A 57,671-nucleotide genomic window follows, 5' to 3' on the forward strand; every position below is an offset into this window, starting at 1 on the left:
GCGACCGCCACCCCGGCGATCCGGTTGGCGGCCACTGCACTGCCGGCCGCACCGCCCATGCCCGGCGCCGCCGCGGCGCCGGCGGCCGGCCTGCTCAACCCGGCGGCGTTGGGCGCGCTGACGGGCGGCGCGCTGGGGGCTCCGGGCTCGCAGCTGATCAACGGCGCCAATATCCGCGGCGGGTCCGGCGGCGGCAAGGGCGGCAACGGCGGCAAGGGCACCGCCCCGGTCCAACTCGACCGTGTGCTGGCCCAGTTGCAGAACCAGAAGGATGCGGTGCAGCACTGGCAGATCGACGAGGCGGGCTTGGACGACCTGCTCGAGGAACTGGCCAAGAAGCCCGGCTTCCACGCGGTGCACCTGAAAAAATCCGCCCGGGACGCCGGTGCCGCCGGATCCGCCACGGCGACGGCGCTGCCGTGAAGCCGCTGCTGGCGCTCGGCGTTGCTGTCGGCCTCGCCGTTGCCGGCGCGGCTCCGGCAGTCCCCGACCCGGCACCGGGCGTCCAGCTCGACCCCGACGCCGCGGCCGGCGCCGTGCCCAACGCGGCCTTCCTGGAGTCGCTGCGGGCGGCCGGTATCACCTATAGCAACCCCGGTCAGGCCATCGACGCCGCCCGCGCGGTCTGCGGGCTGGTGGACCGCGGCGAACCGGGCCTGCAGGTGATCTCCGACCTGAAGGCCACCAATCCCGGGTTCACCACCGACGGCGCGGCGCAGTTTGCTGCCATTGCGGCGAACGCCTACTGCCCGCACCAGCTCGTCACCAAGTGAAGCCCGGCGAGCCGGCCGAGCCGGAATACCGCGACGCGCGCGCGGCTAACCCCCGCTCGGAGCGGGCGAGGGAGCGGCCGGCCGTTGCTGCGGCACGAAGCCCTTCAGCACGTCGGGCAGTCCCGCCGACTGCTGCGGCGCCGGGGCACAGGTGGGCGGGCATTCGGTCAGTTGCCAGGGCGCGCAGCGGTCGGTCCGGAAGGTGGTGTCGCTGGGCTCGATCAGCACCACCTGCGGTTTCTTGGTCATCGCGCTGTCGACAATCTTGTCGCCGCTGTTTCGGCGCCAGTAGCAGGCGTTTCCCTCGCGCGGCCCGTCGGAGCGGTAGGTGCCCGGCGCAATGTCCTTTCCGACGGTGAAGGTGCCGTCGGTGTCGATCACCTGCTTCGGCGCGGGTGCGGGGGCGGGCGCCGGAGTCGGCTCGGCCCCCGCGACAGCGGTGGCTGCGCCGCATGCCGCCAGCATGACCGCCGCCGCTGCCAGCCTCATCGGTCTCATACCAGGCGAGGGTACCGGCGTGTCCGGCCTGATGCCGCCGGTGTTACGGCTTGACGCCGACGGTGATCAGGTCCGACACCAGCAGCGTCCAGGCCGGTCGCGCCACCCGGTGCTGGTCGGCCACGGAGAATCCGGCGTCGGTGAACAGCGTGCGCATCTCACTGGGCGTGGGCTGACGTGACGGGTTCCACCGGATCCCGGCCAGCTGGAGCGGATCGGGCAGCCGGGGGCTCATCGCGGTGACCGCTGCCATCCCGCCCGGCGCCAGTACCCGGTGGAACTCCCGCACCGCGGCCGGCTGGTTGAAGAAGTGAAACGCCGAACTGGTGACGACTGCGTCGAGCGTCCCGTCCTCGAACGGCAGCTGTTCGGCCGGGCCGGTCAGCCACTGCACCCGCGGTGACCGCGCCCGGGCCTCGTCGAGCATCCCGGCGGACATATCCACCCCGTAGACGGCCTCGGGTTGCAGTTCGCGTTCGATGCGGTCGGCGAGGATGCCGGTGCCGCAGGCGACGTCGGCGACCCGGGCGGGCCGATGAGAGCGCAGCACGGCGATCAGCTCGTCCTGGGCGGGACGATAGACCCAGCGTTGCAGGAAGCGGGTGTCATAGGCCGGAGCGGCAAGGCTCCAGAACCGGGTGACGACGTCATTGAATGCTCGGCGTGGAGCGGGAGGTGCCACGGCATGAAACCTACCGCCAGGGCTTTGAGAAGGTGTATCCATGACCGTCTGCTACCGGCACCCCGACCGGGCCACCGCACTGCGCTGCACCCGCTGTGGGCGTTACATCTGCGGTGACTGCATGCGCGGCGCCGCCGTGGGGCAGCACTGCGTGGATTGCGCGCAGCAGGGGGCCGCGCCACGCCGGTCGCGCCCGATGGTGCGGGCCGCCTCGACGACTCCGGTGATCAGCTACGGGCTGATCGCGTTGAACGTGCTGGCGTTCATCGGGCAGATGTCGTCCCGCCAGCTGGATTCCGAGCTGGTGCTCTGGTCGCCGGCCGTGGCCGACGGCCAGCTCTACCGGCTGCTGACGTCGGCGTTCCTGCACTACGGGGCGATGCACCTGTTGCTGAACATGTGGGCGCTGTATGTGGTGGGCCCGGCGCTGGAAGGGCTGCTCGGCCGGTCCCGATTCAGTGCGCTGTATCTGCTCAGCGCGCTGGGTGGTTCGGTCACGGTCTATCTGCTGGCACCGCTGAACACCGCCACCGCCGGGGCCTCCGGCGCCATCTTCGGCTTGTTCGGGGCGACGCTGATCGTCGGCCGGCGACTGCAGATGGACATCGGCTGGGTGGCGGCGATCATCGTGATCAACCTGGTCTTCACGTTCACCATCCCGCAGATCAGCTGGCAGGGCCATGTCGGCGGTCTGGTCACCGGACTGCTGGTCGCGGCTGCCTACGTCTATCCCGCCGCGCCGCGCCGCAACCAGATCCAACTCGCGGTCAGCGTTGCGCTACTGGTGCTGTTCGTTGCGCTGATCTGGTGGCGCACTGCCGAATTGGTCTCCTGACACCGAGCGTGTCGCCGGGGTAGGAAGGTCGGTCGCCCCCTAAGCTTTCGGTGGTCCACCAGCGAGAGGATCGACCAATCGTCGCCACCAGCGACCAACAGGAGATAAGTCGACCGGTCGGGAGCCGGACTCGCCGGGCCACCTCCGTGCGCACCTCGGGCAGAACCCGCTGGGTCGCGCCGGCTCCGCGTGCCGCCCGGCTGACCACTGGTCGCGCCGCGGACCGGGTGCGGCGGGAGCGGCGACGACCGGGGATTCACGCCCTCGACGGCCTGCGCGCGATCGCCGTCGCGTTGGTGCTGGCCGATCACGGCGGCATCCCGGGAGTGTCGGGCGGGTTCATCGGCGTCGACCTGTTCTTCGTGCTGAGCGGATTTTTGATCACCTCGCTGCTGATCGACGAGCTTCACCGGACCGGGCGCATCGACCTCACCGGCTTCTGGATCCGCCGCGGCCGCCGGCTGTTGCCCGCCCTGGTGCTGATGGTGCTGACCGTGGCGATCGCGCACGAACTGCTGCCGTCCGACGCGGTGGTGGGCCTACGGGAGGACGCGATCGCCGCGTTCTTCTGGGTGGCCAACTGGCGGTTCGTCGCCCAGCAGACCGACTACTTCACCGAGGCGGGCACCCCGTCGCCGCTGCAGCACACCTGGTCGCTGGGCGTCGAGGAGCAGTACTACTTCCTCTGGCCGCTGCTGCTGATCGCGGTCGCCCTGCTGCTGGGCCTGCGCGCCCGGCGCCGCGGTCGGCTGCCCACCGTCGGCGGGGTGCGGCTGACCGTCTTTCTGCTGGCCAGCGCCGGCGCGGCGGTCTCGGCGGCGGCGGCCGAGATGTTGGCCTCGGACGCCACCCGTGACCGCGTCTACTTCGGTACCGACACCCGCGCGCAGGCGCTGCTGATCGGCGCGGCGGCGGCGGCGCTGCTGGTGGGGGACTGGCCCGCGCTGACCGCGGGCTGGTCGGTGGTGCGTACCGGCCGGGCACGTTGGGCCGCCCGGTTGCTCCCGCTGGCCGGGCTGGCCGTGCTGGCGACGGCGGCGCACCGCGCCACCGGCAGCGCCGCGGAGTTTCAGGGCGGCCTGCTGACCCTGGTGGCCGTGGCGGCGATCGCGGTGATCGCGCCGGTCGCGCTGCACCAGAGTGGGCCGGTGGGCCGCGCACTGGCCTGGGCTCCGCTGGTGTGGCTGGGGACCATCTCCTACGGCGTGTACCTGTGGCACTGGCCGGTCTTTCTGGTGCTCAACGGCGAGCGCACCGGCTGGTCGGGTTGGGCGCTGTTCGCCGTGCGGTGCGCCGCCACGCTGCTGCTGGCCGCGGTGTCGTGGTGGGCCATCGAGGAACCGATCCGCCGCTGGCGGCCGGCGCAGGTGTCGATGCTGCCGCTCGGGGCGGCGGTCAGCGCCACCGCGGTGGCGCTGACGGTGTTCGTGGTCCCGGTCGTCGAGCGGCCCGCCGCGCAGACCGGACTGACCCCCGATGTGGCGGCGGCCGCCGCGGTGTCGCCGTCGCCGCCGAGCCCGCGTTCGGAATCCGGAAAGCCCCGGCCGCATCCGGTGCGCCACGACCCCAACCGGCCGCGCACCGTCTCGGTGTTCGGCGACTCGATCGGCTGGACGCTGATGCACTACCTGCCGGCCACGCCGGGTTATGACTTCATCGACCACACTGTCGTCGGCTGCAGCATCGTGCGTGCCGGGCCCTATCGCTGGGCCGGCAAGATCATCGAGCAGGGCCCGGACTGTGACGGTTGGCCGGCCCGGTGGGCGCGGCAGGTCAAGGCCGACCGCCCCGACGTGGTGTTGCTGATCGCGGGCCGCTGGGAGACGGTCGACCGTGTCAACGAGGGGCAGTGGACCCACATCGGTGACCCGACGTTCGACGCCTACCTGACCGCGGAATGGCGCCGCGCGCTCGACGTGCTGGAGTCCGCCGGCAGCCGGGTGGTGGTGACGACGGTGCCCTACAGCCGCTACGGCGAGCGGGCCGACGGCAGCCTGTGGCCGGAAGACGACCCGAAGCGAGTCGACCGCTGGAACGCGCTGTTGCGGCGGGTGGTCGCCGGGCGCGACGCCGTGACGGTGGTGGATCTGAACAAGAAACTGGGGCCGGGCGGCACCTACACCGCCAAGGTGGACGGCATCAAGGTGCGCAGCGACGGGATTCACCTGACCCCCGAAGGGGTGAAGTGGCTGCTGCCGTGGCTGGAGGAGTCGATCAGCTGATCGTGTGCCGGGCCACTCGGAACCCGGTGCTGAGGGAGTTCTCACATCGGCACCCGATACGGAATTAAATTAGTTTTGCTAACATTGTATCTATCAGCGCAGCGTTGCGCCTTCGAAAAACACTTCTCGAGATATCCCATTAGAGGTTCCACATGACGCTTACTGATCTGTCCGTCAACGAGGATCGGCAGGCCCGCCTGGCCGCCGAGCTGGCCGCCGCCGACCCCCAGTTCGCCGCCGCGCAACCCGACCCGGCCGTCGCCGACGCCATCGCCAAGCCCGGCCTGGCACTGCCGCAGCTCGTGCAGACCGCGCTGGCCGGCTACGCCGACCGGCCCGCGCTGGGCCAGCGTGCCGTCGACTTCGTCACCGATCCGGCGACCGGACGCACCGTCGCGCAATTGCAGCCCCGCTACGACACCCTCAGCTACGGCGAGCTGGCCGAACGGATCCGCGCCCTGAGTGCCGCCCTGACCGCCGCCGCCGTCCGCCCCGGTGACCGGGTGGCGGTGCTGGGTTTCACCAGCGTCGACTACACCGTCATCGACATGGCGCTGGGCCAGATCCAGGCGGTCGCCGTACCGCTGCAGACCTCCGCGGCGGTGAGCACCCTGACCCCCATCGTGGCCGAGACCCAGCCGCGCGTGATCGCCGCCAGCATCGACTCGCTGGCCGACGCGGTCGAGCTGGTGCGCAGCGGCCCGGCCCCCACCCGCCTGGTGGTCTTCGACTACCACGAGCAGGTCGATGACCACCGTGACGCGCTGGCCGACGCCCGGGCAAAGCTGGCCGGCGCCGAGGTCGTCGTCGAGCCGCTGGCCGAGCTGATGGCGCGCGGCCGGACGCTGTCCCCGGCGGACCCGCCGGCCCACGACACCGGCCAGGACACCGACCCGTTGGCTCTGCTGGTCTATACCTCCGGCAGCACCGGCGCCCCCAAGGGCGCGATGTACCCGCAGAGCAACGTTGCTCGGATGTGGGTGCGCTCGGCCAGGAACTGGTTCGGCCCGACCGCCGCCTCGATCACGCTGAACTTCATGCCGATGAGCCACATCATGGGCCGCGGCATCCTCTACGGCACGCTCGGCAACGGCGGCACCGCCTACTTCAGTGCGCGCAGCGACCTGTCCACCTTGCTCGAGGACCTCGCGCTGGTCCGGCCCACCGAACTCAACTTCGTCCCGCGGATCTGGGAGATGCTCTACCAGCACTTCCAAAGTGAGGTCAACGGGATCACCGGCGCCGACCGCGCCGCCGCCGAAGCGCAGCTGCTCGCCGAGATGCGCCGCGACCTGCTCGGCGGGCGTTGCATCTTCGCGATGACCGGCTCGGCGCCGATCTCCGCCGAATTGCATTCCTGGGTCTCCGAACTCACCGGGCTGCACGTGCTCAACGGCTACGGATCGACCGAGGCGGGCATGGTGCTCTTCGACGGCGTCGTGCAACGGCCACCGGTGCTCGACTACAAGCTGGTCGACGTGCCCGAACTGGGCTACTTCGGCACCGACAAGCCGCACCCCCGCGGCGAACTGCTGCTCAAGACCGAGAACCTGTTCCCCGGCTATTACAAGCGCCCGGAGATCACCGCGGAGGTTTTCGACGCCGACGGCTACTACCGCACCGGCGACGTCGTCGCCGAGATCGGCCCGGACCACCTGGTCTACGTCGACCGGCGCAACAACGTCCTCAAGCTCGCCCAGGGTGAGTTCGTCACGCTGGCCAAGCTGGAGGCCGAGTTCGGCAACAGCCCGCTGGTGCGCCAGATCTACGTCTACGGCAACAGTGCGCAGCCCTACCTGCTGGCGGTCGTGGTGCCGACCGATGACGCATTGGCGCGTTTCGATTCCGCCACCGAACTGAAGTCGGCGATCGCCGAGTCACTGCAGCAGGTGGCCCGCGACGCCGGCCTGCAGTCATACGAGGTGCCGCGCGATTTCATCGTGGAGACCGAACCATTCAGTCTCGAGAACGGGCTGCTGACGGGTATTCGCAAGCTGGCCTGGCCGAAACTCAAGGCGCACTACGGCGATCGTCTCGAACAGCGCTACGCCGAGCTGGCCGAGGGGCAGGCCAACGAACTGAGCGAGCTGCTCCGGCATGGCGCGCAGCGCCCCGCGCTGGAGACCGTCGGCCGCGCCGCGGCCGCCCTGCTCGGCGCATCGGCCGCCGACCTCCACCCCGACGCCCACTTCACCGACCTGGGTGGGGACTCGCTGTCGGCGCTGACCTTCGGCAACCTGCTTCGCGACATCTTCGACGTCGATGTGCCGGTCGGCGTGATCGTCAGCCCGGCAACCGATCTCGCGGCCATCGCAGACTATGTGGAGACCGAGCGCCGGGCCGCTCAGACCGGTTCCAGGCGGCCTAGTTTCGCCTCCGTGCACGGCCGAGACGCCGTCGAGGTGGCCGCTGGCGACCTGACCCTGGACAAGTTCCTCGACGAGGCCACCCTGGCCGCGGCGCCCACACTTCCCGCTCCATCCGGGCAGGTGCGCACCGTGCTGCTCACCGGCGCGACCGGCTTCTTGGGCCGCTACCTGGCGCTGGAGTGGCTGGAGCGACTGGCCCCGGTGGACGGCAAGCTGATCTGCCTGGTGCGGGCGCGTTCCGACGCCGACGCTCGGGCCCGGCTCGACGCCACCTTCGACAGCGGGGACGCGAAACTGTTGGCCCGCTACACCGAGCTGGCCGGCGGGCACCTCGAGGTCATCGCCGGCGACAAGGGGGAGGCGAACCTCGGGCTGGACCAACAAGTCTGGCAACGCCTGGCCGACACCGTCGATGTGATCGTCGACCCGGCCGCGCTGGTGAACCACGTGCTGCCCTACAGCGAGCTGTTCGGCCCGAACGTGGTCGGCACCGCCGAGCTGATCCGGGTCGCGCTCACCGGAAAGATCAAGCCGTTCACCTACTTCTCCACCATCGGTGTCGGCGACCAGATCCCGTTGGGCCGCTTCACCGAGGACGCCGACGTACGGGAGATGAGCCCGCTGCGGGCGATCAACGACGGCTACGCCAACGGCTACGGCAACAGCAAATGGGCCGGCGAGGTGTTGCTGCGCGAAGCCCACGACCTGTGCGGCCTGCCGGTCGCAGTGTTCCGCTGCGACATGATCCTGGCCGACACCAGCTATGCCGGTCAGCTCAACCTGCCGGACATGTTCACCCGGATGATGTTCAGCCTGGTTGCCGCAGGGGTGGCACCCACGTCGTTCTACGAGCTGGACGCCGACGGCAACCGGCAGCGCGCTCACTACGACGGGCTGCCGGTGGAGTTCATCGCCGAGGCGTCCACCACGCTGGGTGCCGGCTCGGCGGGCGTGGCTGACGCCGGGTTCGCCACCTACCACGTGATGAACCCCCACGACGACGGCGTCGGCATGGACGAGTTCGTCGATTGGCTGATCGACGCCGGCCACCCGATCGAACGGATCGACGACTACGGCGACTGGCTGCAGCGGTTCGAGACCACCCTGCGTGCGCTGCCCGAGCGGCAACGTCAGGCGTCGCTGTTGCCGCTGCTGCACAACTACCAGAAGCCGCAGCCTGCCATCTGCGGGTCGATCGCACCCACCCACAAGTTCCGGGCCGCGGTACAGGAGGCGAAAATCGGTGCAACGCAGGATATTCCGCATGTGACACCGGCGGTGATCGTCAAGTACATCACCGACCTGGAGCTGCTCGGGCTGCTCTGACCCAGGTCGACATCAACGCGGTGGCGGGCCAATTACGGTCCGCCACCGCGCTTGTGCGGGCGGCTCGATGGTCGCCGCATTGTTTGACGACCAGGCATTTCGATGGGACCATGGAGCCCAACGACATCCCCGCGTGTCTCGGCCGGAAGGAGGTGAGGGGCGAAGTGAGTTCCAGTGACGGACCGTATCCGAGTTCGATGACCGATCTGTCCCTCACCGGCCCCGGCGTCTTTGCCGCGGCCTGATCCGCGAGTTCCGCCGACTCGACTCGGCGGGCATCACGGCAGGAGAATAATCATGAACTTTGTTGTCACACAGCGTATCTCGACCAACAACGACTCCGGCGTGCGCCGGGCGGGCCGCCGCATGATCGGTCGGCTGCGCCACCTGGGCGCGCGGTCGGAGGCGGGTCCGCAGCAGCGCGCCGAGCGGTACGTGGCGCACATGCCGACCGCAGTCCTGGGCGCCTGCTGAACGCTAGGCCTGCACCACGATCGGGTCGCCCAGTCGCACCGTGTTGAAGTACCACGCGGCGTCGTCGGGACTCAGATTGATGCAGCCGTGGCTGACGTTGGAGTAGCCCTGCGACCCGACCGACCACGGTGCGGAGTGGACGTAGACGCCGGACCAGGTGACCCGCACGCCGTACTCGCCATTGATCAGGTAGCCCTCCGGGTCGTTGAGCGGGATGCCGATGGTGCGCGAGTCGAACTTGACGGTGCGCTCTTTGGACAGTGCGGTGAACGATCCGATCGGGGTGGGGCGCTTGGGTTTACCCATCGATGCCGCCATCACCCGCAGCGTGTCGCCGTTGACGCTGACGGTGAAGGTGTGATCGGAGATGTCGGCGAGCCCCAGTACCGCGTCACCGGTCTCGAAGCCCGTCGACATGCCGTGGGCGTCGACCTCGATCTTGCTGTGCGGTGACCAATACCCGTCCGGAACCCAGTGCACGACATCGTCGCTGACCCATTCGAAATGCCCGGAAGGCATGCCCGATGCCGTCTTTCCGGTCACCGCGATGTGGATGCCACGCTCGGCGCCCGCCCGGTCGCCCACCGGCCCGGTGAACGTCACGATCACCGGGTAGGCCACCCCCACCACCGAACCGGCCGCCGGTTCGATCGCCGCGACGGCGAAACCCGGCGTCGGCTGCACTGCCTGCGCCGCCTGACCGATGCCGGTGGACGCCCCCATCACTAGGGCCACCGACCCCGCCATCGCCAAAATTCCCCGCCTCACCCTGTACATGGCTTCCATTGTGCCAAGCGCAGCGGGTGCGGCGCAGATTTAGCCGTCTTCCGCCGGCGCCAAAAGGCTGCCCCAGGCAGCCTTGCTCCCGGATTCGCCGATGGTGTGGATCGCGAACATCGACCCGCCGGCCAGGGCGATCACGGTCGCGACGATCGTCAACCGCACCACCGGCGTCACCGTGCCGCCGCGGGACAGCGCCACGTGCAGGCCGGCCAGCAGGGCTGCCGCCAGGGCCAGGCCAAGCGCCATATAGAGGCCGTACCCGCCGGCGGTCATGTGGCGGTCGAGGTCGGGCGATTCGCCGATCTTGCCGGTGTCGGCCAGCCACTCGCCGGCGGTGACCGTCGCCGGCGTGACCAGCAGCGTGAGGGCGGCCAGCACCGCCACCAGCCAGACCAGCCGCCGGCGTGCCGCCGGCCACAGTGCGCACAGGATGAGCAGCACCGCGGTCAGCGGCACCAGCGCCACCACGAAATGCAGCAGCAGGATGTGCGCGGGCAGCCCGGCGATCGTCGTCATCAACAGTCCTTTCGGTGTCGCGCGGGTTACGCGCTGCTGCCGGCGTACGCGGCCACGGACGCCGAGGACTCCGGCAGCGGCTCATACCGGGCGAAGCGCCGGGTGAACGAACCGGCGCCGTGCGTCAGCGAACGCAGCTCGACCACGTACCGGATCAGCTCGGCCTGCGGTACCTCGGCTTTCACCAGCGTGCGGTCCGCACCGACTTTATCGGTGCCGACCACCCGGGCGCGGCGAGACGACAGATCGCCCATCACCGCACCGACCAGTTCGTCGGGAACCAGCACCGTGACGTCGTCGATCGGCTCGAGCAACCGCACCCCGCCGGCGGCCGCGGCGTCGCGCAGTGCGGCGGCGCCCGCCATCTGGAACGCGAAGTCGGACGAGTCGACGCTGTGGGCTTTGCCGTCGAGCAGGGTCACCCGGATGTCGACCACCGGGTAGCCGGCTCCGGCTCCACCGGTGAGCCCACGCTCCAGCTGCGCGCGGACGCCCTTCTCCACGCTGGGGATGAACTGGCGGGGGACCGCCCCGCCCACCACCCGGTCGACGAACTCGAAACCGGAACCTTGGGCCACCGGCTCGACTTCGATGTGGCAGACCGCGTACTGGCCGTGCCCGCCGGACTGCTTGACATGGCGGCCGTGCCCGTTGGCCCTGCTGACGAACGTCTCCCGTAGCGCGATCCGCAGCGCGACGGTGTCCACCGACACCCAGTGGGTCAGCGCGTCGAGCACGATGCCCGAGTGCGCTTCGCCCAGGCACCACAGCACGGTCTGATGGGTTTCCGGGTTCCGCTCGATCCGCAGCCCCGGGTCCTCGGCCGCCAGCCGCGCCAGCCCAACCGCCAGCTTGTCCTCGTCGGTCTTGGCGTGCGGGACGACCGCGACCGGCAGCAGTGGGTCGGGCATCGACCACGGTTTGCAGACCAGCGGTTCGGCCTTGTCCGACAGCGTGTCCCCGGTCTCGGCGTGGCTGAGCCGCCCCACCGTGCAGATGTCGCCGGCCATCACCGCCGCGGCCGGCCGCTGTTGTCTGCCGAGTGGAAACGCCAGCGCCCCGATCCGGTCGTCCTCGTCGTGGTCGGCATGGCCGCTGCCGTCGCCGAAGAACCCGGTGCAGTGTCCGCTGACATGGATCCCGCTGTCGGGCTTGATGGTTCCGGAGAACACCCGCACCAGGCTGACCCGCCCGACGTAGGGATCCGACGTCGTGCGGACCACCTCGGCCAGCAGCGGTCCGGCCGGGTCACAGCTGAGCCCGCGGCGCGCCACACCGTCGGGGGTGAACACCTCCGGGAGCAGGTGCTCGGGCGGCCCGGGGAATTCAGCGGTGATGACCTCGAGCAGTTCGGCAACGCCGACGGCGGTGGCGCTGCAGACCGGGATGACCGGAAACAACGAACCGCGCGCCAGCACCTGTTCCAGGGCCCGCTCCAGGTCTTTGGTGAGAACCGCCCCGTCGGTCGGCTCCCCGCCCAGGTAGCGGTCCAGCAGCGACTCGTCCTCGGACTCCTCGATGATCGCCTCGATCAGTTCGCCGCGTTGTCGCTCGGTGTCGGGCGCCTCGCAGCGCTCCGCCGCCAGCAGCCCGGTCAGGCCGGCGCCGGGGGCGGTGGGATCCGGCAGGTACAGCGGCAGCACCTGCTCACCGAAGGCCGTCCGGGCGGCCGCCACGGTGCCCGGGTAGTCCGCCCGGGCATGGTCCAGCTTGGTCACCACCACTGCCCGCGGCATGGCGAGCTGGTGGCATTCCTGCCACAGCACATTGGCGGCCTCATCGATGTCCTCGTTGGCCGCCACGACGAACAGCGCAGCGTCGGCGGCCCGCAACCCCGCCCGTAGTTCCCCGAGGAAATCGGCGTAACCGGGCGTGTCGATCAGGTTGACCTTGACCCCGTCGTGCGACAGCGATGCGCACGCCACCCCAACCGAACGCTGCTGGCGGATCTCGGCGTCGTCGTAGTCGCAGACCGTGCTGCCGTCGCCGACGGAACCGGCTCGCGGCAACACCCCGGCCGCGACCAGCATCGCCTCGACGAGGGTGGTCTTGCCGGAGCCCGGCGGACCGACCAGCACGACATTGCGGATGGCGGCCGGACTGGCCGCGGTGGGGGCGGCAGCAGCGCCCCTTGAGGTCCCGGTCTTGTCTGCCATGGCGTCCTCCTGCACGCTCAGCCTTCCTGCAACGGAGGCTGAGCACAACCCCTCCGACAGCTCGGTGTTTGGCCAGCTGACCGCCACCTTTTGCGGTCCGCGCCGACGGTTCCGGTAAGCTTGCGGTGTTTCTCTCACGGATCCACGTCGGAGAGGTGCTGGGATGTGCCGGATTTCGGCACTCGAATCGTGACCGACCGCAGGAGGTAACGCCGATGAGAGGACCGCATCGCCCGCTCAGGTGGTGGCTGTTCAGCGTCACAGCGGCTGTGATCAGCACAGCCGGCCTCGGCCTTGGTGCAGTGCCGGTCCAGGCGGCGCCGACGCTGCCCAAGCCGCCGCTCGACCCGTCGGCGATGGTCGCGCAGGTCGGTCCCGCGGTGGTCAACATCGACGCGCAGATGGGGTATCAGAGCGCGGTCGGCGCCGGAACCGGGATCGTGCTGGATCCCAACGGCATCGTGCTCACCAACAACCACGTCATCGCCGGGGCCACCAGTCTCACTGTGGTTTCGGTCGGCAACGGGCAGAGCTACGACGTCGACGTGCTCGGGTTCGACCGCAGCCATGACGTGGCGGTGCTGCAGCTGCGCGGCGCCTCCGGCCTGCCGACGGCCAACATCGGCGACTCGTCCAAGGTCGCGGTCGGCGACCCGGTGGTCGCGATGGGCAACGCCGGCGGCCAGGGTGGCACGCCGAGCGCGGTGCCCGGCAAGGTCATCGGCTTGAACCAGACCGTCTCGGCCCTCGACGAACTCACCGGCAGCACCGAGACACTGACGAACATGATCAAGGCCGACACCGCGATCCGCCCCGGGGATTCTGGCGGTCCGATGGTGAACGCGGCCGGCCAGGTGATCGGGATGAACACCGCGGCGTCGGACAACTACAAGTTCGCCCAGCCCGGCGGTGAAGGGTACGCGATCCCGATCAACCAGGCGATGGCCATCGCCAATCAGATTCGCTCCGGCATCTCCTCACCCACCGTCCACATCGGTGAGACCGCGTTCATGGGTGTCGGCGTGGTGGACAACAACGGTGGGGCGCGGGTCGCCCAGGTGCTCGAGGGCACCCCGGCTGCCGAGAGCGGTATCGCCAGGGATGACGTCATCACCTCGGTCAACGGCCGGCCGGTCAACTCGGCCACCGACCTGACCGACGTACTCGACCAGCGCCACCCGGGCGACACCATCACCTTGAGCTGGCGCACCCCGACGGGCAGCGAGCACAGCGCCACCATCACCTTGGTGCCGGGTCCGGTCGGCTGAGGTAGACCGCATTAGTTCCAGGCTCGCGTGATACGCCGGCACTACGACAGTGAAACCAAGCTGTCCTGGGTGCTTGCTGCCCTGGCCGGGGTGCTGGCGGCGACGGCGTACACCCATTCGGAGGGCTACTTCGTCACCTTCATGACCGGCAACGCCGGGCGTGCGGTGCTGGGGGTCTTCGACGGCAACGAGTGGCTGTCGATCTCTGCGGCGGCCCTGCTGTTCTCCTTTCTGGGCGGCGTGCTGACCGCGTCGGTGTTCCGCCGCCGGGTCTGGCCCAACCAGCCGCACGGCGCGCTGCTGCTGACGGCCGCCGCCCTACTGGCCGCGACCCTGCTGGACTGGACCGTGGCGGGCGGGCCGTCACTGCCGCTGCCGCTGCTGCCGATCCTGTTGGTCGCGTACGGGGTCGGCGCGCTCAACACCACCTTCGTCCGCGACGGCGAGGTGTCGATCCCGTTGAGCTATGTCACCGGCACGGTGGTGAAACTGGGCCAGGGCATCGAGCGCCATTTCAACGGCGGCAGCATTGCTGACTGGCTGGGCCACTTCATGCTGCTTGCCGGCTACACCTCCGGCGCGGCCGTCGGTGGCTGCATCAGCCTGGTCGCCGGCGGCACCTGGATGCTGGGCATCGCCACGGCGGTCTGCGTGCTGGCCATGTGGTACACCCACCGCTACGTCGACCGCCGCGACGTGTGGAGTTGACGGCCGGCCTGCGCCAATGACGAGACCGACGTCTTGCAGGGCCGCTCCTGCAAAACGTCGGTCTCGCGTACCCGGGATGGGTCGATCAGGTCGGGTCGATTCCCACTCCCAGCACCCGCTGGATGTCGGGCTTCATCGCGACCAGCTGCTCGTTCCAGTACGGCCAGTCGTGCGTGCCGTTGGCCGGGAAGTTGAACACCCCGTTGTTGCCGCCGGCGGCCAGGTAGTTCTGCTGGAACGTCTGGTTGGTGCGCAGCGTCAGGCTCTCCAGGAACTTGGCGGGCAGGTTGTTGCCGCCCAGGTCGCTCGGCGTGCCGTTACCGCAGTAGACCCAGATGCGGGTGCGGTTGGCCACCAGCCGCGGGATCTGCACCATCGCGTCGTTCCGCCGCCAGGCCGGGTCCGACGAGGGACCCCACATGCTGTTGGCGTTATAGCCGCCGGCGTCGTTCATCGCCAACCCGATCAACGTCGGCCACCAGCCCTCAGAGGGGTTGAGGAAGCCCGAAAGCGCAGCGGCGTAGGGGAATTGCTGCGGGTAGTACGCCGCCAGGATCAGCGCCGAACCGCCCGCCATCGACAATCCCACCACCGCGTTGCCATTGGGCGACACGCTCTTGTTGGCCTGCATCCACGTGGGCAGCTCCCGGGTCAGGAAGGTCTCCCACTTGTAGGTGTAGTTCTGCCCGTTGCCCTGCGACGGCTGATACCAGTCGGAGTAGAAGCTGGACTGCCCGCCGACCGGCATGATCACCGACAGGCCCGACTGGTAGTACTCCTCGAACGCCGGGGTGTTGATGTCCCAGCCGTTGTAGTCGTCCTGGGCCCGCAGCCCGTCGAGCAGGTACACCGCGTGGGCGCCACCCGGCTGGAACTGCACCTTGATGTCACGGCCCATCGACGGCGACGGCACCTGCAGGTACTCCACCGGCAGGCCCGGCCGGGAGAACGCGGACGCGTCGCCCGACCCGCCGACGACCCCGACGAGCCCGCCCAGCAGTGCGGCCCCCACCGCCGCGACCGACAGCCGGCGTGACACCCGGCCCGCCGCGTGACGCAACTTCTCAACGCTGTTCATAAGCTGTTTCCCATCCCAATGGTTCGTTCCGCAAGCTGCGGAAGGCTTGTGGCTTTGTCCTCCTGCACGAAGTCAAACACGATGCGCCGTCGTGTCCTGTTCGCCGCCACGGGATTTCATATCGCGGTTCGGCAACGATTGAGATTCGGCGCGGACTCGCTCCCCGCCGGAGCCGCTGCCGGGGTAGGCATATAGTCGACGTAATCATCGACGCAAGGAGCAGGGAATGGTCCCGACTGTCGCGGAAGCGCCGCGACCGCTGGCCGGGGTGCGCGTCATCGAGATCGCCAGCTTCGTGGCGGTGCCGCTCGCCGGGATGACGCTGGCCCAACTCGGCGCCGACGTGGTGCGGATCGATCCGGTCGGCGGGGCGGCCGACTACCGTCGCTGGCCGGTCACCGAGGACGGCACGTCGATCTACTGGACCGGGCTGAACAAGGGCAAGCGTTCGATGGCCGCCGACCTGCGAGCACCAGAAGGGCAGCGCCTGGTGCAGCGCCTGATCGCCGAAAGCGGTGTGGTGCTGACGAATATGGCCGGCCGGCAATGGCTTTCCTTCGACACGCTGGTCGCCGAGCGTGCCGACCTGATCCATCTCGAGGTGCTCGGCCGCGCCGACGGCTCCACCGCCGTGGACTACACCGTCAACGCGGCCACCGGCTTTCCGCTGGTGACCGGGCCCGCGGACTACGGCGCACCGATCAACCACGTGCTGCCCGCCTGGGACATCGCCTGTGGGCTGCACGGCGCGCTGGCGGTGGTCGCCGCGCTGCATCGCCGGGACCGCACCGGTGAGCCCTGCCGGATCCGGCTGGCGTTGGAAGACGTCGCGCTGGGAACCGCCAGTGCGCTCGGCTTCCTCACCGAGGCGATGGTCAACGGTGCGCGGCGGGAACGCATCGGCAACGCGCTCTACGGCAGCTACGGCCAGACCTTCACCGGCAGTGACGGTGTGTCGTTCATGATCGTCACGCTGACCAACCGGCACTTCCGCGATTTGACCGAGTTAACCGGAACGACGAAAGTCATTGCCGCACTGGCTGATGCGCGCGATGTCGACTTCGGCGACGAAGGGCAGCGCTACCGTCACCGCGACGTGCTCACCGGACTGTTCAGCGGCTGGTTCGCCGAGCGGACGGGGGCGCAGATCGAGGCGGCCCTTGCCGGCACCTCGCTGCTGTGGGACCGCTACCGCAGCTTCGCCGACGTGGCCGCAGACGAGCGGCTGGGCGATAACGCGATGTTCCGGTCGCTGCACCAGCCCCGGATCGGCGACTATCTGGCGGCCGGGCTGCCGGCGTCTCTGGACGGTGTACACCCGCCGGCCGTTGCGGCACCGGCCTTGGGTGCCGACACCGAACAGTTGTTGACCGAACTGGGGATGACCATCGACGATATCGAGCTGCTGCGCCGAAATGGCACGGTGGCAACGGATTAGATCCAACAAATCAGATAGGGAAAGCGGGAGCGTATGCGCACTTTCGAATCGATCGAGGAACTCGCCGCATGTCAGGGCGAGCCGATCGGCCAAAGCGAATGGGTGACCATCACCCAGGAAGCCGTCAATCTGTTCGCCGACGCCACCGGTGATCACCAGTGGATCCATGTCGATCCGGAGCGGGCCGCCGACGGGCCGTTCGGGACCACCATCGCTCACGGCTACCTGACGCTGGCCATGCTGCCGAAACTGATGGCGCAGATCAGCCGCCTCGAGGGAGTGAAGCTGGCGATCAATTACGGACTGAACAAGGTGCGCTTCCCGGCGCCGGTTCCTGTCGGCTCCAAAATCCGGGCGGAGACATCCGTGGTCGAGGTCACCGATGTCGGCGGCGGCGCCCAGCAGGTGACCTACTCGACCACGGTGGCCATCGACGGTAGCGCCAAGCCGGCCTGCGTCGCCGAGAGCGTCGTGCGCTACCTGTTCTGATTCGGCCTGGTCTTGGCGTCCCGGCCGCCGGGGCGCGACGAGAAGTAATGCGCGATGATCGCCGCGATCTGCAGGAAACGCCGGCGGGTGGCCGGTGCCATCTCCTGCATGATGTCGATCACCCCGCCGGGCCGCAGGTGCGGGTCGAACGGTACCTCGACCACCGCCTGGCCGTGCCGCAGGAACTGCGCGGTGAGCGCGGAGCGGGTGCGCTGGTCGGCGTGGCCGTCGGAGTCGTTGAGCACCACCACGGTGCGCTGCAGCAGGCCGCCCTGGCCGCGGTCTGCGAGCCACTCCATGGTCTTGGCGGCCGCGCCGGCGCCGTCCGCCCAGGGCGAGGACACCACGATCAGCGCGTCGAGGTCGCGCAGGGCCTCCTGGGTCACCGGTGAGTCCATCGTCGAACCGCAGTCGATGATCGAGATGGTGAAGTGCCGGTCCAGGCGCAGCGCCGCCTCCCGGTACAGCGCGGCGTCGAGGATCCGGCGCCGACCCGCGGCCGGCTCGCCGACCAGCACGTAGAGCCCCGCGGCGTTGGCGCCCACCCGGCTGCTGATGTCGGCGAACGACTGCATGCCCGCATCGGCTGCCAGATCCCAGTAGGAACTGGTGGCGCGCGGGTCGATACGGCTGCCGAGCCGGCCGAACGCGGTGTCGGCGTCGACGGCCACCACGTGGTCGGCCCGGCGCAGTGCGGCGAACACCGAACCCACGCTGGCCGCCACCGTGGTCTTGCCGACACCGCCCTTGCCCAACACGCCCACCTTGTAGCTGCCGTTCGGCATCGATCGGATGGCCGCCTCGTAGGCGGTCTCCTCCCGTTCGGCCGGTGAGGGACCCAGGTTGACCAGCCCGAACGTCGCCGACAGCACGACACGCCGCCAGCCGCGGGTCGGGCGGGGCCGGACCGGCGGCAGCGGGGCCGGCGCCGGATAGGGCGCGTGCTGCAGTGGCGGGCGCGGTTGCGGCGGCGGTTGCCAGGGCCGTTGTTGTTGTGACGGTTGCTGCGACTGCTGTGGCGGATGCTGTTGTGGATGCTGGTGCGACGGCGGCACCCGGCCCCGCAGGAAGTCGTCCTGGGCGTTCATAGGCTCCTCGGGGCATACAGAAGCGGCACGGCCGGGTGGCCCGACAACCCTGCAGCTTAATCGCGGCGGCGTCGATACCGCGTCAGCCCCGGTCAGCAGTCGTAGTACAGCGCGAACTCGTAGGGGTGCGGGCGCAGGTTGATCGGGTTGATCTCGTGCTCCCGCTTGTAGCTGATCCAGGTGTTGATGAGGTCGGGAGTGAAAACCCCGCCTTCGGTGAGGTATTCGTGGTCGGCTTCCAGATTGTCGATCACGTGGGACAACTGGGTGGGTGCCTGCGGGATGGCAGCCGCCTCGTCCGGCGGCAGCTCGTAGAGGTCCTTGTCGACCGGGTCGGGCGGCTCGATCTTGTTCTTGACGCCGTCGACGCCGGCCATCAGCATCGCGGCGAACGCCAGGTACGGGTTGCCCGAGGAGTCCGGGCAGCGGAACTCCAGCCGCTTGGCCTTGGGGTTGGTGCCGGTGATCGGGATGCGCACACAGGCCGAGCGGTTGCGCTGGCTGTAGACCAGGTTGATCGGCGCCTCGTAGTGCGGCACCAGGCGCTTGTAGGAGTTGATGGTCGGGTTGGTGAACGCCAGCAGCGACGGGGCGTGGTGCAGGATGCCGCCGATGTAATGCCGGGCGGTGTCCGACAGTCCGGCGTAGCCGGCCTCGTCGTAGAACAGCGGTTCGCCGTCCTGCCAGACCGACTGGTGCACGTGCATGCCCGAGCCGTTGTCACCGAACAGTGGCTTGGGCATGAAGGTGACGGTCTTGCCGTGCGCCCAGGCGGTGTTCTTGATGATGTATTTGAACAGCATCAAATCGTCGGCGGCGTGCAGCAGCGTGTTGAACCGGTAGTTGATCTCGGTCTGGCCGCCGGTGCCGACCTCGTGGTGACCGCGCTCCACCGCGAAACCGGCGTTGGTCAGGTTGGTGGCCATCGCGTCGCGCAAGTCGACGAACTGGTCGTTGGGCGCCACCGGGAAGTAGCCGCCTTTGGGCCGGACCTTGTAGCCGCGATTGGGGCTGCCGTCCGGTTCGGTGGTCTTGCCGGTGTTCCACCACCCCGCAACCGAATCCACCTGGTAGAACGAGCCGTTCATCTGCGAGTCGAAGCTCACCGAGTCGAAGATGTAGAACTCGGCTTCGGCGCCGAAGTAGGCGGTGTCGGCGATGCCGGTGCTGGTCAGGTAGTTCTCCGCTTTGCGCGCGACGTTGCGCGGGTCGCGCGAGTAGGGCTCGCGGGTGAAGGGATCGTGGACGAAGAAGTTCAGGTTCAGCGTCTTGGCCGCCCGGAACGGATCGATCCATGCGGTGTGCAGGTCGGGTAACAGCAGCATGTCCGACTCGTGGATGGACTGGAAGCCCCGGATCGACGAACCGTCGAAGGCCAACCCGTCCTCGAACACGCTCGCATCCAACGCTGAGGCAGGGATGGAGAAATGTTGCATCACGCCCGGTAGATCACAGAATCGAACGTCGACGTACTCCACTGACTCGTCGGCGAGCAGCTTGAAAATATCGACGTCCATACCGGATCTCCTTTGCGTGCGGCCAGCCAGACGATAGGCAGCCCACATTTCCTGGACATCATCCGGATATTGCGTCCAGGTAACACAACTCCGGCGGTCGATCATTTGTCCAGCAGGTGGCACGCGACGCCGGCCGGGGTATATCGTGACGTTGCCTGTGAAGAATTTCAGGCGGACCGCCGTTCAATGTCGCACGGACCAATCCTCTCGATCGCTCGTCGATGTCAGACGAGTCGACTCCGGAAAGTGCGAAGGATCAGGTGGTGATGACACCCTCCCGGGCCGGGCTCTACAACCCCGCGTTCGAACACGACGCGTGCGGTGTGGCCATGGTCGTCGACATTCACGGCCGACGTAGTCGCGACATCGTCGACAAGGCGATCACCGCGCTGCTCAACCTCGAGCACCGCGGCGCCGCCGGAGCCGAACCCCACAGCGGTGACGGCGCCGGCATCCTGATCCAGGTTCCCGACCAGTTCCTGCGTGCGGTCACCGATTTCGACCTGCCGGCCGAAGGCGACTACGCCACCGGCATCGCTTTCCTGCCGCAGTCGGCCAAAGACGCGGCGGCCGCCTGCTCCGGCCTGGAGAAGATCGTCGAAGCCGAAGGGCTGCAGGTACTCGGCTGGCGCGACGTGCCGACCGACGACTCGTCGCTGGGCGCGCTGGCCCGCGACGCGATGCCCACCTTCCGCCAGTTGTTCATCGCCGGGGCCTCCGGCATGGAGTTGGAGCGACGCGCCTACGTGGTGCGCAAACGCGCCGAGCACGAGCTGGGTAACAAGGGGCCCGGACAGGACGGCCCGGGGCGCGAGACCGTCTATTTCCCAAGCCTTTCCGGCCGGACGATGGTTTACAAGGGCATGTTGACCACGCCGCAGCTCAAGGCTTTCTATCCCGACCTGGCCGACGGGCGGCTGCACAGTGCGCTGGGTATCGTGCACTCCCGGTTCTCCACCAACACGTTTCCGTCGTGGCCGCTGGCGCACCCGTTCCGGCGCATCGCGCACAACGGCGAGATCAACACCGTCACCGGCAACGAGAACTGGATGCGGGCCCGGGAGGCGCTGATCCGGACCGAGGTCTTCGGCGCTGCGGGAGCGGAAGGCGCTGGCGGAGCTCAGAACAGCGCCACCAAGCTGTTCCCGGTCTGCACTCCGGGTGCCTCCGATACCGCCCGGTTCGACGAGGTGCTCGAACTGCTGCACCTGGGGGGCCGCAGCCTGCCGCATGCGGTGCTGATGATGATCCCGGAGGCCTGGGAGCGGCACGAGAGCATGGACGCCGCCACCCGCGCGTTCTACGAATACCACGATTCGCTCATGGAGCCCTGGGACGGCCCGGCCTCGATGACCTTCACCGACGGCACCCTGGTGGGTGCGGTGCTGGACCGCAACGGGCTGCGGCCGTCGAGGATCTGGGTCACCGACGACGGGCTGGTGGTGATGGCGTCCGAGGCCGGAGTGCTCGACCTGGATCCCGCCACCGTGGTGCACCGGCAACGGCTGCAGCCCGGCCGGATGTTCTTGGTGGACACCGCCGCCGGACGGATCATCTCCGATCAGGAGATCAAGTCGACGCTGGCGGCCGAGCGCCCCTACCAGCAGTGGATCGACGAGGCGCTGATCGGCATCGACGAACTGCCGCCCGGTGACGCACCCCGCATGGAGCACCACCGGGTGCTGTTGCGCCAGCAGGTGTTCGGATACACCTACGAAGAACTCAACCTGCTGCTCGCCCCGATGGCCCGCTCCGGCGCCGAGCCGATCGGGTCGATGGGCACCGACACCCCGGTGGCGGTGCTCTCGGCGCGGCCCCGGTTGCTCTACGACTACTTTCAGCAGTTGTTCGCCCAGGTCACCAATCCACCGTTGGACGCCATCCGCGAAGAGGTGATCACCAGCCTGCAGGGCGCCCTCGGACCGGAGGGCGATCTGCTCAACACCGAAGCGCCCACCTGGCACCAGATCGTGCTGCCCCAGCCGATTCTGAGCAACCAGGACCTGGCGAAGCTGCTGAAACTGGACCCGGATCAGCGGATCGGGACCCGCGGCCCGCACGGCCTGTCGGCGGCGGTGATCAGCTGCCTGTACCCGGTGGCCGAGGGCGGGGCCGGGCTGCGCGCAGCGTTGCAGCAGGTATGCGCCCGGGCGTCGGCGGCGATCAACGACGGCGCCAGCTTCCTGGTGATCTCCGACCGGGAGTCCGACGAGACGCTGGCGCCCATCCCGTCGTTGCTGGCCACGGCCGCGGTGCACCACCATCTGGTCGCCGAACGCAGCCGGACCAAGGTGGGCCTGGTGGTGGAGTCCGGCGATGCCCGCGAGGTGCACCACATCGCGGCGCTGATCGGCTTCGGCGCCGCCGCCGTCAACCCCTACCTGGCGTTCGAGTCCGTCGAGGACATGCTCGACCGCGGGTTGATCGAAGGCGTTGCGCGGGACAAGGCATTGGTCAACTACGCCAAGGCCGCCGGCAAGGGCGTGCTGAAGGTGATGTCGAAGATGGGCATCTCCACGCGGGCCTCCTACACCGGCGCACAACTGTTCCAGCCCGTCGGTATCTCCCAAGACGTTCTCGACCAGTACTTCACCGGCCTGTACTGCCCGATCGGCGGCATCACGCTCGACGACATCGCCGCCGACGTGGCCACCCGCCACGCGCTGGCTTACCTGGACCGTCCCGAGGAGCGCGCCCACCGCGAGTTGCCGGTCGGTGGTGAGTACCAGTGGCGCCGGGAGGGGGAGTACCACCTGTTCAACCCCGAGACGGTGTTCAAGCTGCAGCACTCCACCCGCACCGGCCAGTACGAGGTATTCAAGGAGTACACCTCGCTGGTCGATGATCAGAGTGAGCGGCTGGCCACCCTGCGGGGCCTGCTGAAGTTCAAGATCGGGGATCGGCCGCCGGTTCCGATCGAGGAGGTCGAGCCGGCCACCGAGATCGTCAAACGGTTTTCAACCGGGGCGATGAGCTACGGTTCGATCTCCGCCGAAGCCCACGAGACGCTGGCGATCGCGATGAACCGGATCGGCGGCCGGTCGAACTGCGGCGAGGGCGGCGAACACGCCGGGCGCTACCTGCCCGACGAGAATGGCGACTGGCGGCGCAGCGCGATCAAACAGGTCGCCTCCGGCCGGTTCGGCGTCACCAGCGACTACCTGGTCAACTGCACCGATCTGCAGATCAAGATCGCGCAAGGGGCCAAACCCGGTGAGGGCGGCCAGCTTCCGGGTAACAAGGTGTATCCGTGGATCGCCGAGGTCCGCCACGCCACCCCCGGCGTCGGGTTGATCTCGCCGCCACCGCACCACGACATCTACTCCATCGAAGACCTCAAGCAGCTGATTCACGATCTGAAGAACGCCAACCCGGAGGCCCGTATTCACGTCAAGCTGGTCGCGGAGAACGGCGTCGGGACGGTGGCGGCCGGGGTGTCCAAGGCGCACGCCGACGTGGTGCTGATCTCCGGCCACGACGGCGGCACCGGGGCGGCGCCGCTGACCTCGCTCAAACACGCCGGGGCGCCGTGGGAGCTGGGTCTGGCCGAGACTCAGCAGACGCTGCTGCTCAATGGTCTTCGGGACCGGATCGTGGTGCAGGTGGACGGACAGCTCAAGACGGGCCGCGACGTGGTCATCGCCGCGTTGCTGGGCGCCGAGGAGTTCGGTTTCGCCACCGCGCCCCTGGTGGTCTCGGGCTGCATCATGATGCGGGTCTGCCACCTGGACACCTGCCCGGTCGGGGTGGCCACTCAGAACCCGGAGCTGCGCAGCCGCTTCACCGGCCGGCCGGAGTTCGTCGAGAACTTCTTCTGGTTCATCGCCGAAGAGGTCCGCGAATACCTTGCGGCGCTGGGCTTCCGCACCATCAATGAAGCGGTCGGGCAGGTGAACGCCCTGGACACCACGTTGGCGCGGGCGCACTGGAAGGCCCACAAGCTCGACCTCGGGCCGGTGCTGCACGAGCCGGAGTCGCCCTTCATGAACCAGGACCTGTACTGCAGCTCCGGCCAGGATCACGGCCTGGAGAAGGCGCTGGATCAGCAGTTGATCGTGATGAGCCGCGAGGCACTCGACTCCGGCACCCCGGTCCGGTTCGCTACCGATATCTCCAACGTCAACCGGACCGTCGGCACCATGCTCGGGAACCAGGTCACCAAAGCCTATGGCGCCAAAGGCTTGCCGGCAGACACCATCGACATCACGTTCACCGGATCTGCCGGCAACAGCTTCGGTGCCTTCCTGCCGCCCGGGATCACGCTGCGGGTCTTCGGTGACGCCAACGACTATGTCGGCAAGGGCCTCTCCGGTGGCCGGATTGTGGTCCGGCCGCCGACCGACGCGCCCGACGGGTACGTCGCCGAGGACAACATCATCGGCGGCAACGTGATCCTGTTCGGCGCCACCAGCGGTGAGGTGTTCCTGCGGGGAGTGGTCGGTGAACGGTTCGCGGTCCGCAACTCCGGGGCACATGCCGTTGTCGAGGGTGTCGGCGACCACGGCTGCGAATACATGACCGGCGGGAAGGTGGTGGTGCTGGGCAGCACCGGACGCAACTTCGCCGCCGGGATGTCCGGCGGCGTCGCCTACGTCTACGACCCGGATGCACAACTGCCGGGCAGGCTTAACACCGAGATGGTCGAGTTGGACGCCTTCGATGACTTCGACGCCGACGACGTCAGCTGGTTGCGCGGGATCCTGGCGGCCCACGCCGAGGCAACCGACTCCGCGCCCGCACGGGCAATCCTGGCCGACTGGCCGAACCACCGTCGCCACTTCGTCAAGGTGATGCCGCGCGATTACCGAAGGGTGCTCGCAGCGGTGGCCGAGGCGAAGGCGAGCGGCACCGATCCGAATGAGGCGATCATGGCGGCAGCACATGGCTGACCCGAAGGGATTTCTCACCCACACCCAGCGCATCCTGCCGTTGCGCCGGCCGGTCTCCGAGCGGGTGGGCGACTGGAACGAGGTGTATCAGGAGTTCGCCGAGGACACGCTGCGCGAACAGGCGGGCCGCTGCATGGACTGCGGGGTCCCGTTCTGTCACACCGGATGTCCGCTGGGCAACCTGATTCCGGAATGGAACGACCTGGTCCGCACCGGGCGCTGGCGCGAGGCGTTCGACCGGCTGCACGCCACCAACAACTTCCCCGACTTCACCGGGCGGCTCTGCCCCGCGCCGTGTGAGCCGGCCTGCGTGCTGGGCATCAACCAGCCGCCCGTGACGATCAAGCAGGTCGAGTACGAGATCGTCGAGCGTGGCTTCAAAGAAGGCTGGGCGGAGCCGATCCGGCCGTCGAAGACGACCGGCAAGTCGGTGGCGGTGGTGGGCTCCGGGCCGGCCGGGCTGGCCGCCGCCCAGCAACTCACCCGGGCCGGGCACGCGGTGACGGTCTACGAGCGTGATGACCGCATCGGGGGACTGCTGCGTTACGGCATACCGGAATTCAAGATGGAGAAGCGCATCGTCGACCGGCGGCTGGCTCAGATGGTCGCCGAGGGCACGGTGTTCCGGGCGGGCGTGAACGTCGGCGTGGATGTCACGGCTGACCAACTACGCAGCGACTTCGACGCCGTCGTGCTGGCCGGTGGGGCCACCGCGTGGCGCGACCTGCCGATCCCCGGCCGGGAGCTGGACGGGATCCACCAGGCGATGGAGTACCTGCCGTGGGCGAACCGCGTCCAGGCCGGTGATCTGGCCGAGCCGCCGATCACCGCGCACGGCAAGAAGGTGGTCATCATCGGCGGCGGCGACACCGGCGCCGACTGCCTGGGCACGGTGCACCGCCAGGGCGGCAGCTGCGTGCACCAGTTCGAGATCATGCCGCGACCGCCGGAGACCCGGGACCCGTCCACGCCGTGGCCGATGTACCCGCTGATCATGCGGACCTCGGCGGCGCACGAGGAGGGCGGCGACCGGGTGTTCTCGGTCAACACCGAGGAGTTCATCGGCCGAGACGGGCACGTCACCGGGCTGCGGGCCCACGAGGTACGGCGGCGCAACGGAAGTTTCGAGAAGGTGGCGGGCACCGACTTCGAACTCGAGGCGGACCTGGTGCTGCTGGCGATGGGGTTCGTCGGCCCGGAACGGTCGGCGTTGTTGACCGACCTGGGCGTGGAGTTCACCGGTCGCGGAACCGTGGCCCGCGACGCGGACTTCGCGACCGGCGTGCCGGGGGTCTACGTCGCCGGCGACATGGGACGCGGCCAGTCGCTGATCGTCTGGGCGATCGCCGAGGGCCGGGCCGCCGCCGCCGCCGCTGACCGGTATCTGATGGGCAAGACCGCCTTGCCGGCCCCGGTCACGCCGACGATGGCGCCGATCCGGTAGGGCGGTGCACGGGCGCCGGCTCATTGACCTTCTGCCCCTGCAGCATCTTCTGTCCCGATTACAACAAATGCAACACAATTCGGCGAGTCGCGTCTTGTTTGCCATGACGCCGGTGTCTAATGGTCGGCAATGGGCGCCGCGTTAACCGCCGTGTTAACATGGTCCGCGTTATTCCAATCTGGTCCGAGCCGGGGCGGGGGTCTATCACCGTGTACATCAACCCGATATTCCGATACCGGATGGGCCGAATGGCCTGGTCACTGCTGCGGTATCCGCGCAGGAGCCGGGAGTTCCCGGCCAAGCACGAGCGTCTGATCACCGCCGACGAGCTGCTGCGCTACGCCACGTAGCTGAGCCGGGCGTAGTGAGCCCGGAAAGTTTGCTGGCCGCTAGCGCGCCGTAATCGGGGCCCATAGACCCGAATCGCGGACCGCCTCGGCAAGGGGTTCCAGCACCGCCGGGTCGTAGGGCACCGGCAGATAGACGATCGCCAGGTCCAGCCCTTCGGCGCCGAGCGCGGCGGCGTCATCGATGACCTGGCGGTAGTCATGATCGGGGTCCAGCCGTACGTGCGCCGACAGCGTGATCTCGGCTGCGTCGCGGCCGATGTCGGCGCAGTGGCCGGCCAAGACGTCACGTTTGCGGGCGAATTCGGCCGGCGTGCCGCCGACGAAGTTCCAGTGCTGGGCGTAGCGCGCGGTGATCTTCAGGGTGCGCTTCTCGCCGCTGCCGCCGATACAGATCGGCGGGTGTGGACGCTGCGGGCCCTTCGGCTCGTTGCGGGCCGCGGTGAGCCGGTAGTAGTCGCCCTGGAAGTCCGTCGTCTCCTTGCTCAGCAGGCTGACCAGGACTTCACACGCCTCCTCGAAGCGATCGAAGCGCTCGCGGATGGTGCCCAGCTCGATTCCGTAGGCGCCGGACTCCTCCTCGTTCCAGCCGGCGCCGATGCCCAACTCCAGCCGGCCCCCGGAGATGATGTCGAGCGCGGCGGCCATGTTGGCCAATACGGCGGGATGGCGGTAGTGGATGCCGGTGACCAAGGTGCCCAGCCGCAGCCGGGTGGTGGCCTGCGCCAGCGCGGTCAGCGTCGTCCAGCCCTCCAGGCACGGCCCCGTCGAGTCGGTGAAGATCGGGTAGAAGTGGTCGAAGGTCCAGCCGGACTCGTAGACGTCGATGTCGTCGGCGGCCTGCCAGACCGCCAGCATGTCGGCCCAGGTGGTGTTCTGCGGCGAGGTCTTGAACGCGAAGCGCATCCCGCCGACGTTAGTGCCTTTCCCCGCGAAGAGTCCCCCGGACGCGATGCCCCAGTGAAAATCTCGCGAGTGAAAATCTCGCGAGTGAAATCTCGCGGGAGCAGACACGAAAGCCCCCATCGACGGCCCGATTCGGGGGCTTTCGCGTCTGCTCGGCGGAGGAAACGCAGCGCCCGATAGGCTCGTCGCTGTGCATGTGGTGACTCTAGGTATCGACACCAAGGTGACCCTGCTGGCGGCCGGGCTCATTTTCCTGCTGGCGCTGCTGCTGGGGGTCTGGAAGTACCAGCAGATCATCACCTCGGAGAACCACCAGGCTCACATCTACGTCGACATCGCCCACCGGGCGGCGCTGCTGTACTCCTTCGCCACGCTGCTGGTCGCGGTGTTCGTCGAACTCAGCGGCTGGCCCACCTGGGTGAACATGACCGCGTCGATGGTGATGGTGTACTTCTTCGTCACCGCTATCGCCAGCTACATGCTGCACGGCGCCCTGCGCGACACCACCAACCAGTTCGAGAAACCCGGCCCGCTGTTGAAGGTGGGCATGGTCTTGCTCATCGTCGGTGAGATCGGCGGCTTCGCGGTGCTGCTGGCCGGTTTCGGTGTCGGCGAGTTCTGACGCCGACTTACAACGCGTCGCCGTAGATGCTGCTGACCCAGATGTGTGTCAGGGTGTCGACCACCCGATCATGGGCGATCGAGGGTTCCTCGGCGACCAGCGACGCCATCATGGTGCGCTCGTTCATCTGATTCAGCGACGTCGCCAGATCCAGGACCGGGATGGTGTGCGGCGCCGCGCCGCGATCCCGCTCGGCGGTGATCATTGCCGCGGTCTGCTCGATCCATCTGCCCATGAAGCCGTTCCACATCGCCTTGAATTCCGGGCTGGTGGCCAGCGCCTCGGTGCCGGCCCGAGCGATCGCCCGATGCGAGCTGAACGCGATGAAGAACGCCTTGATGCCGCTGCGCCAGATCCGCCGCGGGTCGCTCGGCAGTCGCTGCACCGCCCCGACGAACTCCGAGTCCGCGGCCGCGATCAGCGGCTCCAGCAGCGACAGCAGCACCGCGTCCTTGGACTTGAAATAGAAGTAGAACGTGGGCCGGGAGATCCCGGCGCCCTTGGCCAGGTCGTCCACGGAGATCTCGGCCAGCGGCCGCTGCTCGAGGAGTCGTTCCGCCGTGGTCAGAATCGCCCGCTCCCGATCGTCGCCGGACGGCCGTGCCGAACGGCGGCTGCGGGATCGGGTCGAGCCAAGCGAGGTCACGACCGATAGTCTACACTGTGTCGAGAAAATCGACACCATGTCGAGTGCCGGTTTTCCGGTTCGTTGAACTACGCTGATCGCCCGTGTCCGAATACCTCGACGTCGCGGTCGTCGGCGCCGGGATCTCCGGGATCAGCGCAGCGTGGCATCTGCAGCGGCACTGCCCGTCGAAAAGCTATGCCGTCCTGGAGCGCCGTCACGACCTGGGTGGCACCTGGGATCTGTTCCGGTATCCGGGGATTCGTTCGGACTCGGACATGTTCACCTTCGCCTTCCGGTTCAAACCATGGACCGCCGACACCACCATCGCCGACGGCGCAACGATCAAGAACTACCTGCGCGAGACCGTCGCCGAGAGCGGCATAGCCGACCGCATCCGCTATGGCCACCGGCTGGTGGCCGCCGACTGGAGCGAAGCGCACGCCGAGTGGCGCCTGACCGTCGAGCGCGACGGCGAGACGACCGAGATCCGCTGTGGCTTCCTGATCGCCTGTAGCGGCTACTACGACTACGACGATGCCTACGCGCCGCAGTTCCCGGGCACCGAGAGCTTCGCCGGACCGATCATTCACCCGCAGCACTGGCCGACGGAGTTGGACTACGAGGGGAAGAAAATCGCCGTGATCGGCTCCGGCGCCACCGCCGTGACGCTGGTGCCGGCGCTGGTCGCCTCGGGCGCGGGCCACGTCACCATGGTGCAGCGATCCCCCGGCTACATCGGGTTGCTGCGGTCGGTGGATCCGGTGGCGCGCCGGCTGAACCGGCTGCTGCCGAGGCTGGCCGCGGCCGCAGTCAACCGGTGGGGCTACATCGTGGGACAGATCGCCGTTTACCAGGTGAGCCGACGATTCCCGGCCCTCATGCGCCGGGCATTGATGCGGATGGCCCGGCGGCGGCTGCCCGAGGACTTCGATGTCGTCAAGCACTTCGGCCCCAGCTATCAGCCCTGGGACCAACGGCTGTGTCTGGCCCCCGACGGTGATCTCTTCGCAGCGCTCAACACGGGCCGGGCCGACGTCGTCACCGATGAGATCGAGACGTTCACCCCGACCGGGGTCCGGCTGCACTCCGGCGACGAACTGCCCGCCGACATGATCGTCACGGCGACCGGGCTGAACCTGCGGTTGTTCGGCGGCGCCGAGATCCGCCGTGACGGCCTGCGGATCAGTCCCCGCGACACGGTCGCCTACCAGGGCATGATGCTCAGCGGCGTGCCGAACCTGGCTTTCACCGTCGGTTACAGCAACGCGTCATGGACCCTGAAGGCCGACTTGGTGTCGGAGTCGGTCTGCCGGGTGCTCAAGCACATGGATGCTCATGGCTTCGACACCGTGGTGCCGCGCGAACCCGGCCCACACGTGCAGGAGCGCCCGCTGGTGACGCAGATCTCCGGCTACGTGCAGCGCGCGATGGGCCAGCTACCGCGGGCCGGATCGCACCATCCCTGGCGCTTGCACGACAACTACCTGCTGGACTCGGTTCTGACCAGGCGCGGCAAGGTCGACACCCGCCACCTGCTGTTCTCCCGGCGTCAAACCTGAGCCGCACGGACATACCCTGAGTCATAATTATCGCGCATAACCATTGTCCTTCAATGGCGGAGGCCGTCGCCCCCAGGTTGACAGTTGAGTCAGATATGCCGGATAGCGAGCTGTTACTGGATGATCGGGCCATTTAAATGCCCTGACTGAGGCCATCTAGTACGAAAAAATGGCGAAAGCACGCCTGCAGATCATAAAACTGGACAAGTTACTGACGCTCCTGTTAATTTAGCCTAAACTTAGGAAAATTTAGGTAAAGGGCTGCAGCGATGTGGCCTTACACACGGGAGGAGACCGCGGTGACGCAGCGAGTTCGGGGGCGACGGTCGAAGGTGGCGCGACGGCGGTTGGCCGGCGCCGCGACGTCGGTAGGGGCTTTTCTGGCGTTCGGGATGTCGCCGCTAGCGGCTTCACCGGCGCAGGCCGACTTCGACTTCGACTGGCTGGACCCGCTGTCGTGGTTCGGTGCGGAGGCCGAGATTCCCGGTGACGCCGCCTTCACCTTCAGCGACTGGGGTGGCCTGCTGATGGGCGACCCGGATGCGTGGGTGGCCTTCGACGACCAGGCCTACCTGGCGATTTATGACCCGATGCAGGCGATGATCGAGAACTCGGCCAACGACTGGTGGCTGGACCCGCTGAACCAGATGTTCGCCATGGGTGACTCGTGTGGCGTGTTGTGCAATGGCGCGGACGCCTACATCAACGACGACGGTGACCTGGTCACGGCCCAAGCCGGTGGCCTCTGGTTCGGCGACGGCGGTGACGGCATCGACGGCTCCGACGGCGGCGCGGCCGGCTTCTTCGGCAATGGCGGCACCGGCGGCGACGCGGCCGTCGGCTCAACCGTCACCATCGATGGCGTCGTCTACGCGGGCACCGGCGGCGACGGCGGGGCCGGCGGCGCCTTCATGGGCTACGGCGGCACCGGTGGTAACGGCGGCGCCGCATTCGTCGATGACAACGACAACGTGATTCTGGCCGGCGCCGGCGGTAACGGCGGCGACGGCATGGGCCTGCTCGGCATCGGCAACGGCGGTGACGGCGGTGTCGGTGGCCACGGCCTGGACGCGACCGCTGACCACGCGGCCACCGCCGGTGGTCTGGGCGGCAACGGTGGCAACGCCGGACCGCACACCGGCAACGGCGGTAACGGCGGCGCCGGCGGCGTCGGCGGCCAGGGGATGCAGGGCCTCACCGACACCAACGGCAACGGTACGGCCGGCGGCGAGGGTGCCGCGGGTGGCAACGGCGGCGTCGGCGGTAACGGCGGCGAGGTCTTCGGCAACGGCGGTAACGGCGGCGCCGGCGGCCAGGGCGGCAAGGGCGGGACCGGTGGTACCGGCGCCGACGGTGTCGACGGCGACTGGGCAGTCAACAACGGCAACGGGACCGACGGCGGCGACGGTGGCGCCGGCGGTAACGGCGGCGTCGGTGGTAACGGTGGCGCTGCCGGTACGGCGCACCACGAGGGCAGCGGCTCCGACGGTGCCGGTGGGGTCGGTGGCAACGGCGGTGCCGGTGGCGACGTCGGGCTCGGTGGCGACGGCGGCAACGGTGCCGCCGGTACGGCGGCCAACCCCAACGGTGGCGACGCCGGTAATGGTGGCGACCCCGGCGACACCGCGGGCCTGGGCGGCGCGGGCGGCCAGGGCGCCGGCGGCAGCGCGAACGGTCAGGACGGTGCCGATGGCACCATCACCCCGATTGTTTCGGGTAACGGTGGTGTCGGCGGTGCCGGTTACAACGCGGCGGCTGACAGCACCGCGGCGGCCGGTACCAGTGGCGGCAACGGTGGCGCCGGTGGTAGCGGCGGCAAGTGGGGCAACGGCGGCAACGGTGGGGCCGGCGGCAACGGCGTCCAGGGTGCCGACGGCAGCTTCGCCAACGGCGGCAGCGGCAACGGCACCACCGGCGGCAACGGCGGTGACGCCGGCGACGGCGGTGATTCCGGCGAACTGGCGGCCAACACCGCCGGGAATGCGGGTGCGGCCGGCAACGGCGCCGATGGCGGTGCCGGTGCTGACGCCACCGTGGCGGGTGGCGACGGCGGCAACGGCGGCAGCGGTGGTAACGCCGGTAACGGTGCTGCCGGCGGTTCGTCGGCCAACGGCACGGCGGGCACCGACAGCGACGGTGGCGTGGCGGGTAACGGTGCCATCGGTGGAAACGGTGCGGCCGGCACCGACGGTGTCGGCACGACGGCGCCCTTCGACGGTGCTTCCAACGGCCAGGCCGGCGGCAGCGGTGGTCAGGGCGGCAACGGCGGCGCCGGCGGCGCCGGCGGTGGCACCAACGGTGTCGGTAGCAACGGTGGCAACGGCGCGGCCGGGGGCAACGGTGCCGACGGCGGGGTCGGTGGCTACACCACCCACGGCGACGACGCCGGGCAACCGGAGCAGGTGCACAACATCGGTGTCGGCGGCCAGGGCGGCGCCGGCGGCGACGGTGGCAGCGGCGGCGCGGCCGGCGCCGGCACGGCCAACGGTGCCGGCGGCAACGCCGGTAACGGTGGCGCCGGCGGCGCCGGCGGCAACGGTGGCAGCGGGGGCGACCTCCAGAGCACCGGTTACATCGACAGCGTCGGGAACACCAGCCTGGGCAACCCGGCCAACATCACCGGTGCCGGCGGCGCCGGCGGTAACGGCGGCGACGGCTACGTCGCGGGTAACGGTGGCCAGGGCGGCGATGGCGGCAACGACGACTTCGCGGCCGGCTCCAACGGTGGCAACGGCGGCGCCGGCGGTAACGGCGGCACCGGTGTCGGCGCAGGCAGCACCGGCGGTGACGGCGGTGCCGGCGGCAACGGTGGCGACGGCAGCAACATCCGCTGGGGCTGGACCGGCTCGGGCGCCCCGCCGTCGTCGATCAGCAACGGCACGCCGAGCACCTCGGGCCCGGTCAACGACGTCTCCGGCGGTAACGGCGGTAACGGCGGTAGCGGTGGCGTCGGTGACGCGGGCAACGGCACCGGTGGCGACGGCGGTGCCGGCGGCACCGTGGTTACGCCGGACCTGCCCACCGGACCCGGGTCCATCGGCATCAACGATGGTGAGGTCAACGGTGGCGCCGGTGCCACCGGGGGCACCGGCGCGACCGATGGCGCCGCGGGTCAGGACGGCGGCACCGCGTAGGTACGACGACAACCGGGAAAGCCCCACGCGCTTCGGCGGGTGGGGCTTTTCCCGTTGTCGGAGCGCCTACCGTTTACACACCGTTGAGTTAGTCAACGCATCGTTGACTAACTCAACACTACGTTGATAACCTGGCGCCATGACTGAACATCTCGATGTTGTGATCGTCGGCGCCGGCATCTCGGGCATCAGCGCGGCCTGGCACCTGCAGAACCGCTGCCCGAACAAGAGCTACGCGATCCTGGAACGCCGCGACGACCTCGGCGGCACCTGGGACCTGTTCAAATACCCGGGCATCCGCTCGGACTCGGACATGTTCACCCTGGGCTTCCGGTTCAAGCCGTGGCGCTCGGCCCACTCGATCGCCGACGGCGCCTCGATCAAGGCCTACATCAAAGAGGCGGCCACCGAGAACGGCATTGACTCCCACATCCGCTACCGCCAGCACGTGGTGGGCGTCGACTGGTCCGACGCCGATAACCGCTGGACCGTGACCGTGGAGAGCGACGGCAAGCAGACTCAGCTGACCTGCTCGTTCCTGTTCGCCTGCAGCGGCTACTACAACTACGACGAGGGCTACTCGCCCAAGTTCGAAGGCGCAGAAGACTACCGCGCTGCCGGGGGCACCATCGTGCACCCGCAGCACTGGCCCGAGGACCTGGACTACGCCGGCAAGCGCATCGTGGTGATCGGCTCCGGCGCCACCGCAGTCACCCTGATCCCGAGCTTGGTCAACGCCGGCGCCGGCCACGTCACCATGCTGCAGCGCTCACCGACCTACATCGGTTCGCTGCCGCTGGTGGACCCGTTCGCCGAGCGGGCCAACAAGCTGCTGCCGGCGTCCGTCGCCCACGTCGCCAACCGCTGGAAGGCGATCGGCTTCAGTACCTTCCAGTACCAGCTGTCCCGCAAGTTTCCGGCCTTCATGCGCAAGACGCTGCTGACCATGGCCAAGCGCCGGCTGCCCGACGGCTATGACGTCGAGAAGCACTTCGGCCCCAGCTACAAGCCGTGGGACCAGCGGTTGTGCCTGGCGCCCAACGGCGACCTGTTCAAGACCATCCGGAGCGGTAAGGCCGACGTCGTCACCGACACCATCGAGCGGTTCACCAAGACCGGCATCAAGCTCAGCTCGGGACAGGAGCTGCCGGCGGACATCATCATCACCGCCACCGGGCTGAACCTGCAGCTGTTCGGCGGGGCCGAGGTGCGGCGCAACGGCGAACCGGTGCCGCTTCACGACACCATGGCCTACAAGGGCCTGATGCTCACGGGCATACCGAACATGGCGTTCACGATCGGTTACACGAACGCGTCCTGGACGTTGAAAGCCGACCTGGTGTCGGAGTTCGTCTGCCGGGTGCTCAACCACATGGATGCGCACGGATTCGACACGGTGGTGCCGGGACAGCCCGGCGCCGACATCGAGGGCCGGCCGCTGATGGACTTCACCCCCGGCTACGTACTTCGGGCGCTGGATTATCTGCCCAAGGCCGGTTCGCGTGCACCGTGGCGGCTCAAGCAGAACTACCTGCTGGATCTGCAGCTGATCCGGCGCGGCAAGGTCGACGACGAGGTACTGCGCTTCACCAAGCACAAGGCTGCGGTCGCGGCCTGAGCCGTCACGGCGCTCGCCCTGCCTCGGGCCAGTAGTAGGAGTCGGGGTAGGGGCGGGCGCCGAACAGCGCGGTCCCGATCCGCACCTCGGTGGCGCCCTCGGCGATCGCCAGCGGAAAGTCGCCGCTCATCCCCATCGACAGCCGCGGCAGCTCGTGACCACGCCCGGCGGCGGCATCGCGTAGCTCGCGAAGCCGGCGGAAACAGCCCCGAACCTCCTCGGGGTCGGGGGTGTTGATGGCCAGTGTCATCAAGCCCCGCACCCGCAGCGTGGGGTAGTCGGCCAGCTCATCGAGGAACGGCAGCAGCTGCGCGGGATCCAGGCCGTACTTGCTCGGCTCCTCGGAGGTCTTGACCTGCACCAGCACATCGATGGCACGGTCCGCGGCGCGTAGCCGCCGGTCCAACGCCGCGGCCAGCCTGGGCCGGTCCAGCGACTGCAGCTCGCTGGCCAACCGCGCCACCATGCCGGCCTTATTGGTCTGCAGATGGCCGATCATCACCCAGTCGATGCCGCAGTCGGCCAGCGGGTCGTACTTGTCCCGGATCTCCTGAACCTTGTTCTCACCGAACCGCTGCAGGCCCAGACCGACGGCTTCCCGGATCAGCTCCGGGCCGAAGGTCTTGCTCACCGGTAGCACCTCGACATCGCTCGGATCACGCCCGGCGTCGCGGCAGGCGTCGTCGACCCGCTCCCGGAGCCGTTCCCAGCGTGACCGCAGGCTGTCGTCCATCGTGGCGCCGGATCTAGACGACGACGATGCCGTCGTCGTCGCTGTAGACGGTCTCGCCCGGTACGAATGCGATACCGCCGAGCTCGACGACGACGTCGCGTTCCCCGGCGCCGGTCTTGGTGCTCTTGCGGGGATTGGTGCCCAATGCCTTGATCCCGATGTCGAGCGTGCGCAGCATCGCGGCGTCACGCACCGCGCCGTGCACGATCAGGCCCGTCCAGCCGTTGCTGCGGGCCAGCTCGGCGATGAGGTCACCGACCAGCGCGGTGTGCAGCGAACCGGCGCCGTCGATCACCAGCACCCCGCCGTCGCCCGGTTCGGACAGCACCGACTTGAGCAGCGCGTTGTCCTCGAAGCAGCGCACGGTGTTGATCCGGCCGGCGAACTCGTTCCGGCCGCCGAGCTGGCGGAACTGCAGGTCGCAGCTGCGTACATCGGCGCCGATGTCGTCGACGAGGTCGGCGGTCGGCCGGAAGGCTGCGTTCACCGGCAGGCTCAGCCGCGGCGCGCGTGCAGCAGCCGGCGGATCAGCAGCAGCCCGAGCAGGCCGAGGACGCCGGCCGCCAATGCCGCACCGGGTGACCGGCTCGACGACGGCACCGAGGGGGTGAGCGGGTTGCGCGCGGCATCCACCGTCGACTTCGCCTGGGCGGCCGTTTCCTTGGCGCCGTCGGCCAGCCGGCCCGAACCGTTGGTGTCGGCGGGCCGGGCCGCCGGTGCGGGAACCGCGCCGGGCGCCTTCTTGGCGGGTGCCTTCTTCGCGGGAGCTTTCTTGGCCGGTGCCTTCTTGGCCGCCTTGGCCGGTGCCTTCTTGGCGGCCTTGCCCGGGGTCTTCTTGGCGGCCTTGGCGGGTGCCTTCTTGGCCGGCGGATCGGCGGGCCGGTCGGCTCCGGCGGGCTGCGCAGGCTCAGGCGGCGTGGCCGGTGCGGCGGGTTCGGCTAGCGGCGGCTGCGCCGGCTCAGCCGGGGCTGCCGGCTCGGTCGGGGTTGCCGGCTCGGGTACAGCGGCGGATTCGTGGTCGGGCTGGCCCTGCGGATCGGTCATACGGCAGCTCCTCTGGCGGGTTCTCGTCTCGGATCAACTCGGCGGCACCGGCAACTTCGCCCATCATGCCAGTATCCGGCGGCGGCCCACCGGCGGACAGCGGTCAGGATCGCGGCCGATTCAGCCACAGACCAGCTGCGACGAGCGCCACCGCCCCGGCAACGAACGGCCAAATCGGCAGGTCATCCCCGGCGTCCGCATCGCGGCGGGGGACCGGCGCCGGCGCGTCGGCGTGGTCGGTGACGGCCGGGCCGGGTTCGCCGTTGCCGGCCACCGTCAGCCGGAACGGCCACGAACCGGACACCACATGACCGTCGGCGGAGGTGACGCGGTAGTTGACGGTGTACGTGCCGGCCGGCCCGAGGGGACGGACCGCGACGCTGGCGACCGCACCGCGAACCTGCGTTTCACCGGTGGACCACAGCCGCCCGTCGGGCCCGACCACGGTCATGGCGGCGAAGGTGGTCTGCAGTTGTTCGTTGAAGGTGGCGCTAACGCGTTCCGGCCCGCGCGTGAGCTCGGCACCGCTGGCCGGGTCCGCCGACACCAGCACTGCGTGCGCGGCGGCCACCCCTGGGACCGCCAGCGGCGGAAACAGCATGATCAGCGCGACCATCCCCGCCAGCGCGCGGCCCCCGAGCCCCCTCATGCCCGGCGCCGGCCCAGTGCGAGGGTGGCGGCCACCGCGGCGACCAGCAGCGCGGCGCCGCCGAGCAGTCGGGCCGGGTTGTCTGCGCGGCCGGCCGTATCGTCCTCGGCCGGGGCGGTCTGCGCCGGTCCGGCCGAGACGGCCGGTGGCGGGTGCTGTGCGTGGTGCTCGGGTGCCGACGCCGGACCGGCCGCCAACTGCAGGGTGGGCACCGGGCGTTCCGCCTCGCCGCCGCCGGGCGGGGGCGGCTGATCCCAGCGCACCACCGTGCCGTCGGCGTACCGCTGCGCGGAGGGGAAGTCCACCGATTCGGCGTCGGGTAGCTTCATCGCGATCCGGAACAGGCCGAACTGATCGGCGCCGATCCCACCGGCGGTGGCCGTCCAGGTGACCGATCGCACCGCTCCGGTCTCGGCATCGCGGTCCAGCCGGGCCGTCCAGCCCGGTTGGGTCTCGGTGCGCGCCGAGGCCACGTCGGGCAGCGTCACGGTGAGTTCGGTGGTGGCAGAACCGGTCGGTGACTCATTGGGGACCTCGAAGGTCACCATTGCGACACCGCCGCGCACGGCGCCCGGGCTGCTGGCGTGCACATGTGCCCAGGCCGGTGCGGCGCCGGCGAACGAGACCACGGCGATCGCCGCCGACAACGCCCACGCGCGGACCCCGGTGCCCGTGCGGCGGTTCCAGCTTCGCCTCTCCTCCGTCGAGCCTCGCTGAACCGCGGTGCTCGTGCGGCGGTTCCAGCTTCGCCTCTCCTCCGTCGAGCCTCGCTGAATCGCGGTGCTCGTGCGGCGGTTCCAGCTTCGCCTCTCCTCCGTCGAGCCTCGCTGAACCGCCGGGCTCATGAGGGCAGCCCCAGTCGCGCCATCAGATCGGCGTCGATGCCGTCGAGCTGGTCGCTGATCGACGCCGAGGCGGCCCGGCGCCGATCGACCGGCATGGTCTCGATGGCGGTCACCGCCGTGGCGAGATCACCCAACCGTTCGGTGATCGCCGCGACGAACTGCCGGGTCTCGGAGTCCTTGGGTTTGCGGTCGGCAACCATGCGCAGTGTCCTTTCCGCTCCGGCGATCCGCGCTGACAACCGGGCTTCGTTTTTTCCTGATCCGGAGAACGCGCCGATGCGCGCCAGTGGCACCCCGAGCCGCTCGGCCCGTTGCTCATCGATCAAGCCCCGGACCGCCATGGCGGCCCGATATACCAGCGGGACAACGATGGGCGCCAGCATCCTGCTCACCGTCAAAGTCCGGCGAATCCGGGCCGGCGACAGCAGCTTGCCCTCGCGGGCCGCCTTGAGCTGACTCTCGGCCGCCTTGAGCGCGGCGCGGTCCCGGTCCCGTTCGGCCTTGAGCTGCGCTTTGAGCGTGCGGGCTTCCGCGCGCTGGGCGGCCTTGAAGCGCTTGGCCTCACCCTTGGCGGCCAGTCGCGCCTCGAGTTTGGCCGCGGCCTTCAGGGCGCGTGCCTCCGCGCGCCGGGTCGCGCGGCTCTTGCGTTTTCTGAACAGACCCATCGCAGCCGCCTCCGGAGTGTCTCGCTGGAACCGATCAAGCCACCCTAATCACGGTGCCGGCCCCTCAGGCGCTGAGGTGCTCCTTGCGGCGCAGCTCATCAATGCGGGCCAGGACATCCTCCTGGGCCTCCGGCGAGAGTCCGACGGCATGGGTGGCGATTCGTCGCACCCCGGCATCACGGAGACTGTCCAGCCACGTCAACTCGGCGTCGAGCTTGGCGTAGTAGTCGTCGTCGGTGAAGAACGCGGGTTTGATCCGGAAGAAATTGGCCAGTGCGGCCATGGTGGCCATCGACGGGTTCGTCCGGTTTCCCGAGCGCAGCTGGGACAGATAGGGAGCCGACATGGTGATGCCTTCCGCCTTGAGCGCCGCGATCACCTCGGCGGACGTGTGCGGTCCCCGGCCGGGGGGATAGACCACATCGAAAAGGCGGTTCAAGCGGACAGCGAAAGTCGCGCTCATCTATAGGACCTCCAAGGGGCGGCAAGTGGTCGACAGGCGCTCGGCGAGGGGGGAGCCGTCACGTCTGATGATTTGCTGATCATCGTAGCCATAGATACCCACACAACCAAGGGTGATTCCGCAGCGAATCCGATCTTGATATTCACCGCACCGTCGCGTGGTGCGTTCGCCGACGGCACCGCCGCCCGCAGCCGGATTTCCGTGGCGTACCAAGCACAAATGCGCCGTCTTGCCCTGCTGTCCCGGCCCGGTAGGGGATCGGTCGACGTTCCTCGGCCCCGGACGCCCGTCCGGCGAAGTGAAGTCAGCACCACGCGCTGACCCGGTGGCGGGATTTGCTACCGGGCCGTGCGTCGGTCGCCGTCGGCGGGTTCGCGTCGCCGCATGACGACCCGCCGAAGCGCCGCCGCGGAGACCACCGCCACCAAGCCGGCCACCGCGCCGACGGCCACCGGACGCCACCCCAGCGCCTCGTCGAGGAGCATCCACAGGCCGAACCCGCCGAACAGCACGCCGGCCGCGCCGTGCAGCAGGGGCTCGGGCAGTTGACGGTGCAACACCGTTCCGACGGCGATCGCGACCGCGTCGGCCAGCACCATGCCCGCCGTGGCACCGAGCCACACCCCCAGCCAGTCGCGGTCACTGGCCAGTGCGACCGTCGCCAACATGGTCTTGTCGCCGAGTTCTGCCAGCAGCACCGAGGACACCACAGCGAACAGCACGAACCGCGGCTCGCGGACGGTGGTGTGCCCGGATGCGGCGCTGGTGCCCTCCCGCCACGTCCATACCCCGAAGCCGATGAACGCCACCCCGGCCACGGCGGCGATGGGGCGGGTCGGCAATGTCAGCCCCAAAAAGTGCCCCACCGCCACCGAGATGCCATGGACCGCGAACGCGGCGATGGCCACACCGCTCAGCACCACCCACCACCGGTGCCGGAGCGCGTAGGTCATGGTGATCAGCTGCGACTTGTCGCCGAGCTCGGCCAGGAACACCACTCCCAGGCTGATCAGCATGGCAGCGAGCATGCGAGAGGGCCTTTCGTCAGCTGCGAGGCTAGTGACTCATCGGCCCGGCCGCCAGCGTCGCCCGGGGTTTCGGCGACCCGGATCCGACGATTCGAAATGCCTTATGCGGCAAGGAGCATGGCCAGAATCGCGGTATCAGGGTGGCTGACCGGGTCGACGCCGACCCGGCTCACCATGGAGGTGACCGTGCCGTCGGATTCGGCTTCGACCCAAGCCGCCCGGTGTTCCAGACCCAGATAGGGCAGCCCGGGCAGCAGCACGCATCCCGATGCCGCGCCCCGGCACTCCGGTAGCGAGGGGATGGTCTCTGAAGGCGGGTGCAACATCAGCAGCGCCGAGGGCTGGCGGTCGGCGAAATACCCCGGTGCGATCGCGGATTCGCCGGCCACGGTGCCTTCGGCCAGCAGCAACCCAACGGTGCCCGGACCCGGATTGTCGGGGAGTTCCTCTCGGGTGCCGAACACCGTTGTGGTGGGCAGCAGTCCGGGCATCGAAGCCACCCGGACCGCGATGCTGAGCAACTGCGCCCATTCCTTGGTCGAATCCGGCCAGCGGCCGAAGACCACGAATCCGTGCAGTTCGCCGTGGGAATGGAACGGGGCGACTTCGATCGCCCGGCCGGACCCTGTCGTCTCCATCGCACACCCTCCGCGACATTTGGCTCGTGTGCTCGCATTTCAGCGGGTGGGTTGCCTGGCAGCATGCGACAGCAGAGGAACGCGCGCAAGCGGACACGGCGACGCGGGCGATAACGAATCGATGAACAAAACGAAGCGGGGGCGCCGCACCAACGGCGCGACGCCCCCAGCTGCGCTGCGGCTAAAAGATCAGACCCGAGGTCTTGGAGGTGGCGGCCGCGAACCGGGACTGGACGTCGGCCCAGTTGACGACGTTCCAGAACGCCTTGACGTAGTCGGCCTTGACGTTCTTGTACTGCAGGTAGAAAGCGTGCTCCCACATGTCGACCTGCAGCAGCGGGATGATGCCCAGCGGCACGTTGGCCTGCTGGTCGTAGAGCTGGAAGGTCAGCAGTTTGCCGCCGAGGGTGTCGTAACCCAGCACCGCCCAGCCCGAGCCCTGCAGACCGTTGGCGGCCGCGGTGAACTGCGCGCGGAACTTGTCGAACGACCCGAAGGCATCATCGATGGCCGCGGCCAGTTCACCGGTGGGCTTGTCACCGCCGTTGGGGGACAGGTTCTTCCACCAGATCGAGTGGTTGACGTGCCCGCCGAGGTGGAACGCCAGGTTCTTCTCGTTCAAAAAGATCGAGCCGTGGTCGTCCTTGGCGCGGGCTTCGGCGAGCTTCTCCAGGGCACTGTTGGCGCCGGAGACGTAGGCGGCGTGGTGCTTGCTGTGGTGCAATTCGTTGATCTGGCCCGAGATGTGCGGCTCAAGGGCTCCGTAATCCCAGTCCAAGTCCGGCAAGGTGTAGTCGGCCACGGGGTTCCTTCCTTCGATCGGTACTGATCCGGTGTCGATCACCGTTGATCATTGTCGACTTGCGTTGACGCTCTGGCGGCACCCCACCGCCTACCGCGGTCGCGATGTGGTGGGACCACCTCGATCAACACTGCTCCAACGGCGGGAGTACTGCAACAATGGGCCGCGCGGCGATGCCGGGAACAGCGCTCAGATCAGAACGATCGCCAGCAGGACGGTCAACAACACCAGTGCGATCACGCCCGCGCGCAGCGACGCCAGTAGGTAGCCGCGCTTGTAGGTGGGCGATCCAGCGTGCCAGCCGGTCGCCGTGGCGACCGGCCCGGGTCCGACCGGACGTGCCGTCATTCCCCTGCCCTCGACATTCCTCTGCCCCCATGTTCACGGTGCGCCCCAACCCGTGAGACGCATCACAACGGTTCTGTGACGGTGATCATAGCGTCTCGGTATGCCGGTGGAAAAATCTGCCCGGTACAACCCGTCTCGCCTGCAGCGATGCGCCCAGGCGGCGAGCGGTCGGCCGGCGCCGGCAGCTGCTTAGTTAATCGAGGGATTTCGCTCGGAGCTGTTAATCAGCTCACATCGGCGGCCCCACCTTATCCACAGTGGGCCGTTCGTAGAGGCGCAAAAAGCACCTCATCGGGCGTGTCTACCCCCGGCCCGCGTGTGGATAAACCTGTGGAAACTGTGGATAGCTCGGTGTAGCTGGGAGGGGTGCACGGCCGGGCTGGGCGACCCGCGGCGGCCGGCACCGTCGGCCTTGCGATCGCCGCTACGCTGGTGCGGTGATCCAGGTGTGCTCCCGCTGCGGCACGCGGTGGAACGTGCGCGATCGGCGGCGGGCGTGGTGCCCGCGCTGCAACGGCGCGCTGTGGGCGCCGCTGTCACCGGCGCAGGAGGCGGAGTTGCAGTGGGCCCAGCCCGGGCCCCCGGCGCCGTCCGAGCAGTCGGTGGCGCCTTCCGAGTCGCCGCCCCGGCTGGGCACGGGCTACCGCTGGATCGCGGTACGGCCGGGCCCGCCGCCCCCACAGCGTCGTCGACGGCGACCGCTGGGCCCCACCCCGCGTTACCCGGTGATGCCGCGCTGGACTCTGATGGGTGCGCCGACTCCGACTGTGGCACAGCACAAACCGCAGGGGCGGGTGGCACCGCCGACGCGATCGTTGGAGAAGGCGCTGGGCGGCGCGATCGCCGCGCTGGGCATCGCCGCGCTGGTGCATGCGCTGATCTACGTGCTGATGATCGTCAACCGCACCAGGTTGCTGCACCCAGTGATCGCCGAGGGCGCGGTGTGGTTGGGCAGGCTGGCCGGTCTCGCCGCGATCGCGGCGGTCGTCCACTGCGCTCTGGTGCTGACCCGCTGGCTGCTGGCGCGCCGGGAGGCGGCGTTCGCCCGGCTGCAGCTGCCCGAGTCGCGCCCGGCCTGGGCGCTGTGGGCCGGCTGCCTGGTGCCGCTGGTCAACCTGGCCTGGGCCCCGGTCTACGTGCTGGAGCTGGCCGGGCGGGAGGACCGGCTGGCCCGGCTGCGCAAACCGGTCGTTCTCTGGTGGGTGGTGTGGGCGGTGGCCACCGCCGCGGCGCTGTTCGCCACGGCCACCAGCTGGGCCGACGACGCGCAGGGTATCGCCGACAACATGGTGGCCACGGTGGTCGCCTATCTGCTCGGCCTGGCCGCGGTGGTGGCGGCGGCCCGGGTGGTCGAGGGATTCGAGCAGCGGTCGATGGGCCGGCCCGCCCACCACTGGGTGGTAGTGCCCGATGGTCAGGATCCGGCGCCGTCGGGACGCGCGGCGCAGGGCGGCCCGCCAGCGGAGCCGGAAACCGCTGCGACACCGGCCGTCGCTGTCGGGTCCGGTGGGCGGGAACCGGCAGCATAAGCCCATGGCAGCGGCCGACGATGTGGTGGCGGAGCATCCCTTCGTGGTCGCGCACCGGGGCGCTTCGTTCGATCGTCCGGAACACACGCTGGCCGCGTACGATCTGGCGCTGCAGGAGGGAGCCGACGGCGTCGAATGCGATGTGCGGCTGACTCGCGACGGTCATCTGGTCTGCGTGCACGACCGGCGGGTGAATCGGACGTCCACCGGCGCCGGTTTGGTCAGTGAGATGACGCTGGCGCAATTGCAGAACTTCGACTACGGGGCCTGGCACGACGGCCGCCCGGACGGGTCTCTCGAGGCCGCGACCCCCCGGGGTGCCGGTCTGCTCACGCTCGAGGCGCTGGTGGCGATGGTCCTGGACTGGCACCGGCCGGTGAAGATCTTCATCGAGACCAAGCATCCGGTGCGTTACGGCGCGTTGGTCGAACGCGAGCTCCTGGTCCTGCTGGACCGATTCGGGATCGCCTCGCCGGCCTCGGCGACCCGTTCCCGCGCGGTGGTCATGTCGTTCTCGGCGGCGGCGGTGTGGCGGGTTCGGCGGGCGGCGCCGATGCTGCCGACGGTGCTGCTGGGTTCGGCGGCCCGGTACCTGCGCGGCGGCGCCGCGACCACGGTCGGGGCCACCGCCATCGGCCCGTCCATCGCGACGCTGCGCGAGAACCCGGAGTTGGTGGACCATGCGGCGGCGCGTGGTCGCTCGTTGTACTGCTGGACCGTCGATCGCGACGAGGACGTCGACTTCTGCCGGGATGTCGGCGTCGCATGGATCGCCACGAATCAGCCCGCCCGAACCAAGGCGCGGTTGCGGGCGGGCTGATCAGCGGGGGGCGGAGACGGTTACCCGCCGGCGGCCCGCGGCGCGCCGGCCTCCGGCGCCACGGTGCCGATCTCGCGGGCGATGAAGTTCTCCAGGTCGAACAGGTTGTGCCCGGCGCGGTCGGCGACCCGCAGCAACCGGGTCATCACGGCGACCTCCTCGACCTGCTCACGCAGGAACCACTGCATGAACTGCTCGCCGAGGTGGTCACCTTCGTCACGGGCGGCACTGGTCAGCCTGCTGATCTGTTCGGTGACGGTGCGCTCTTGGTCGAGCACGAGGGCGAGCGCGTCGCGGGGGGCGTCGAAGCGGTTGCGCACCGCGTCCGTGCCCGGGATCTCGACGTTGACGGCGCGGTCGAGCAGGTACTGCACCATCATCATCGCGTGACGGCGTTCCTCGACGGCCTGGGCATAAAAGAACTTCGCCAATTGCGGGAAATCCCCACCGTCAAAATATACGGCGACGGCGACGTATTGCTGCGCGGCGGTGAATTCGTGGTAGATCTGCTCCTGGAGCAGCGCGTGGAATTTCGACGTGTGGTTATCAATCTCGGACATGAATCCGATAATACCGAGGTCAGACCCGGTTTGCATCCAAGGTACACCTTACTCAGGGCAGCTTTGCCTAAGTAAAGATAGGATTGCCTGATATCACGTTAGCGGCTGCCGATAATTTCGAATGTACTTCAATTATCGGCTCCCATTGTCGGCGGTGCGTCACGGCTCAACTCATCGAATAGCCGTGCGGCCTGCTGGTGGTCCCACACCACCACCTCGCCGGCCTCGGTATAAGTGAACTCGCCGACGGGAACGGTCAGCATCGTGGTGGGACCGCGCAGCGCCCAGCCGAGTGCGGCCAGGTCCAGGACGCCGGCGCCGGCGTCGACGGTCATCGCGTGCACGGCGGCGTTCGGCACGGTGTACCAGCGCAGTGGGTTGAGCCAGACGGTCGGGTCGGTGACGCGGGCCAGCAGCGCGGACAGAAACAGTCGCTGGTGGTCCATCCGGTCCAGGTCGGCGCGCGGTGTGGCGCGGCTGCGCACGTAGCCCAGTGCGGCCTCGCCGGCCAGCTTTTGGCAGCCGGCCGGCAGGTTCAGCCCGGCCAGCGGGTCGTCGATCGGCTCGTCCGGGCACAGCACGACCCCGCCCAGGGCGTCGACGAGCGTGGCGAAGCCGCCGAACCCGATCTCGATGTAGTGGTCCAGCCGCAGGCCGGTGGTCTGCTCGACGGTGCGGGCCAGCAGCGGTGCTCCCCCCAGCGCGAACGCGGCGTTGATCTTGTCGTAGCCATAGCCGGGAATGGGCACATACGAGTCGCGCGGGATGGACACCACCGTGGTGGGCGTGGAACCCGTCGCCGGTAGGTGGATGAGCAGCATCGTGTCGGTGCGGCCGTTGCCGACGTCGCCGCCGGTGGTCAACTGCTGCTGCTGTGCGGCGCTGAGTTCGGCACGACTGTCGGAACCGACGAGCAGCCAGGTGGTACCGCGGCCTTGCTCCGGACGGTCGGGGTAGCCGGTGAACACCGCGGCACGTTGCAGCGCGGTGTCGAGCCAGGCGGCGCCGCCGACCAGGCCGGCGATGCCGAGCAGCACCACCAGCATGGCGAGCACGGCCAGCCGCCGCGGCCACGAGCGCCGTCGTCGGCGTGCCGGCCGGGGTGGTGCCGGCGGCTGTCGCGTCACCGGCGGCGCCGGACGCTGGGGCGGTGCCGCGCGCTGTGGTGCCGGGCGCTGGGGTGCCGCACGAAGCGGTGCCGGAGGCCCGGGCGGGGGGTGGCGGTGCAGCAGCGGCGGCGGCTCGCGCGGTGGCGGGGGCGGCGGTTGCCGCTGCCAGGACCGCCCCGGCCCGCCGGGTCTGCGATCGCCGTTCACCAGGCCAATCTACGCACTCGGGATCTGCGCGGCGGCCCTCGCCGTCGCGTGGCGGCTACACGAAAAAACGCCCCCGAATGGGTGACAAACACCATTGGCGAGGGCCGGTCCGCGCCCGGACGATGGTTTTACCCACCCGTCGATGCCGACCCGGATCGACGACAGCCCGCCGACCACGAAAGGACCGCGAGCTGAACGGATCGGCATCGAGCCCGGTGTGTCGATCCTTCCCGATTCCTGCTGGCCCGGAGCTGATTCCGCCTCCGGTTGGTGACGGCCGCTTTCACGCCGAGCGCGACGGCAGCGAACACATCCGATATGGACGGAAGGAAACACCCCGGTGCCCGATGAAAGCACTGGCGAGCAACGCACCGACTCGCCTGCCACCGCCAAACTGCGCATCCGCCAGGTCTATGACAGCGAGACGAAATTGTCCTGGGTCCTGGCTGGTTTGGCGGGGCTGCTGGGTGCTACGGCGTTCACCCACTCCGCCGGCTACTTCGTCACCTTCATGACCGGCAACGCGCAGCGCGCGGTGATGGGCTACTACGCCGAGGACGACTGGGCCGCGTCATCGCCCTGGCTCGCGCTCTCGGCGGCGTTGCTGCTGGTGGCCTTCGTGGCGGGCGTGATCAGCGCGTCGCTGTGCCGGCGCTACTTCTGGCCGACCCGACCGCATTCCACCACGGTATTGACTACGCTGGCACTGGTACTCGCCACGCTGCTGGACGGGTTCCTGCTCGGCGGACCGGAGCTTCCGCTGCCATTCTTCCCGATCGTCCTGATGACGTTCGGCATCGGCGCGTTGAACGCAACCTTCATCGACAAGAAGGGCGAGGTGTCGATCCCGCTGAGTTATGTGACCGGCACGCTGGTGAAGATGGGCCAGGGCATCGCGCGGCACCTCCTCGGCGTCGACGAGATCACCGCCTGGCTGGGCTACTTTCTGCTGTTCGGGTTTTTCGTGCTCGGCGCCGGGATCGGTGGGGCTATCGGGATGGTCGCCGGTGGTACCTACATGCTGGCGATCGCCAGCCTGATCTGCGCGCTGACCACCGTGTACACCTTTTTCTACGCCGACCGTCGTCAGCTGTTCCAATAAGTCGCACCCAAACTCGGGCCTCACGTTTTCTCAGGTGGCGTTAGCGCTATTCCCATCAACTTGTTATGTTGAACGCGCCCGTTTCGGCCACCATCGCGGAAAGAGGTCTACCCAGGATGACTCGCGAGCCCAGGCCGAAGCGGAATCGTCGGGTTGTCGGTCTGGGTACCGCAGCGGGGGCCTTGCTGGCGTTCGGCGTGACAGCCCCGGCCGCGGTACCGGTCGCCTCCGCCGAGAGCTTCGACGACGCGTTCGAGCTGGCATCGGCGCCGTTGATCGGTGAGGCCACCGGCGGGACGGACTGGGCCGCGGTCTTCGATCCGGCGTCGTGGGAGGCGTTCTTCGGGCAGCCGGACTTCGATGGGCTGCTGCCCGGCGCGGCAGCCGCGGAGCCGAGCCTGTTCGCCCCGGACCTGACGGCGTTGATGCACGACTGGGTCTACACCCCGCTGTACACCGGTATCGATGGCTTGGTCAGCAGCGCCTGGATGGCGCCGGTCGTCGACGGGCTGAACCAGCTCAGTGCAGCGTTCGGGCTGGGTCTGATGATCGGCGACGGCACGGCCGGCACGGCGGAGTCCGCCGCCGGTGGTGCGGGCGGCTGGTTGTTCGGTGACGGCGGGGCCGGCTGGGACAACAGCGCGGCCAACGGCGTCGGTGGCGCAGGTGGTGCGGCCGGGTTCTTCGGCAACGGCGGCGCCGGCGGCGCCGGGGGCGAGGGCGGCGCCGGTGGTGTCGGCGGGGCCGGCGGCTGGTACATGGGTGTCGGGGGCGCCGGCGGCTCCGGTGGCGACGGGCTGATCGGTGGCAACGGCGGCGACGGTGGTCTGGGCAGAGGATGGGCGCTGGGCGTCGGCGGGGTCGGTGGCGACGGCGGCGACGGCACCCACATCGGCGGCAACGGCGGCGACGGCGGCAACGGCTCGATCTGGTTCGGCGGCGGCGGCGACGGCGGCAACGCCGGCAACGGCGTCTACCACGGGCCGGGCGATCTGCCCGGCCTGGGCGGGGCCGGTGGCCTCGCCGGAGCGCTGGGCACCCACGGCGCGGTCGGCAACTTCGGCACGCTGGACGGCGCCCCGGCGCGGGGCCCGGCCGAACTGGCCACCGCCGGTAACTGGATCGTCGACCAGGACGGCCGGGTGGTCATCCTGCAGGGTGTCAACCAGGTGTACAAGTCGCCGCCACTCTCGCCCGGCGGCAACGGCTTCGGCGACGACGACGCGGCGTTCCTGGCCGCCAACGGCTTCACCGCGGTGCGGCTGGGGGTCTACTGGTCGGAGATCGAGCCGCAGCCCGGGGAGTACAACTGGGCCTACCTCGACTCGGTGAAGGAGACCATCGAGACGCTCAAGGCGCACGGCATCGTCAGCGTCATCGATATGCACCAGGACCTCTACAACGTGCAGATCGGTGGCCACGGCGCACCGGACTGGGCGACGCTATTCAACCCGGGCGACAACGACGCCAGCCAGCCGTTCCCGTTCGCCTACGCCCTCAACCCCGCGCAGAACCAGGCTTGGGATGCCTTCTGGGCCAACGAGAAAGTCGACGGCGTCGGGCTGCTGAACCATTACTCCCGGATGTGGCAGCAGGTCGCCGACCACCTGGGCGGTACGCCGGGCGTCGCCGGCTACGAGATCATGAACGAGCCGTGGCCCGGTACCCCGTGGCTGGGCAGCTTCCTCGGCAACGCCCACTTCGACCGCGAGACGCTGACCCCGTTCTACGACCAGGTGACCTCGGCGATCCGGTCGGTCGACCCGAACACCACGGTGTACTACGAGCCGAATGTGCTGTTCGGCAACGCAACCGCGGTGACCAACATCGGCCCCGTCGACGACGACAACACCGTGTTCGCGTTCCACGACTACTGCATCTTCGACGCCCTGGGCGGTGGCGGCGCGTTCGGCTGCTCGCTGTGGGACGGGATGATGATGAGCGGCGCCCAGCACTACATCGACCGCTACGACGTCCCGGGAATGGTCACCGAGTTCGGCGCCACCCGCAACCTCGACACCATCGCCAGTCAGCTGAACTCGATCGACCCGCACAAGTTCGGCTGGCTGTACTGGGGCTACACCAACGAGGCGGGCTCGCTGGTGCACGACACCAACCTGCCGCCGGTCGGCGACAACGTCGACGAGGCCGTGGTGGCGACGCTGGCCCAGCCGTACCCGCAGGTGATCGCCGGCGTTCCGAACAGCTGGTCGTTCACCGGCGGCGTCTTCTCGTTCAGCTACTCCACGGCGATGGCCGACGGCTCGGGCAGCTTCGGCGCCGGGTCGGAGACTCGGATCTCGATCCCGGAGATCCAGTTCCCGGACGGCTACCAGGTCAGCGTCACCGGCGGCGAGGTGGTGTCGGCGGACAACGCCTCGGTGCTGGTGATCGAATCGGTCGCCGGGGCCGGCACCATCACCGTCACCGTCAGCCCCGCCGCCGCCGGGTAGCGAAGTATCAGTGCAGCCAGCCCAGCTGATCAGCGAACAGCGAGTACCCGACGAAGGCGACGGTGTCGATCAGGCCGTGGGCCAGGACCAGCGGCCACAGCCGGCCGGTGCGCTGCCAGGCGTAGCCGAACACCAGACCCATCGCGACGTTGCCCAGCCCCGCGCCGAACCCCTGATAGAGGTGATAGGCGCCGCGCAGTAGCGCCGACCCGGCCAGCGCCACCGCCGGGGGCACCCGCAGCTGCCGCAGCCGGGTCAGCAGGTAGCCGACGACGATCACCTCTTCGGCGAAGCCGTTGGCGAAAGCGATCACGATCAGCATGGGGGCGCGCCACCAGGTGTCGTCGACCGCCGCGGGGATGACGTCGGCGTTGAGACCCAGCGTCCGCGCCAGCAGATACAGGCCCACTCCGGGCAGCCCGATCAGGGCGGCCAGCCCGAGGGCGCCGGCCAGATCAGTGCGGCGGGGCAACCGGTCCAGCCCGATACACCCCGGCCGGTAGCCGCTGCGCCACAACAGATACAGCGCCAGGGCACCCCAGGCGAACAGCTGTGCGGCCCAGGCCGCGTTGAGGCCGAAGTCGATGAAGTCGAAGTACGACCGGCGCGGGTTCAGCGGGATCCGCTGGGCGCTGAGGTCGCGCAGCACCGCGTCGGTGAGTTGCAGAATCGCGGTGACGGCGCTGAGCCCGAAGGTGACCGCCAGCACCACGGCGACTTCCAGGCGCAGTGCGCGTCGCTGGTCCGCCGGCTCGGTCACCCCGACACGGTATAACCGCTGGATCGATGGCGGGAACCTGCTTCGCGCCGCTTCGCCGCGCTCGCAATCCCCGCTACGGGCGACGGGGCTGCAGTCCGTTGAGGAACGGGCAGCCCAGCAGTGCGCGCACCGCCCGGTTCAGGCTCAGTACGTCCTCGACCGGCCGCGGGAAGCTCAGCCGCACGTCGTGGTCACCATCGGCGGCCTCCACTCGCAGCCACATCCCGTGGCGGTCCACCGCGAGCGGGCGGGGCCGGCCGCGGCGCAGTTGCGGCGGCAACTTGGTGGTGGCCAGCCGGGCGATCAGTTCGGGGTGCGCCGAATCCAGGTGCTGCAGCCAGTGCGCCTCGATCGCGCAGAACGGGTCGGGGCGGGCCGCCAGCAGCTCATCGACGGCGACCGCCTCGGCCCCCGTGGCATCGGCCAGCACCGCCGAGTCCGGGGTGAGCCGCAGCAGCGCGTAGCTGACGTCGGTGGGGGCCGCGGGCTCGGAGGGCCGGGCCGTCGAACGCGGGGAGATCACCTGCAGCAGCGCCGGGTTGGGGTTGACCGCGGCGATGCGGTCGAGCAGGGCGGGGATCTCGGGCTCGGGGACGGTCACCAGTCGGCCGCGAATCCACGCCAGCGCGCGGACCCGTTCGCGCAGCCGTAGCGGTGCGTGGTCGGTCAGCTCCAGCATCGCCGCCACCCCGGTGGCGGCAGCCTCGGCGACCGGATCGCCGACGGGAACCGCCACCACCATGGACCCGTCCGGCAACAGCTGGCACACCGGTGCGTTGACCGGCGCGGCGCCGGCGGAGTCGGCGATCGCCAGCAGTGCCTGGCCGCGGACGCAGGCGCTGCGGATCCGCTCCGCGGACGTCGGGACGGTTACCGCTGTGGTGGTGGCCATCGATCACCCTTTCCGTAAGTGAGGTAAGCCTAACTTAATTAACCGTCGGGTCCGGCGCAACCGTTTCGTGGATTCCTGCGTAGCGCCGCGCCCGGGAGCGGCCGCCCCGAATCGCCGCGGCCGATAGGGTTGAGCGGTGACCCGCATCAGCTATCTCGGCCCGGCGGGGACCTTCACCGAAGCGGCGCTGCTCGCGTTGACCGGCGCCGGATTGGTTCCCGGCTGTGGCCATCACGACCATCGCGCCGTGCCGGCCGAGACCACCCCGGCCGCGCTGGACGCGGTGCGTACCGGCGCCACCGAGTACGCCTGCGTGCCGATCGAGAATTCGATCGAGGGCGGTGTGACGCCCACCCTGGATGGCCTCGCGGTCGGCTCGCCGCTGCAGATTTTCGCCGAGACCACCCTCGAAGTCGCGTTCTCGATCGTGGTGGCGCCGGGGCGGGCGCCCGCCGACATCCGCACGGTGGCCGCCCACCCGGTGGCCGGCTCCCAGGTGCGGCGCTGGTTGGCCGAGCACCTCCGGCAGGCCAACATCGTGCCGGCGAACTCCAATGCCGCTGCCGCGCAACAGGTCTGCGACGGAGAGGCAGATGCCGGCGTGAGTACCGCGCTGGCCGCGCAGCAGCGCGGGCTGGTCACGCTGGCCGACGGTGTCATCGACGAGCCCAACGCGCGGACCCGCTTCGTGCTGGTGGGCACGCCCGCACCGCCGCCGCGACGCACCGGCGCCGACCGGACATCGGTGGTGCTGCGGCTGGACAACGCGCCCGGCGCCCTGGCTGCCGCGCTGACCGAATTCGGCAGCCGCGGAATCGATCTGACCCGGATCGAGTCGCGTCCGACGCGCACCGAGCTGGGCACCTACCGGTTCTTCCTGGACGCGGTGGGCCACATCGACGATCCCGCCGTCGAGGCGGCGCTGCAGGCGCTGCGTGGCAGCTGCGCCGACGTGCGGTACCTGGGCTCCTGGCCCGCCGGGCGGTGCGACGGAGTGGAGGCGAAGACATGAGCGGCCGGCTGGTGCTGCTGCGGCACGGTCAGTCCTACGGCAACGTCGACCGTCGGCTCGACACCCGCCCGCCCGGGTCCGAGCTGACGCCGTTGGGCCGGGATCAGGCCCGGGCGTTCGCCGGCAACGGTCTGCACCGTCCCGCGCTGGTCGCCCATTCGGTGGCGCTGCGCGCTGCCCAGACCGCCGTCGAGGTCAGTGGACCTTTCGGCGTGACCGCCCGCGCCATCGAAGGAATTCACGAGGTGCAGGCCGGTCATCTGGAGAACCGCAACGACGACGACGCGATCGCCGAGTTCAACGCGATCTATCAACGCTGGCACAGCGGGGAGACCGGCGTCGCGTTGCCCGGCGGCGAGACCGCCGAGCAGGTGCTGGACCGGTACCTGCCCGTCGTCACCGAGCTGCGGATGCGTTACCTCGACGACGACGACTGGACCGGAGACATCGTCGTGGTCAGCCATGGCGCGGCGATCCGGCTGGCGGCCGCCACGCTGGCGGGTGTGGACCGCAGCTTCGCGCTGGATCACCACCTCGACAACGCCGAGGCGGTGGTGCTGTCGCCGATCACCGACGGCCGGTGGAGCTGTGTGCAGTGGGGCTCACTGACGCCGCCGTTCTATCCCGAACCCGATGCCGACCCGGTCGGCGACGCGCTGCGCTCCGACACCGACCCGATGGGCTAGGCGATCGCAAGCGCGGCGGAGCTTGCGGAGCCGGGCGCCTGGGGGCACCTCCCGCTTGCGGGGGAGGGTCGCCGCGTTGGGTCAGATCGCCAGCGCGTGGACCTCGGCGCAGCGGCAGCCGACCGCCTCGCAGTCGACCGCGAACGAATGCGCCATCAGCTCGCCGGGGCAGCCGTCCTCGGTGCACTCGGCGGTGTACAGCACGTGGTGGATGAGCGTGCCGTGGCAGTGCTCCAGCCCCGCCCGGCAGGCTCGGCAGTGGTCATCCATGGGTCGTTCATAGCACTGCCTGCCGACAGCATCGTTCTGCCGCGCCGCGGCCCCGCTGTTCAACCCCAGCCGAGTTCGTGCAGCCGGTCGTCGTCGATGCCGAAGTGGTGGGCGATCTCGTGGATCACGGTGATCCGCACCTCCTCGACGACCTCGTCATCGGAGCCGCACATCTCCAGCAGCGCGTCCCGGTAGATCGTGATGGTGTCCGGCAGCGACCCGGCGTAACTGGAGTCCCGCTCGGTCAGCGCCACCCCTTCGTAGAGCCCGAGCAGGTCGGGCTCCTCGGCGTTGCGGCCCTCCACCAGGATGACGACATTGTCGAAGGCGGCGGCCAGCTCGGCGGGAATCAGATCCAGCGCGTCGGAGACGAGGTCGTCGAACCGGCGCGGGTCCATCTGCACACTCACCGCGGCTGGCTACCGGCGGGCAATTGGTTCAGCCGCTCCGCGGGAATCGACGGCGGCGGCACCGGGGGCTGGCCGTTGATCAGCAGCGGTCCGCGGGCACTGTTGATCAGGGCCGCCCAGCCGCCGTTGCCCAGCGTGGCGCCGAGGCTGCACGCCACCTCGCGGCTGCCCGCCGACCAGCTGGGCAGGGAGATGGTGGCGTAGGTCAGCGTCAGCGTCGTGTCGCGCAACTGCACCGGCGCCAGGAAGGCATCGGTGAGCCGGGTGCAGGTCTCCTTGATGAACGCGTCCTGCTCGGGTTCGGGAGGCAGGCCGTCGGGGAACCGCTCCGCCAGATTGACGGTGCCGGTGACCTCTTTGGTGTGGGGTGCGGCGCAGTCCACCGGAACGTCGTTGGGCTGGTTGGTGGCCGGGTCGATGCCCAGGCAGGTGCCCGGCGGCCAGATCTTGGACTGGTCGATGTCGGCGACCTTGCCGGTGAAGGCGATCTGCTGGCCGCCCACGCCGGGAAGCTGCAGGCCACACAGCATTCGGCGCTCACCATGCTGGCGCCAGGCCCGCTCGCCGGCCCACAGCATGCTGGCGACGAACTTGCTGTGCGGGTCGAACTTCGGGCCGAGGTAGCGGCGCACCGAGGACTCGCACTGCTCCTGGGTGATCTGCTCGATGCGGGCCGTGGACGGTGGCGGGGCCTCCGGGCCGTACTCGGCGCCGGGGAACATCTTCATGTCCACCGGCCCGGCGACCTCGAACTTGTGCTCCTCGGCACAGCTGACCACCGTCGCGCCGTCCAGGTCGTCCTCCGGCCAGTTCAGGCAGTCGCCGGCTACCGCGCGGTCGATCGCCTCATTGCCCTTGCCGATACCCATCCCCAGCCCGGGCCCGGGGCCCTTGCCGCTCGCACCGGATGGCGGCTCGGCCCTCAACTGGCCGAGCAGCCCGCCGTGCCCCTCGTCCAGCACCGGAACCACGGTGACCAGCCCGGCGATCAGCAGCCCGCCCAGCGCGGTCAACAGCAGGGTGCGGCGGGTTGCGGTCGCCTGCAGCGTGCGCCGCCACGACACCCGCTTGGCGGGTGGATTTTCCTGGTCGGCTGCCTTCGACATCCGGTCCATTCTGACAGGCAGACAGCCGCACGTGACAAATGATGCGAAAGTGATGGCCGCGGACCGGGCTGGCCCTGGTTGTAGGGTTGCGCCGTGATCGACCTGACCCTGCTGCGTGAAGACCCCGACCGTGTCCGCCGCTCCCAGCTGGGCCGTGGCGAGGATCCGGCCCTGGTGGACGCCCTGCTGGCCGCCGACACCGCACGGCGCACCGCAATCTCGGCGGCCGACACCATGCGCGCCGAACAGAAGGCGGCCAGCCGGTCGGTCGGCGCGGCGTCGCCCGAGGAGCGTCCGGTGTTGCTGGCCCGGGCCAAGGAGCTGGCCGAGCAGGTCAAGGCCGCCGAAGCCGCCCAGGCCGAGGCGGAGGCGACGTTCACCGGAGCGCACATGGCGATTCCCAACGTCGTCATCGACGGGGTGCCCGCCGGCGGGGTGGACGACTACACGGTGCTCGACGTGGTCGGTGAGCCGCCGGCGATCGACAACCCGCGCGACCATCTGGAGCTCGGTGAGGCGCTGGGCTTGATCGACATGGGCCGCGGCGCCAAGGTGTCCGGGTCACGGTTCTACTTCCTGACCGGCGCGGGGGCACTGCTGCAGCTGGGCCTGCTGCAGTTGGCGCTGCGGCTGGCGGTCGAGAACGGTTTCACGCCGATGATCACCCCCGCGCTGGTGCGGCCCGAGATCATGTCCGGCACCGGGTTTCTCGGTGCGCACGCCGAGGAGGTGTACCGGCTCGAGGCCGATGACCTCTACCTGGTCGGCACCTCCGAGGTGCCGCTGGCCGGCTACCACGCCGACGAGATCCTGGATCTGTCCGGTGGGCCGCTGCGCTACGCGGGGTGGTCGTCGTGTTTTCGCCGGGAGGCCGGCAGCTACGGCAAGGACACCCGCGGCATCATCCGGGTGCACCAGTTCGACAAAGTCGAGGCGTTCGTCTACTGCCGGCCCGCCGAGGCCGAGGCCGAACACGATCGGTTGCTCGGCTGGCAGCGCGAAATGCTGGCCCGCATCGAGGTGCCCTACCGGGTGATCGACGTCGCCGCCGGCGATCTCGGCTCGTCGGCCGCGCGCAAGTTCGACTGCGAGGCCTGGGTGCCGTCGCAGGGCACCTATCGGGAGCTGACCTCGACGTCGAATTGCACGACCTTCCAGGCGCGCCGGCTGGCCACCCGCTACCGCGACGACAACGGCAAGCCGCAGACCGCGGCGACGTTGAACGGCACGCTGGCCACCACTCGGTGGTTGGTCGCGATCCTGGAGAACCACCAGCGGCCCGACGGCAGCGTGCGGGTGCCGGCGGCACTGGTGCCCTATGTCGGTGCCGAGCTGCTCGAGCCGGCGCGCCAGCGATAGCGCGGGTTCAGCCGATAGCGGCCGACGCTCAGCCGGTGAACAGTCGGCGGGAGCAGTCCAGCAGCATCCGGTGGAGCTCGTCGTTGGGGATGTCGGCCACCGTGGGATCGGCGGCCGCGCCGAGAATCCCGGGCAGCAGGACGGCGATCGTGACGAGGGTGGCCGGAGCGGGATCCGGCCCGGCCAGGATCGCCTGCAGCCGGCGCGAGGCGTCGCGGAACTCCCCGATGGCCTCGACGACCCCCGCGACGGCGGGGTCGGCGTGGACCAGGGCGGTGGTGCGGCGGTGCCGGACGGCCAGTTCGATGAGGCCGCTGATGGTGGCCTCGCGCTGCACCTGCGGGGACGGGATCGCCTCGGCGATCTTGACGACCCGGGCGATGTCCTCGAACACCGGCCGGAAGACGGCGACGACGATGTCGTCCTTGGAGTGGAACTGGTAATAGACCGCCGACTTGTTCACGCCGAGCCGGTCGGCGATCATCTGCAATGTCGTGCCGCTCACCCCATGCTCGGTGAACAGTGCCTGTGCGGCGTCGAGCACCCGGTCCCGCGCGAAACGCCGCGGCGCCACCGTCTTCGTCACCGCAATACCTCCCGGCCCGCCGGGCCATCGCCTGCGCGAGCCACAGTGAGCCACATCGCATAGTGGAACTAACTGACCGCTTGATTCTACTTTACTGTTCGTATAACTTCACCTAGGTCAAACGCAACCGCAGGTCTCGGGGGAAGGGAGCGTCGCCGATGCTGAAACCACAAGTCCACGAGTCGGCGGAACGCGCCCGATGCAAGCGCTGAAGCGCGGCTGGCTGCC

General features: G+C 69.2%; 52 protein-coding genes and 1 pseudogene (1 of these 53 running past the window's edge). 24 read left to right on the plus strand and 29 right to left on the minus strand.

Going from position 1 to position 57,671, the window contains the following annotated elements:
* Positions 1-423 (plus strand): annotated as a pseudogene (locus tag ACAG20_RS18200) (hypothetical protein); the annotation flags it as partial.
* Positions 420-773, plus strand: coding sequence for a DUF732 domain-containing protein (locus tag ACAG20_RS18205; protein ID WP_370493577.1), 354 nt, complete (start codon positions 420-422; stop codon positions 771-773). The pseudogene ACAG20_RS18200 and the gene ACAG20_RS18205, both read left to right, overlap by 4 nt.
* Before the next feature lie 45 nt (positions 774-818).
* Here ACAG20_RS18205 and ACAG20_RS18210 read toward each other — a convergent pair whose 3' ends face one another.
* The gene (locus tag ACAG20_RS18210) at positions 819-1,271 is read right to left on the minus strand and encodes a hypothetical protein (protein ID WP_370493578.1); all 453 of its coding nucleotides are present in this window, start codon (positions 1,269-1,271) and stop codon (positions 819-821) included.
* A 43-nt stretch (positions 1,272-1,314) separates the two neighbouring features.
* Entirely contained in the window at positions 1,315-1,995 is a 681-nt protein-coding gene (locus tag ACAG20_RS18215; RefSeq protein WP_370493579.1) for a class I SAM-dependent methyltransferase, read from the minus strand.
* Between ACAG20_RS18215 and ACAG20_RS18220 the strand changes: the two genes are divergently transcribed.
* The 4 genes from ACAG20_RS18220 to ACAG20_RS18235 all read left to right on the plus strand — a co-directional run bounded on the left by ACAG20_RS18220 (position 1,994) and on the right by ACAG20_RS18235 (position 9,179).
* Complete coding sequence (locus ACAG20_RS18220; RefSeq protein ID WP_370493580.1) at positions 1,994-2,788, plus strand: rhomboid family intramembrane serine protease; 795 nt, start codon at positions 1,994-1,996, stop codon at positions 2,786-2,788. The genes ACAG20_RS18215 and ACAG20_RS18220 overlap by 2 nt on opposite strands.
* Positions 2,789-2,988: 200 nt before the next feature.
* On the plus strand, positions 2,989-5,010 hold the full coding sequence (locus ACAG20_RS18225) for an acyltransferase family protein (protein ID WP_370493655.1): 2,022 nt from the start codon (positions 2,989-2,991) through the stop codon (positions 5,008-5,010).
* A gap of 152 nt (positions 5,011-5,162) precedes the next feature.
* Positions 5,163-8,705 carry a carboxylic acid reductase gene (car, locus tag ACAG20_RS18230; protein ID WP_370493581.1) on the plus strand — a complete coding sequence of 1,181 codons (3,543 nt, stop codon included), beginning with the start codon at positions 5,163-5,165 and terminating at the stop codon, positions 8,703-8,705.
* 297 nt (positions 8,706-9,002) lie between these two features.
* Positions 9,003-9,179, plus strand: coding sequence for a hypothetical protein (locus tag ACAG20_RS18235; RefSeq protein ID WP_165825010.1), 177 nt, complete (start codon positions 9,003-9,005; stop codon positions 9,177-9,179).
* A 3-nt stretch (positions 9,180-9,182) separates the two neighbouring features.
* Here the strand turns inward: ACAG20_RS18235 and ACAG20_RS18240 are convergent, their stop codons facing one another.
* From ACAG20_RS18240 to ACAG20_RS18250, 3 genes are read right to left on the minus strand one after another with little or no spacing between them, the layout of a single operon-like run.
* On the minus strand, positions 9,183-9,956 hold the full coding sequence (locus ACAG20_RS18240; RefSeq protein WP_370493582.1) for a L,D-transpeptidase family protein: 774 nt from the start codon (positions 9,954-9,956) through the stop codon (positions 9,183-9,185).
* 39 nt (positions 9,957-9,995) lie between these two features.
* A complete protein-coding gene (locus ACAG20_RS18245; protein WP_112686021.1) occupies positions 9,996-10,478 on the minus strand; it encodes a hypothetical protein in 483 nt (160 codons plus the stop codon).
* A 26-nt stretch (positions 10,479-10,504) separates the two neighbouring features.
* Positions 10,505-12,634 carry an elongation factor G-like protein EF-G2 gene (locus ACAG20_RS18250; protein WP_112686033.1) on the minus strand — a complete coding sequence of 710 codons (2,130 nt, stop codon included), beginning with the start codon at positions 12,632-12,634 and terminating at the stop codon, positions 10,505-10,507.
* A 215-nt stretch (positions 12,635-12,849) separates the two neighbouring features.
* Here ACAG20_RS18250 and ACAG20_RS18255 point away from each other — a divergent pair, with 215 nt between their 5' ends.
* Together ACAG20_RS18255 and ACAG20_RS18260 are read left to right on the plus strand one after the other, a co-directional pair.
* Positions 12,850-13,902, plus strand: coding sequence for a S1C family serine protease (locus ACAG20_RS18255; protein WP_370493583.1), 1,053 nt, complete (start codon positions 12,850-12,852; stop codon positions 13,900-13,902).
* Positions 13,903-13,929: 27 nt separating this feature from the next.
* On the plus strand, positions 13,930-14,610 hold the full coding sequence (locus ACAG20_RS18260; RefSeq protein WP_370493584.1) for a YoaK family protein: 681 nt from the start codon (positions 13,930-13,932) through the stop codon (positions 14,608-14,610).
* An 85-nt stretch (positions 14,611-14,695) separates the two neighbouring features.
* Here the strand turns inward: ACAG20_RS18260 and ag85C are convergent, their stop codons facing one another.
* The gene (gene ag85C, locus ACAG20_RS18265) at positions 14,696-15,688 is read right to left on the minus strand and encodes a diacylglycerol acyltransferase/mycolyltransferase Ag85C (RefSeq protein WP_370493585.1); all 993 of its coding nucleotides are present in this window, start codon (positions 15,686-15,688) and stop codon (positions 14,696-14,698) included.
* A 226-nt stretch (positions 15,689-15,914) separates the two neighbouring features.
* Between ag85C and ACAG20_RS18270 the strand changes: the two genes are divergently transcribed.
* Positions 15,915-17,126 (plus strand): CoA transferase, encoded by a 1,212-nt coding sequence (locus ACAG20_RS18270; RefSeq protein ID WP_370493586.1) that lies wholly within the window; start codon positions 15,915-15,917, stop codon positions 17,124-17,126.
* Positions 17,127-17,159: 33 nt separating this feature from the next.
* The gene (locus ACAG20_RS18275) at positions 17,160-17,615 is read left to right on the plus strand and encodes a MaoC family dehydratase (RefSeq protein ID WP_370493587.1); all 456 of its coding nucleotides are present in this window, start codon (positions 17,160-17,162) and stop codon (positions 17,613-17,615) included.
* On the opposite strand, the gene ACAG20_RS18280 is transcribed toward ACAG20_RS18275, so the two are convergent.
* Entirely contained in the window at positions 17,603-18,703 is a 1,101-nt protein-coding gene (locus ACAG20_RS18280) for a MinD/ParA family protein (RefSeq protein ID WP_205868872.1), read from the minus strand. The genes ACAG20_RS18275 and ACAG20_RS18280 overlap by 13 nt on opposite strands.
* Before the next feature lie 92 nt (positions 18,704-18,795).
* Entirely contained in the window at positions 18,796-20,220 is a 1,425-nt protein-coding gene (gene glnA / locus ACAG20_RS18285; protein WP_112686009.1) for a type I glutamate--ammonia ligase, read from the minus strand.
* Positions 20,221-20,486: 266 nt separating this feature from the next.
* Between glnA and gltB the strand changes: the two genes are divergently transcribed.
* Together gltB and ACAG20_RS18295 are read left to right on the plus strand one after the other, a co-directional pair.
* On the plus strand, positions 20,487-25,109 hold the full coding sequence (gene gltB, locus ACAG20_RS18290) for a glutamate synthase large subunit (protein ID WP_112686029.1): 4,623 nt from the start codon (positions 20,487-20,489) through the stop codon (positions 25,107-25,109).
* Positions 25,102-26,553, plus strand: a complete 1,452-nt coding sequence (locus ACAG20_RS18295) for a glutamate synthase subunit beta (protein ID WP_112686007.1) — start codon at positions 25,102-25,104, stop codon at positions 26,551-26,553. Before gltB ends, ACAG20_RS18295 begins: the two co-directional genes overlap by 8 nt.
* 389 nt (positions 26,554-26,942) lie before the next feature.
* Here ACAG20_RS18295 and ACAG20_RS18300 read toward each other — a convergent pair whose 3' ends face one another.
* Entirely contained in the window at positions 26,943-27,806 is an 864-nt protein-coding gene (locus ACAG20_RS18300) for an LLM class F420-dependent oxidoreductase (protein ID WP_112686005.1), read from the minus strand.
* 199 nt (positions 27,807-28,005) lie between these two features.
* On the opposite strand from ACAG20_RS18300, the gene ACAG20_RS18305 reads away from it, so the two are divergent.
* Entirely contained in the window at positions 28,006-28,428 is a 423-nt protein-coding gene (locus ACAG20_RS18305) for a hypothetical protein (protein WP_112686027.1), read from the plus strand.
* A 7-nt stretch (positions 28,429-28,435) separates the two neighbouring features.
* Here the strand turns inward: ACAG20_RS18305 and ACAG20_RS18310 are convergent, their stop codons facing one another.
* Positions 28,436-29,074 carry a TetR/AcrR family transcriptional regulator gene (locus ACAG20_RS18310; RefSeq protein ID WP_112686003.1) on the minus strand — a complete coding sequence of 213 codons (639 nt, stop codon included), beginning with the start codon at positions 29,072-29,074 and terminating at the stop codon, positions 28,436-28,438.
* Positions 29,075-29,157: 83 nt separating this feature from the next.
* Between ACAG20_RS18310 and ACAG20_RS18315 the strand changes: the two genes are divergently transcribed.
* The 3 genes from ACAG20_RS18315 to ACAG20_RS18325 all read left to right on the plus strand — a co-directional run bounded on the left by ACAG20_RS18315 (position 29,158) and on the right by ACAG20_RS18325 (position 35,367).
* Positions 29,158-30,615, plus strand: coding sequence for a flavin-containing monooxygenase (locus tag ACAG20_RS18315; protein WP_370493588.1), 1,458 nt, complete (start codon positions 29,158-29,160; stop codon positions 30,613-30,615).
* Between the two features lie 299 nt (positions 30,616-30,914).
* Positions 30,915-33,749: a PE family protein gene (locus tag ACAG20_RS18320; protein WP_370493589.1), complete on the plus strand. Its 2,835-nt coding sequence runs from the start codon at positions 30,915-30,917 to the stop codon at positions 33,747-33,749.
* Between the two features lie 139 nt (positions 33,750-33,888).
* Positions 33,889-35,367 (plus strand): flavin-containing monooxygenase, encoded by a 1,479-nt coding sequence (locus tag ACAG20_RS18325; protein ID WP_370493590.1) that lies wholly within the window; start codon positions 33,889-33,891, stop codon positions 35,365-35,367.
* A 4-nt stretch (positions 35,368-35,371) separates the two neighbouring features.
* On the opposite strand, the gene ACAG20_RS18330 is transcribed toward ACAG20_RS18325, so the two are convergent.
* The 11 genes from ACAG20_RS18330 to ACAG20_RS18380 form a co-directional block, all read right to left on the minus strand.
* Entirely contained in the window at positions 35,372-36,100 is a 729-nt protein-coding gene (locus ACAG20_RS18330; RefSeq protein ID WP_370493591.1) for a YggS family pyridoxal phosphate-dependent enzyme, read from the minus strand.
* 13 nt (positions 36,101-36,113) lie between these two features.
* Entirely contained in the window at positions 36,114-36,587 is a 474-nt protein-coding gene (rraA, locus tag ACAG20_RS18335) for a ribonuclease E activity regulator RraA (RefSeq protein WP_112689331.1), read from the minus strand.
* An 8-nt stretch (positions 36,588-36,595) separates the two neighbouring features.
* Positions 36,596-37,144, minus strand: a complete 549-nt coding sequence (locus ACAG20_RS18340) for a hypothetical protein (RefSeq protein ID WP_370493592.1) — start codon at positions 37,142-37,144, stop codon at positions 36,596-36,598.
* Positions 37,145-37,247: 103 nt separating this feature from the next.
* On the minus strand, positions 37,248-37,793 hold the full coding sequence (locus ACAG20_RS18345; RefSeq protein ID WP_370493593.1) for a copper resistance protein CopC: 546 nt from the start codon (positions 37,791-37,793) through the stop codon (positions 37,248-37,250).
* The gene (locus tag ACAG20_RS18350; RefSeq protein ID WP_370493594.1) at positions 37,790-38,422 is read right to left on the minus strand and encodes a YcnI family protein; all 633 of its coding nucleotides are present in this window, start codon (positions 38,420-38,422) and stop codon (positions 37,790-37,792) included. Before ACAG20_RS18350 ends, ACAG20_RS18345 begins: the two co-directional genes overlap by 4 nt.
* Positions 38,423-38,634: 212 nt before the next feature.
* Positions 38,635-39,303, minus strand: coding sequence for a DUF6474 family protein (locus tag ACAG20_RS18355; RefSeq protein WP_370493595.1), 669 nt, complete (start codon positions 39,301-39,303; stop codon positions 38,635-38,637).
* A gap of 64 nt (positions 39,304-39,367) precedes the next feature.
* Positions 39,368-39,766, minus strand: coding sequence for a helix-turn-helix transcriptional regulator (locus ACAG20_RS18360; RefSeq protein WP_112689297.1), 399 nt, complete (start codon positions 39,764-39,766; stop codon positions 39,368-39,370).
* Positions 39,767-40,104: 338 nt separating this feature from the next.
* Complete coding sequence (locus ACAG20_RS18365; protein ID WP_370493596.1) at positions 40,105-40,794, minus strand: TMEM165/GDT1 family protein; 690 nt, start codon at positions 40,792-40,794, stop codon at positions 40,105-40,107.
* A 101-nt stretch (positions 40,795-40,895) separates the two neighbouring features.
* Positions 40,896-41,432 carry a peptidase gene (locus tag ACAG20_RS18370; RefSeq protein WP_112689293.1) on the minus strand — a complete coding sequence of 179 codons (537 nt, stop codon included), beginning with the start codon at positions 41,430-41,432 and terminating at the stop codon, positions 40,896-40,898.
* A 181-nt stretch (positions 41,433-41,613) separates the two neighbouring features.
* Positions 41,614-42,234 (minus strand): superoxide dismutase, encoded by a 621-nt coding sequence (locus ACAG20_RS18375; protein ID WP_112689291.1) that lies wholly within the window; start codon positions 42,232-42,234, stop codon positions 41,614-41,616.
* A 189-nt stretch (positions 42,235-42,423) separates the two neighbouring features.
* On the minus strand, positions 42,424-42,582 hold the full coding sequence (locus tag ACAG20_RS18380; protein WP_165825120.1) for a hypothetical protein: 159 nt from the start codon (positions 42,580-42,582) through the stop codon (positions 42,424-42,426).
* A 437-nt stretch (positions 42,583-43,019) separates the two neighbouring features.
* Between ACAG20_RS18380 and ACAG20_RS18385 the strand changes: the two genes are divergently transcribed.
* The gene (locus tag ACAG20_RS18385) at positions 43,020-44,111 is read left to right on the plus strand and encodes a DUF4328 domain-containing protein (RefSeq protein ID WP_370493597.1); all 1,092 of its coding nucleotides are present in this window, start codon (positions 43,020-43,022) and stop codon (positions 44,109-44,111) included.
* 4 nt (positions 44,112-44,115) lie between these two features.
* Positions 44,116-44,931, plus strand: a complete 816-nt coding sequence (locus ACAG20_RS18390; RefSeq protein WP_112689437.1) for a glycerophosphodiester phosphodiesterase — start codon at positions 44,116-44,118, stop codon at positions 44,929-44,931.
* A gap of 20 nt (positions 44,932-44,951) precedes the next feature.
* Here ACAG20_RS18390 and ACAG20_RS18395 read toward each other — a convergent pair whose 3' ends face one another.
* Together ACAG20_RS18395 and ACAG20_RS18400 are read right to left on the minus strand one after the other, a co-directional pair.
* Complete coding sequence (locus ACAG20_RS18395) at positions 44,952-45,491, minus strand: ferritin (RefSeq protein ID WP_112689435.1); 540 nt, start codon at positions 45,489-45,491, stop codon at positions 44,952-44,954.
* Between the two features lie 128 nt (positions 45,492-45,619).
* Positions 45,620-46,807 (minus strand): LCP family protein, encoded by a 1,188-nt coding sequence (locus tag ACAG20_RS18400; RefSeq protein ID WP_370493598.1) that lies wholly within the window; start codon positions 46,805-46,807, stop codon positions 45,620-45,622.
* A gap of 400 nt (positions 46,808-47,207) precedes the next feature.
* On the opposite strand from ACAG20_RS18400, the gene ACAG20_RS18405 reads away from it, so the two are divergent.
* Both ACAG20_RS18405 and ACAG20_RS18410 read left to right on the plus strand, forming a co-directional pair.
* Positions 47,208-47,909, plus strand: coding sequence for a DUF1275 family protein (locus ACAG20_RS18405; protein WP_370493656.1), 702 nt, complete (start codon positions 47,208-47,210; stop codon positions 47,907-47,909).
* Between the two features lie 197 nt (positions 47,910-48,106).
* A complete protein-coding gene (locus ACAG20_RS18410; RefSeq protein ID WP_370493599.1) occupies positions 48,107-50,362 on the plus strand; it encodes a cellulase family glycosylhydrolase in 2,256 nt (751 codons plus the stop codon).
* Between the two features lie 7 nt (positions 50,363-50,369).
* Here ACAG20_RS18410 and ACAG20_RS18415 read toward each other — a convergent pair whose 3' ends face one another.
* A complete protein-coding gene (locus ACAG20_RS18415; RefSeq protein WP_112686061.1) occupies positions 50,370-51,122 on the minus strand; it encodes a CPBP family intramembrane glutamic endopeptidase in 753 nt (250 codons plus the stop codon).
* A 73-nt stretch (positions 51,123-51,195) separates the two neighbouring features.
* Positions 51,196-52,014, minus strand: coding sequence for a DUF2470 domain-containing protein (locus tag ACAG20_RS18420; RefSeq protein ID WP_370493600.1), 819 nt, complete (start codon positions 52,012-52,014; stop codon positions 51,196-51,198).
* 136 nt (positions 52,015-52,150) lie between these two features.
* Between ACAG20_RS18420 and pheA the strand changes: the two genes are divergently transcribed.
* Positions 52,151-53,026, plus strand: a complete 876-nt coding sequence (pheA, locus tag ACAG20_RS18425; RefSeq protein WP_370493601.1) for a prephenate dehydratase — start codon at positions 52,151-52,153, stop codon at positions 53,024-53,026.
* Positions 53,023-53,712, plus strand: a complete 690-nt coding sequence (locus ACAG20_RS18430; RefSeq protein ID WP_370493602.1) for a histidine phosphatase family protein — start codon at positions 53,023-53,025, stop codon at positions 53,710-53,712. The genes pheA and ACAG20_RS18430 overlap by 4 nt, the downstream gene beginning before the upstream one ends.
* An 81-nt stretch (positions 53,713-53,793) precedes the next feature.
* Here ACAG20_RS18430 and ACAG20_RS18435 read toward each other — a convergent pair whose 3' ends face one another.
* From ACAG20_RS18435 to ACAG20_RS18445, 3 genes are read right to left on the minus strand one after another with little or no spacing between them, the layout of a single operon-like run.
* Positions 53,794-53,982, minus strand: coding sequence for a hypothetical protein (locus tag ACAG20_RS18435; protein WP_370493603.1), 189 nt, complete (start codon positions 53,980-53,982; stop codon positions 53,794-53,796).
* Positions 53,983-54,041: 59 nt separating this feature from the next.
* Entirely contained in the window at positions 54,042-54,392 is a 351-nt protein-coding gene (locus tag ACAG20_RS18440) for a metallopeptidase family protein (RefSeq protein WP_370493604.1), read from the minus strand.
* Positions 54,389-55,498, minus strand: a complete 1,110-nt coding sequence (locus tag ACAG20_RS18445; protein ID WP_370493605.1) for a septum formation family protein — start codon at positions 55,496-55,498, stop codon at positions 54,389-54,391. The genes ACAG20_RS18440 and ACAG20_RS18445 overlap by 4 nt, the downstream gene beginning before the upstream one ends.
* A gap of 93 nt (positions 55,499-55,591) precedes the next feature.
* Here ACAG20_RS18445 and serS point away from each other — a divergent pair, with 93 nt between their 5' ends.
* Positions 55,592-56,857 carry a serine--tRNA ligase gene (serS, locus tag ACAG20_RS18450; protein WP_370493606.1) on the plus strand — a complete coding sequence of 422 codons (1,266 nt, stop codon included), beginning with the start codon at positions 55,592-55,594 and terminating at the stop codon, positions 56,855-56,857.
* 28 nt (positions 56,858-56,885) lie between these two features.
* Here serS and ACAG20_RS18455 read toward each other — a convergent pair whose 3' ends face one another.
* The gene (locus ACAG20_RS18455; RefSeq protein ID WP_370493607.1) at positions 56,886-57,443 is read right to left on the minus strand and encodes a TetR/AcrR family transcriptional regulator; all 558 of its coding nucleotides are present in this window, start codon (positions 57,441-57,443) and stop codon (positions 56,886-56,888) included.
* A 199-nt stretch (positions 57,444-57,642) separates the two neighbouring features.
* Here ACAG20_RS18455 and ACAG20_RS18460 point away from each other — a divergent pair, with 199 nt between their 5' ends.
* A protein-coding gene (locus ACAG20_RS18460) for an MmpS family transport accessory protein (RefSeq protein ID WP_013831062.1) crosses the window boundary here: on the plus strand, positions 57,643-57,671 show its start. 397 nt of this gene lie beyond the right edge of the window; the window shows 29 of its 426 coding nt (coding positions 1-29); it begins with the start codon at positions 57,643-57,645; its stop codon lies beyond the right edge, outside the window.

This window comes from Mycobacterium sp. pW045, assembly GCF_041287085.1.
Classification (GTDB): Bacteria; Actinomycetota; Actinomycetes; order Mycobacteriales; family Mycobacteriaceae; genus Mycobacterium; species Mycobacterium algericum_A.

Coding starts and splice junctions, on each gene's coding strand:
- ACAG20_RS18210 (WP_370493578.1), bottom strand. CDS start 1,271: ATGAGACCGATGAGGCTGGCAGCGGCGGCGGTCATGCTGGCGGCATGC.
- ACAG20_RS18220 (WP_370493580.1), top strand. CDS start 1,994: ATGACCGTCTGCTACCGGCACCCCGACCGGGCCACCGCACTGCGCTGC.
- ACAG20_RS18215 (WP_370493579.1), bottom strand. CDS start 1,995: ATGGATACACCTTCTCAAAGCCCTGGCGGTAGGTTTCATGCCGTGGCA.
- car (WP_370493581.1), top strand. CDS start 5,163: ATGACGCTTACTGATCTGTCCGTCAACGAGGATCGGCAGGCCCGCCTG.
- ACAG20_RS18235 (WP_165825010.1), top strand. CDS start 9,003: ATGAACTTTGTTGTCACACAGCGTATCTCGACCAACAACGACTCCGGC.
- ACAG20_RS18240 (WP_370493582.1), bottom strand. CDS start 9,956: ATGTACAGGGTGAGGCGGGGAATTTTGGCGATGGCGGGGTCGGTGGCC.
- ACAG20_RS18245 (WP_112686021.1), bottom strand. CDS start 10,478: ATGACGACGATCGCCGGGCTGCCCGCGCACATCCTGCTGCTGCATTTC.
- ACAG20_RS18250 (WP_112686033.1), bottom strand. CDS start 12,634: ATGGCAGACAAGACCGGGACCTCAAGGGGCGCTGCTGCCGCCCCCACC.
- ACAG20_RS18255 (WP_370493583.1), top strand. CDS start 12,850: ATGAGAGGACCGCATCGCCCGCTCAGGTGGTGGCTGTTCAGCGTCACA.
- ag85C (WP_370493585.1), bottom strand. CDS start 15,688: ATGAACAGCGTTGAGAAGTTGCGTCACGCGGCGGGCCGGGTGTCACGC.
- ACAG20_RS18270 (WP_370493586.1), top strand. CDS start 15,915: ATGGTCCCGACTGTCGCGGAAGCGCCGCGACCGCTGGCCGGGGTGCGC.
- ACAG20_RS18275 (WP_370493587.1), top strand. CDS start 17,160: ATGCGCACTTTCGAATCGATCGAGGAACTCGCCGCATGTCAGGGCGAG.
- ACAG20_RS18280 (WP_205868872.1), bottom strand. CDS start 18,703: ATGAACGCCCAGGACGACTTCCTGCGGGGCCGGGTGCCGCCGTCGCAC.
- glnA (WP_112686009.1), bottom strand. CDS start 20,220: ATGGACGTCGATATTTTCAAGCTGCTCGCCGACGAGTCAGTGGAGTAC.
- gltB (WP_112686029.1), top strand. CDS start 20,487: ATGACACCCTCCCGGGCCGGGCTCTACAACCCCGCGTTCGAACACGAC.
- ACAG20_RS18295 (WP_112686007.1), top strand. CDS start 25,102: ATGGCTGACCCGAAGGGATTTCTCACCCACACCCAGCGCATCCTGCCG.
- ACAG20_RS18300 (WP_112686005.1), bottom strand. CDS start 27,806: ATGCGCTTCGCGTTCAAGACCTCGCCGCAGAACACCACCTGGGCCGAC.
- ACAG20_RS18325 (WP_370493590.1), top strand. CDS start 33,889: ATGACTGAACATCTCGATGTTGTGATCGTCGGCGCCGGCATCTCGGGC.
- ACAG20_RS18330 (WP_370493591.1), bottom strand. CDS start 36,100: ATGGACGACAGCCTGCGGTCACGCTGGGAACGGCTCCGGGAGCGGGTC.
- ACAG20_RS18340 (WP_370493592.1), bottom strand. CDS start 37,144: ATGACCGATCCGCAGGGCCAGCCCGACCACGAATCCGCCGCTGTACCC.
- ACAG20_RS18345 (WP_370493593.1), bottom strand. CDS start 37,793: ATGAGGGGGCTCGGGGGCCGCGCGCTGGCGGGGATGGTCGCGCTGATC.
- ACAG20_RS18355 (WP_370493595.1), bottom strand. CDS start 39,303: ATGGGTCTGTTCAGAAAACGCAAGAGCCGCGCGACCCGGCGCGCGGAG.
- ACAG20_RS18360 (WP_112689297.1), bottom strand. CDS start 39,766: ATGAGCGCGACTTTCGCTGTCCGCTTGAACCGCCTTTTCGATGTGGTC.
- ACAG20_RS18365 (WP_370493596.1), bottom strand. CDS start 40,794: ATGCTCGCTGCCATGCTGATCAGCCTGGGAGTGGTGTTCCTGGCCGAG.
- ACAG20_RS18370 (WP_112689293.1), bottom strand. CDS start 41,432: ATGGAGACGACAGGGTCCGGCCGGGCGATCGAAGTCGCCCCGTTCCAT.
- ACAG20_RS18380 (WP_165825120.1), bottom strand. CDS start 42,582: ATGACGGCACGTCCGGTCGGACCCGGGCCGGTCGCCACGGCGACCGGC.
- ACAG20_RS18390 (WP_112689437.1), top strand. CDS start 44,116: ATGGCAGCGGCCGACGATGTGGTGGCGGAGCATCCCTTCGTGGTCGCG.
- ACAG20_RS18395 (WP_112689435.1), bottom strand. CDS start 45,491: ATGTCCGAGATTGATAACCACACGTCGAAATTCCACGCGCTGCTCCAG.
- ACAG20_RS18420 (WP_370493600.1), bottom strand. CDS start 52,014: ATGGCCACCACCACAGCGGTAACCGTCCCGACGTCCGCGGAGCGGATC.
- ACAG20_RS18430 (WP_370493602.1), top strand. CDS start 53,023: ATGAGCGGCCGGCTGGTGCTGCTGCGGCACGGTCAGTCCTACGGCAAC.
- ACAG20_RS18435 (WP_370493603.1), bottom strand. CDS start 53,982: ATGGATGACCACTGCCGAGCCTGCCGGGCGGGGCTGGAGCACTGCCAC.
- ACAG20_RS18445 (WP_370493605.1), bottom strand. CDS start 55,498: ATGTCGAAGGCAGCCGACCAGGAAAATCCACCCGCCAAGCGGGTGTCG.